This window comes from Kitasatospora albolonga (assembly GCA_002082585.1).
In the GTDB taxonomy this organism is placed as follows: domain Bacteria; phylum Actinomycetota; class Actinomycetes; order Streptomycetales; family Streptomycetaceae; genus Streptomyces; species Streptomyces stephensoniae.
Genome location: CP020563.1, coordinates 5,678,055 through 5,735,288 on the forward strand (window position 1 = coordinate 5,678,055; position 57,234 = coordinate 5,735,288).

Genomic DNA, 57,234 nt, shown 5'->3' on the forward strand with positions numbered 1-57,234 from the left:
AAGTCCTCGCCGACGGCGCGTACTTCGGCGACCAGAGCCTGGTCGACGGTGACGCCGTCTGGGAGTACACCGCCCGCACCGTCACCGCGTGCACGCTGCTCACGCTCAGCCGCGCGGACGTATTCAACCTGGCGGAGCGGGCCGAACCGCTGCGCGCCCATCTCGCCGGTCTGCTCACCATCCCGCACCAGCGGACCAACAAGTACGGCGAGGCGGAGATCGACCTCTCCGCCGGTCACGTGGGCGAGGCCGTCGTCCCGCACACCTTCGTCGACTACGACGCCGCACCCCGCGAGTACGAGCTGAGCGTCGCGCAGACGGTGCTCAAGGTGCACAGCAGGGTCGCCGACCTCTACAACCAGCCGATGAACCAGACCGAGCAGCAGTTGCGGCTCACGGTCGAGGCGCTGCGCGAGCGCCAGGAGCACGAGCTGATCAACAACCGTGAGTTCGGCCTCCTCAACAACTGCGACTACGGCCAGCGGCTCCAGCCGCACGACGGGGTGCCCAGCCCCGACGACATGGACGAACTGCTCTCGCGGCGGCGCGGATCGAAGCTCTTCCTCGCCCACCCGCGCGCCATCGCCGCCTTCGGCCGCGAGTGCAACCGGCGCGGACTGTCCCCGGAGAGCGTGGACATCGGCGGCCACCACGTGCCGGCCTGGCGCGGGGTGCCGATCTTCCCGTCCAACAAGATCCCGGTCACCGAGGCCCGCACCACCTCCATCATCTGCATGAGGACCGGCGAGGCCGAACAGGGCGTCATCGGCCTCCAGCAGACCGGCATCCCGGACGAGATCGAGCCGAGCCTCTCGGTCCGCTTCATGGGCATCGACGAGCAGGCGATCATCTCCTACCTGGTGACTGCGTACTACTCCGCCGCCATCCTGGTACCGGACGCCCTCGGCGTACTGGAGAACGTGGAGGTGAGCCGCTGGCGCTGACCCCGTGTCACCCCCGGTGGCCCGGTCGGCCGACACCGGCCGGGCCGCCGGGGCCCCGCCCCATCGCACCGCCCCAGGGAGTGACCGTGACCATGACCAGTACGGACGCAGCGACGGAAGGGCACGAGGCCGCGGCGCTGCTGGAGCGCACCCGCGCCATCGTCGACCCGCATCTGCGAACGGCCGTGGAATCGCTGCCCGGTGGCATACGCCGGATCGCGATGTACCACTTCGGCTGGGAGAACGCCGACGGAACGCCCGCCGCCGGACAGGCGGGCAAGGCCATCCGGCCGGCCCTCGTGCTGGCCGCCGCCCGGGCGCTGGGCGGCGATCCGGAACGCGCCGTGCGCGCCGCCGTCGCCGTCGAGCTGGCGCACAACTTCACCCTGCTCCACGACGACGTCATCGACGAGGACACCACCCGCAGACACCGGCCCACCGCCTGGGCCGTCTTCGGCGTCCCGGACGCGATCATCACCGGCGACGCCATGCTGGCCCTCGCCCAGCGGCTGCTGGCCGAGGACACCCACCCGGCCGCCCAGCGGGCCGCCGCCCGCCTCTCCTCCTGCGTCATCGAGCTCTGCGCGGGCCAGCAGGCCGACTGCGCCTTCGAGGAGCGCGGCCCGGACGAGGTCACCCTCGACGAGTGCCTCACCATGGCGACCGCCAAGACCGGCGCCCTGCTCGGCTGCGCCTGCGCGCTCGGCGCCCTCTACGCCGGGGCGGAGGACCGGGCGGTCCGCGCCATGGACGGCTTCGGCCGGGAGGCGGGCCTCTCGTTCCAGCTCATCGACGACCTGATCGGCATCTGGGGCGACCCGGCCCGCACCGGCAAGCCCGTCGGCGCCGACCTGGCCGCCCACAAGAAGTCGCTCCCCGTGGTGGCGGCCCTGACCTCCGGCACCCCGGCCGCCGAGGAGCTCGCCGCGCTCTACCGGGGCCCCATGGCCACCGCCGCCGATGTGGACCGCGCGGCCGACGCCGTGGACCGGGCCGGTGGCCGGGACTGGGCCCAGGTCTGCGCGGCCGACCGGATGGCCCGGGCGGTCCACCACCTCTCCCGGGCGGTCCCCGACCCCGACGGAGCCGGTGATCTGCTGGCCCTGGCCGAATTCGTCACCCGCCGGACCAGCTGACCGGCCTCCCCAACTCTAGTATTCCGGAGGTTGATTGAGAGCCGAAAGCTGACAGCCGAGAGCTGGGAACAGCGGGCGAAGGGGCGGAAGCCGGTCATGGGCATACGGATACAGCGGGCGGAACAGGGCGACCGGGGGCTGGTCGTGGCGGTCATGGAGGAGGCGTTCCACCACGACCCGGTCAGCAACTGGGTCTTCCCCGACGAGGCGCACCGGCTGGCCGTGCACGGCAAGTTCCTCGGCGTCTTCGTCGACGTCGCCCTGGCCGAAGGCCGTATCGATGTGGCCGAGGACGGCGCCGCGGTGGCCCTGTGGCTGCCGGTGCCCGCCGGTGCGCCCGAGGAGGAGGACCCCACGCCCGCCCTGATGCGGCAGACCGCCGACCCCGACAACGAGCGGTGCGAACTGGTGGGGAGGCTGACCGGCACGGTCCACCCGCACGACCGCGCCCACGCCTACCTGCTCATGATCGGGGTCGTCCCGGGGCGCTGGGGCGAGGGCATCGGGACGGAGCTCGTCCGGGCGGAGCTGGAGCGCTGCGACCGCGACGGCCTCCCCGCCTATCTGGAGGCCAGCAGCGCCCGCAGCCGTACGCTCTACGAACGGCTCGGCTTCCGCTGCCTGGAACCCACCGTCCAGCTGCCGGACGGTCCCACGATGTGGCCCATGTGGCGTGAACCGCAGGCGGGTTGACCGCTCGCGGCATGTGACCGCGAGCGGCCCGGCCGCTCGGCGGACGGCCGCGCGGGGGAGGCGCGAGAGCGGTACGGGGGCGGTGCGGGGAAGCGCGGGGGCCGTGCCGGGCGGGCACCCGGGCAGGGGCTACAGTCCCTGCTCATGACAGATGAGTCGTGGGCCGGCTGGTACCGGGACGGCAACGGTTCCGATGCCGTCGTTCTCACCACGGACGGACAGCAGCTCCGCATCCGGATCAGAGGGGTCGACTTCGAGGGCGAGAGCTTCGACCGCCTCCTGCCCGTCCCGGACGCACCCCCGGAGAGCGGGATGTTCGCCCTCGCGGACGGGGCGCTCACCGACTGCGTACTGGAGTGGGACCTCCCGCTGCCCGTCCTCGTCGCGGGCGCCCCGCGCCAGGCCACCCTCGGCTGCCTGCTCTCCCTGCGCCGGGCCGACCCGGACCTCCACCTGGCCCTCCATCTGGACGGCGCGGTCTACGAATCCGCCCGCGCCGAGAGCGACTTCGCCGCCGCGCTGACGGCGATCCAGCGCACCCTTCCGGACGGCATCCGGCTCCAGACCTGCATCGCCTGCGCCTTCTCCGACTACTTCCCGGCCGCCGGCCGCGGCCTCTCCGGCACCCTCGCCTGCTTCCGCGGCGCCAAGGACGCCTACCGGGGCACGGCGGGCGAGGGCGCGGTGCTGGACCTGTGGGACCGGCGGACCGGATCGGTCCAGGAGGTCTGGAGCTGCAAGGAGTTCGAGACGCGCCCGGCCGAGGGCGCCGGAACCGGCCACCGGGGCGCCTTCCCCCAGCAGCCCCTGGACTCCGTGGAACCCCTCGAACCCGCCTGAACCTGCCCGGCGTCACCCCGCGCCCGACGGACTGCCTTTTCTGCCCCGTACCGCAACTCCGGTACGGGGCAGACCTGTTCCCGGACCGAAGGATGGGCCCCGCCGCCATTGCCCCGCCCCCGATTGTTCTACTAACATGCGAACAACGGAGGTTTTCATGACACGCAAGAACCTTGGCCGCGCCACACTCGCGGCCCTGCCCTTTGTCCTCGCCCTGCTCCTCGAACTGATCCTGTTCATCGCCCTCAAGGACCGTCTCCCCACCCGCCTGGCCAGCCACTTCGACCTCTCCGGGAAGGCCGACGGCCACATCGACCGGAGCGCCTACGTCCTCGTCACCGCCCCGCTGCTGCTCCTGCTCGGCGCCCTGTGGGCCCTGATGGCGGTCGGCGGGAGGTTCTACGGGCGCGCCCACCGATGGCTGACCGGCGGCGGCTGGGCCGTGGCCGCTTTCCTCCAGTACGTGCTGAGCGCCACCCTGATCGTCAACCTGGACGCCCCGGAGGGAGGGGCGGCCACCGACTTCCCGATGTGGCACCTCGCCGTGGCCCTCGGGGCGGCCGTCCTCGCCGGAGCGGTCGGGCTGCTGCTGGCCCGGCTGGTCCCCGCGCCGGAGGACCCCGACGCCGGGAAGAACCCCGAGGACCGCGAGCGGATCGCGCTCGCCGACGGTGAGGTGGCGGGCTGGGCGCGCACGACCGGTGCCTGGTGGCTGCCGCTGAGCGCCCTGGTGATCGTGGCCACCGGAGCGGTGCTCGGCTACGAGACCAACTGGTTCGCCGGTGCTCCCGTGCTCCTCCTCGGCCTGCTGGTGCTCACTTTCAGCCGCGTCCACGTCACCGTGGACCGGCGCGGCCTCACCGTCTCCGGGCTGCTGCCCCGGCCCCGGGTCCGGGTCCCGCTGGAGCGCATCGAGGCGGCGGACAGCCGGCCGGTCAACGCCGTCGCGGAGTTCGGCGGCTGGGGCTACCGCATCCGCCCCGGCCGGACCGGCTTCATCGTCCGCTCGGGCGAGGCCGTCGTCGCCCGGCGGAGGGGCGGACGCGACTTCGTGGTCACTGTCGAGGACTCCGCGACCGCCGCCGCCCTGCTCAACACCCTCGTCGACCGGCACCGGGCGGGGCGCTGACCATGCTCTTCCGGGTCGACCCCGCCTCCACCGTGCCGCTCGGCGACCAGATCGCGGCGTCCGTACGCCGCGCGGTCGCCGAGGGCGCGGTGATCCCGGGCGAACGGCTCCCCGCCGCCCGGGTACTCGCCGAATCCCTCGGGGTGAACGTCCACACCGTGCTGCGCGGCTACCAGCGGCTGCGCGAGGAGGGACTCATCGAACTGCGCCGCGGCCGGGGCGCGATGGTCACCGGGGCCGCCTCCCCGCGCCGGGCCCAACTGCTGGAGCGGGTCCGCGAAGTGGTCGCGGACGCCCGGGAGCTGGGCCTGACGGAGGAGGAGCTGCTGACGCTCGTCCGCGCCGAACTGGGCTCCTGACCCGGCCCCTTCCTCCCGGTCCGAGACGGACACCTCGGGAGTTCCCCGTTCTGCTGACAGCATGCGGGTGTTCCCCGGGGCGGTGCGGCCGGGCAGGCTCGGACCATGAGGCTGCTGATGCTGGGCGGTACGGAGTTCGTCGGACGGGCCGTCACCGATGCCGCGCTGGAGCGGGACTGGGAGGTCACCGTCTTCCACCGGGGCCACCACGCCCCGCCGCCGGGCGTGCGCGTGCTGACGGGCGACCGTACGGGCGGGAGAGAGGGGCTCGCGGGGCTGGCGGACCACCGGGGCGACTGGGACCTGGTGGTCGACACCTGGAGCGGGGTGCCCACCGCCGTACGGGACAGCGCCCGGCTCCTGGCGGACCGCGCGGGCCACTGTACGTACGTCTCCAGCCGCTCGGTCTACGCCTACCCGGCACCGGCCGGGCTGGACGAGGACGGACCGCTGGTGACCGGTGCCTCTCCCGACGAGGGCGGCGGGGCCGGTGACGTGCCGTACGACCGGGCCAAGCGCGGCGGTGAGCTGGCCGCCCTCGACGCCTTCGGCGACCGGGCGCTGCTGGCCCGGGCGGGGCTGATCATCGGCCCGGGGGAGAACATCGGCAGGCTGCCCTGGTGGCTCACGCGGATCGCGCGCGGCGGCCCGGTGATCGCCCCCGGTCCCCGTACCGCGGGGCTCCAGTACATCGACGCCCGCGACCTGGCGAGCTGGCTCCTGGACGCGGCGGCGGCCGGGCTGCACGGCGCGTACAACACGGTCAGCCGCCCCGGCCACGCCACCCTGGGCGAACTGCTCGACGCCTGTGTACGGGTCACGGGTTCCGGCGCCGAGCTGCGCTGGACGGACCCGGACACCCTGCTCGCCGCCGGGGTCGAACCCTGGACCGGGCTGCCGATCTGGCTGCCGCCGGGCGAGCTGTACGACGCCATGTACGCGGGCGGCCACGGCAGGGCCGAGGCGGCCGGACTCCGCTGCCGGCCGGTCGGCGAGACCGTCGCCGCCACCTGGTCCTGGCTGTGCGGGCGCGGAGGCACCGCGCCCCAGCGGCCGGACCGGCCCGCCGTCGGCCTCGATCCCCGGCTGGAGGCGAAGCTCCTGGCTCTCTGAGCCCTCCTATAGGTCTACGTATGAGGGCAAGTCCGGCGTGTCATAACAAATGACTAGTATTAAAGATGCATATTGCGCGGCATGGAACAACAGGCGCGCAGGCGCGGCAACACAATCCGGGCAGCAGTGACAGTGGCCACGGCCGCGGCGATGGTGGGCATGCTGGCCCCGGCCGCTGCCGCCGATCCGTTGCCGGGCGGGCTGGGTCCCTGCCTCGGCAGCGAATGCCCGTCCGTATGGAACGACCCCAACAACGGACCGGTCGCCGGTTACGACGAGAACATCAACATCTACGTCGGCGGGGACTTCCTGGTCAGGGAGGCCGCCGCCGAGGCCGAGGGGAAGATCGTCACCCTCGGCCGGTTCGACATGGATAAGCGGGACGGCGTATCGCAGATCTACAACATCGGCATCGTGGGCGTGGGCTCACGAGTACCGCCCCCGAACGGTTCCGACTACCTCTCGGTGGGGGGCACTGTCAGCATCGCCGACGGTGAGCGCCTGATTGCCGAGGAGGGTTCGAACTCCGGCCAGGTCGCCCACGCGGGCGCCCTGACCGGCACGGTGAACCCGACGACCGCCCCACGCCTCGACCCCGACGCGGTCACCCCGTTCACCGGCCTGCGCCCGCAGCTCACCGAGGCCAGCCAGTGCTACGCGTACGACGGCGACGAGCACCGCACCGCGACCGGCACCTGGGAGAGGGTCGGCGACACGTTCACGTTCACCGGGGACGGTTCCTCGGCGATCCAGATCTTCGACGTGGACGCGGATCTGACCACTGCGGGCGGCGGCAACGTGGGCTTCACCTTCAACGGCATTCCCGCCGGGGCGACCGTCCTGGTCAACGTCTACGGGGACGCCCGTACGGTCGCCACGTTCATGGGAACCCTCCCGAACGCCGGGCTCCGTGAGCGCCTGCTGTGGAACTTCCCGGACGCGACGGACCTGACGCTGTCCGGTCCGGCCCAGTTCCAGGGCAGCGTGCTGGTCGGTCAGCCCACCAGTACCACCACCCTCTCCATGAGCGGCACCAACGGTCGCTTCTACACGGCAGGCTCGCTGACCCACACCTCGGGCGCCTCGGGTGGCCAGGAGATCCACGCGTACCCGTTCGACGGCGACCTCCCGACCTGCGGCCCGGACCCGACGCCGACTCCCACGGACCCGACGCCCACGCCCACGGACCCGACGCCCACGCCGACGGACCCGACGCCCACGCCGACGGACCCGACGCCGACGCCGACGGACCCGACGCCGACCCCGACGGACCCGACGCCGACCCCGACGGACCCGACGCCGACCCCGACGGACCCGACGCCCACGCCGACGGACCCGACGCCCACGCCGACGGACCCGACGCCGACCCCGACGGACCCGACGCCAACCCCCACCGACCCGACGCCGACTCCGACGGACCCGACGCCGACTCCCACGGACCCGACGCCCACGCCGACGGACCCCACTCCGACTCCCACGGACCCCACTCCGACTCCGACGGACCCGACGCCGACTCCGACGGACCCCACCCCCACCCCGACGGACCCGACGCCGACGCCCACCGACCCGACCCCCACCCCCACCGACCCGACCCCCACGCCCACCGAGCCCACCCCGGGTCCCACCGACACACCGACGTGGAAGCCGACCCCGTCTCCGTCCCACCCGGGCCAGCTGCCCGACACCGGGTCGCGCGGCGGTGAATGGATCATCGGGTCCATCGCGGCAGCGCTGGTGGCCGCCGGTGGAACGGTCCTCGTGGCCACGCGCAGGGCACGGCGCCGCACCTACTAGCAGCGCCCGCTAGCGTGGTTCGATGACCGAACTGCTGCTGCACCTCGCCGAAGCACCCTTGTGGGAGGCGGCCCGCGGGTCAGGGACGTACGAGATGTCCACCCGCGGCCGCACCCTCCAGGAGGAGGGCTTCATCCACCTCTCCCTTCCCCACCAACTCCCTGGTGTGGCAAGGATGCTGTACGGCGACGGAGGCGGGGACGGGGACGGCGGCCGGGACCTGGTGGTCCTGGTCGTCGACCCCGCCCGCCTCACCGACCCCGTCCGGTACGAGGCGATGAAGCCCGGCGGCGAGGAGTTCCCGCACCTGTACGGACCGCTCCCGGTGGAGGCGGTCGTGGAGGTGCGGCCCTGGCCCGCGGTTTCCGGAGCCTCCGGAGCTCATGGAGTACGACGAGAGGAAGACGAACCCCAGTGACCGGCCCCCTCACCGCGGTGACCGGAGCGAGCGGAGCGGTCGGCGGCCGGGTCGCCGAGCGGCTCGCCCGCACCGGAGTCCCCGTACGCCTCCTCGGCCGTGACCCGGCCCGCCTCCCCGACCTGCCCGGCGCCGACCGCGCCCCCGCCGCCCCCTACGGCGACGCGGAGGCGATGCGCCGGGCCCTGGAGGGGGCGCACACCCTGTTCCTGGTCTCCGCCCACGAGAGCCCCGACCGGGTGCGCGAGCACATCACGGCGGTGGACGCGGCCGTGGCGGTGGGCGTGGAGCGGATCGTGTACGTGTCCTTCCAGGGCGCGGCGCCCGACGCCACGTTCACCTTCGCCCGCGACCACTGGCACACCGAGGCGCACATCCGCACGGCGGACCTGCGCCACACGTTCCTGCGGGACAACTGGTACCTGGCGGGGCTGCCCGCGATGGCCGGTGCGGACGGGGTGCTGCGCGGTCCGGGCGGTGACGGCCGGGTCGCCGCCGTGGCCCACGAGGACATCGCGGACGCGGCCGCCGCCGTCCTGCTGGACGAGTCCACGGCCCACGACGGCCGGGGCTACGACCTCACCGGACCCGAGGCGTTCACCCTGGCGGAGGCCGCCGAGGAGCTGAGCCGGGTCACCGGACGCTCCATCCGCTACGTCCCCGAGACCGTCGAGGAAGCCTACGCCTCCCGGGCCGGGTACGGGGCGCCGGAGTGGGAGGTGGCCGGCTGGGTCACCTCGTACGAGGCGATCGCGGCCGGTGAACTCGCGGCCGTGTCCGACGCGGTGCCCACCCTGACCGGCCGCCCCGCCATGAGCTTCGCCGACTACCTCGCGGAGAACCCGGACAGCTACCGCCATCTGCTGCCCGGCGTCTGAGCCCCGAAGCCTTCAAGGCCGTTGTCCCAGGGGCGGTTTCCCGGGGCCGACGGCCCGTGGGGCTGCCGGTGGCGGTCAGGGACCGGTCGGCCGCACCAGGGGCCCACTGACAGCGAAAGACCGCACCCGGTCCGCATGGACGCCGTGCTCGGCGGCCTGCGGACCGGGTGCGGTCAGGTAGGGAGTCCGACCGGCGAAACCGTGGGTCGGACGGCCCAACCGGAGATCAAGCCTTCTTGGTCTCCCAGAAGATCTTGTCGATCTCGGCGATCAGGTCCAGGGCCTTCTGGCCCGTCGCCGGGTCGTTCGAGCCCTTGGCCGCGGAGAGCGCCTTCAGGGTGTCGTTGATCAGCTGGTGCAGCTCCGGGTGCTTCTCGAAGTGCGGGGGCTTGAAGTAGTCGCTCCAGAGCACCGAGACGTGGTGCTTCGCGAGCTCGGCGCGCTGTTCCTTGATCAGGACCGCGCGGGTGCGGAAGTCCGCGTCCTCGTTGGCCTGGTACTTCTCCTGGACGGCCTTGACCGACTCGGCCTCGATACGGGCCTGGGCCGGGTCGTAGACGCCGCAGGGCAGGTCGCAGTGGGCGCTGACCTTCACCTTGGGGGCAAACAGGCGGGAAAGCATGGAGCTGTCCTCCTCGTGATCGTCTTCTCAGGTGGGACATTACTCCGTGGAGCGCCGCTTTCCGTGGCTGCCCCAGGGGCTTAGGTCAAAAGTCCGGGGTGGGAATCGGGCCGTCGGCCGAATGTACGGAGCCGCGGTACGCGCGGAGCGGCGTCCGGGGCGCGGTACGCGTTACGGTGCGGCGGAGGAGGACCGGGAGGTGGCCGAGATGCCGGAGCGGGGCCGGGTGTCCGGAGGCGGGCGGGGTGCGCGGCGGCCGTGGCGGGTCGTGGAGGTGACGGGGCCTTCGATGGTGCCCACGCTCTACCACGGGGATCTGCTGCTGGTGCAGTACGGGGTGCCCGTGCGCCCCGGTGACGTGGTGATCCTGCGTCACCCCTTCCAGCAGGACCTGCTGGTGGTCAAGCGGGCGGTCGAACGGCGGCCGGGCGGCTGGTGGGTGCGGGGCGACAACACGTTCGCGGGCGGGGACAGCACGGACTACGGGGTGGTGCCCGAGGAGCTCGTGCTCGCCCGGGTGCGGGCCCGTTACCGGCCTCCGGCGAAGACGCCCAGGGGTCAGCGGTCCGCGACCGAACTGCTCGGCTGGGCGGTCTCGGCCGTGCGGCCCGTCCGGTCCGCCTCCGCCCGTTTGCGGGCCCGGTAGGCCGCCACGTTGGCCCGGGTCGCGCACCGGTCCGAGCAGTAGCGCCGGGAGCGGTTGGTCGAGGTGTCCAGGTAGGCGTTGCGGCACGGGGCCGCCTCGCACAGGCCCAGCCGGTCCACGCCGTGCGAGGTCAGGTGGAAGGCGAGGCCCATCGCCGCGATGGCCGTGTAGCCGGCGGTCGCGTTCGAGGGGTGGTCGGCCAGGTGCATGTGCCAGTCCGGGCGGCCGTCCTCGTCCCGTACGTCGTGGCCGGAGATCTGCGGGCTCACCGGGAACTCCAGCAGCAGCGAGTTGAGCAGGTCCACCGCGAGCGTCTCGTCCCCGCCGTCGGCCGCCTCGAAGACCGCGCGCAGCCGCCCCCGTACGGAACGGAAACGGGTCACGTCCGCGTCCGTCGCCCGCCGCGCCGCCTGCTGGTTGGCGCCGAACAGCTCCCGGACCGCCTCGACCGAGGTGAGGGCGTCCTTGTTACGGGCCGGCTCCTCGGTGTTGACCAGGCGCACGGCGTAGTCCGAGTAATAGGCCAGTTCCACTTGTAGTCCTTACCGGGTCGGTCTAGGGTCGGGGTGTCGGTCAGTGTAATGGGTGGCCGACGTTCAAGAGGCTTACTTGGAGGTTGGCGTGACGGAGACGGGGACGAGCACCGACTGGCGGTCCTGGCAGGAGAGCTGGGACCGCCAGCAGGAGTGGTACATGCCCGACCGCGAGGAGCGGTTCCGGGTGATGCTGGACATGGTCGAGGCGGTCGTCGGCCCCGCGCCCCGGGTGCTCGACCTCGCGTGCGGTACGGGAAGTATTACGGACCGGCTCCTCAAGCGGTTCCCGGACGCCACGAGCACCGGGGTCGACCTCGACCCCGCGCTCCTGGCCATAGCGCGCGGCACCTTCGAGGGCGACGACCGGGTCACCTTCGTCACCGCCGACCTCAAGGACCCGGAGTGGACGGTCCGGCTGCCGCACACCTCGTACGACGCCGTCCTCACCGCCACCGCCCTGCACTGGCTGCACAGCGAGCCGCTGGCCGCCCTGTACGGGCAGCTCGGCAGGCTCGTCCGGGACGGCGGGGTCTTCATGAACGCCGACCGCACCATCGACCCGGCCACCCCCCGGATCAACGCCGCCGAGCGCGCCCACCGGCACGCCGCCATGGACCGCGCCAAGGCCGCCGGTGCCCTGGACTGGGCCGAGTGGTGGGCGCTCGCCGCCGCGGACCCCGTACTGGCCGGGCCCACCGCCGAACGGTTCGCGATCTACGGCGAGCACGCGGACGGCGACATGCCCTCCGCCGACTGGCACGCCCGCACCCTGCTCGCCTCCGGCTTCGGTGAGGCCCGCGCGGTCTGGGCCTCGCCCTCGGACAGCCTCGTCCTCGCCGTGAAGTAGGCGGCACCACACACGGGAGAGGGCGGTACGGACCCGTGTCCGTACCGCCCTCTCCTGTCGAGCCCGTCGAGCGGGTTACAGCACCTTCGACAGGAACGCCTTCGTCCGGTCCTGCTGCGGGTTGGTCAGCACATCGCGCGGGTGGCCCGACTCGACCACCACACCGTCGTCCATGAAGACCAGCGCGTCACCGACCTCGCGGGCGAAGCCCATCTCATGGGTGACGACGATCATCGTCATACCGTCCTCGGCCAGACCGCGCATGACGTCCAGGACATCGCCCACCAGCTCCGGGTCGAGCGCGGAGGTCGGCTCGTCGAAGAGCATCAGCTTCGGCTCCATCGCCAGCGCGCGGGCGATGGCGACGCGCTGCTGCTGGCCGCCGGAGAGCTGGGAGGGGTAGTTCTTCGTCTTGTCGCCGAGGCCCACCCGGTCCAGCAGCTTCTCGGCCCGGGCCCGGGCCACCGCCTTGGCCTCGCCCTTGACCTGGATCGGGGCCTCCATGACGTTCTCGATGGCCGTCATGTGCGGGAACAGGTTGAACCGCTGGAACACCATGCCGATGTCCCGGCGCTGGAGGGCGACCTCGCTGTCCTTGAGCTCGTAGAGCTTGTCGCCCTTCTGCCGGTACCCGACCAGTTGGCCGTCGACCCAGAGCCGGCCGGCGTTGATCTGCTCCAGGTGGTTGATGCACCGCAGGAACGTCGACTTGCCGGAGCCGGACGGGCCGACCAGGCAGAACACCTCACGCGGGGCGACCTCCAGGTCGATGCCCTTGAGGATGTGGGCGGCGCCGAAGGACTTGTGGACGCCCTCGGCCTTCACCATGGGGGTGGTCATGCGGAGACACCTCCGGAGGGCCGGTTGCTGAACGAGGCGAGGTTGACCTTGACGCGCTGCCACGGGGTGAGCGGCAGCGAGCGCAGGGAGCCCCGGGCGTAGCGGCGCTCCAGGTAGTACTGGCCGACGCTGAACACGCTGGTCATCACGATGTACCAGATGGACGCGACGAACAGCATCTCCATCACCGCGTACGACGTGGAGCCGATCTGCGAGGTGGAGCGGAGCAGCTCGTTGTACGTCACCGCGTAGACCAGCGAGGACGTCTTGAGCATGTTGATGAACTCGTTGCCGGTCGGCGGGATGATCACCCGCAGCGCCTGCGGCAGGACCACCCGGCGCATGGTCTTCGCCTGGGTCATGCCGAGCGCGTGGGACGCCTCGGTCTGGCCCTCGTCGACCGACTGGATACCGGCGCGGCAGATCTCCGCCATGTAGGCGGCCTCGTTCAGCGCGAGCCCCAGCAGGGCGCACATGAACGGGGTCATGACGTCCGTCATCTCGTCCTTGTAGATGAACGGGATGTTCAGGATCGGGAAGATCAGCGCCAGGTTGAACCAGAGCAGCAGCTGTACGTAGACGGGGGTGCCCCGGAAGAACCAGATGTACAGCCAGGCGACCCAGCTGGTGACCGGGTTCTTCGAGAGGCGCATCACGGCCAGGATCACACCGAGGACCACGCCGAGCACCATCGCGAGGACGCTGATCAGCACGGTGCGTCCGGCCCCGGCGAGGACCGTGCTGTCGAACAGCTTGTCGCCCACCGCGTGCCACTGGATGTTGCCCTGCGAGAAGGCGTACACGAGCGCGGCGAGGAGGCCGAGGACGACGACACCGCTGATCCAGCGGCCGACATGCCGGACAGGGATGGCCTTGATGTTCTCCGGGGCCGTGGTGGAGCCCTTGGAGACGGACACCGGTCCGGCCGGTGAGGCGGCGGGTGTCTTGTCGAACTTGTCAGTCATGGTGACTGCCCTTCAGTGAAGCGTCCGGTCACTTGCCGCCGTTGATGGCGGCCTTGTCGATCGCTCCCGTGCCGGCGCCCCACTTGTCGAGCACCTTCTGGTACGAACCGTCGGCGATGATCGCGTCGACGGCCTCCTTCAGGGCGTCCCGCAGCCCGGTGTTGTCCTTCTTGACGGCGATCCCGAACGGGCCCGCGTCGATCTGCTCGCCGACGACCTCGAAGGCGTTGCCCCCGTCGGCCTTGCGGGCCAGGTCGACCGCGACCGGGTAGTCGTTGACCCCGGCGACCGCACCGCCGGACTTGACCCGGGTCTGGGCCTCGGTGTCGTTCTCGAACGACTCGATCTTGATGGCCTTCTCGCCGCCGTCCGTACACGCCTTGGACTGCTTCTTGAGGGCCTCTTCGTAGGTCGTGCCGCGCTGCACGGAGGCGGTCTTCCCGCAGAGGTCCTCGATGGACTTGATGTTCTGCGGGTTGCCCTTCTTCGTGTACACGGCGGTGCCCGCGAGGAAGTAGTCGACGAAGTCGACACCCGGACCCAGCTTCTTGCCGGAGTCGTCCAGGCCCTCCTGGCGCTGCTTGTTGTCCGTGATGGACGACATGGCGATGTCGTGGCGGCCGGAGTTCAGGGCGGTGATCAGCCCGTCGAAGTTGCCGGAGGTGAACGTGAACTCGACACCGAGCTTCTTGCCGAGCTCCGCGGCGATGTCGGGGTCGACGCCCACGATCTTGCCGTTCTCGACGGACTCCATCGGGGCGTACTCGGCGTTCGTGCCGACCTTGATGACACCCGACTTCTGGTACTTCTCCGGCAGCTTCGAGAAGAGCGGGGCACCGGCCTTGGTGGCGGTGCTGTCGCCGCTCCCCGCGGACGCGCTGTCGGTCTGGTCGCCACAGGCGGTGAGCAGCAGGGTGCCGGCGACCGCGATGGCGCCGACCGCCGCAATCCGGGACTTGGCGGTCTTGCGACGCGTGATGCTTGCGGTCATGTCGGGAACCTCCGGCAGGTGAGGGATGAAAGAGAGAGTGGGGGGCTTTCAGGAGGCTTGGCACGCACCTTCGAGTGTCGGCACCTCGTTTGATGACGGCATCCTGCCATTCGGACCAGCCGATTCAGGGGCCCAGTCATGTCAAAATCGGATAACGGGCAACACCCGAACTCGCGTGACCGATAGGTCTGGACCGGACCTTCTGTGGTGAACCGTCCCCAGCGCCGAAGAATCTTCGGTGGACCTGGCGCATCGGACGGCATTTGTGCCGGTTTGCCGACTTGTCCAGATATTCGACTATGAGTCACGTCACCGCATCGGAATGGACTCGTGCGTAACAGGGTTGGTCCGGTAAGAAAGACGTTTACACCCCTCATCCGGGGCTCAGGGCGCGTGTGCGGCGCGCCCGCGCGTACGTACCTCTCCCTGCCGGGGCGGGCCAACCGCCCAGTGCGGGGCACGTACGCGGTGCCCGCCCACCCCTCCTCAACCAGGAGTGGCCACCCTCAAACGATGAAGACTTAAGGGGTCAACACCATGGCAGCGGAGATCGTCAATCCTCGCAGCGACAGCACTACCGACAGTGACATCCGGCGCGTGAGCGCGACGGATGCGGAGACCGGGGCCGACGAGCCCTTCGATCCGGCCTTCGCCCTCCACCGGGGAGGGAAGATGGCCGTGCAGTCCACCGTCCCGATCCGGGACAAGGACGACCTTTCCCTGGCCTACACGCCCGGCGTGGCGAAGGTGTGCAGCGCCATCGCCGACAACCCCGAGCTCGTCCACGACTACACCTGGAAGTCCCAGGTCGTGGCCGTCGTGACGGACGGCACCGCCGTGCTCGGCCTCGGTGACATCGGGCCCGAGGCGTCCCTCCCCGTGATGGAGGGCAAGGCCATCCTCTTCAAGCAGTTCGGCGGCGTGGACGCGGTGCCGATCGCGCTCGCGACCACCGACGCCGACGAGATCGTCGACACCGTCGTCCGGCTCGCCCCCTCCTTCGGCGGGGTCAACCTGGAGGACATCTCGGCGCCCCGGTGCTTCGAGATCGAGCGCAAGCTCCAGGAGCGGTTGGACATCCCGGTCTTCCACGACGACCAGCACGGCACCGCCGTCGTCACCCTTGCCGCCCTGCGCAACGCCGCCAAGCTCTCCGGGCGGACGCTCGGCGATCTGCGCGGCGTGATCTCCGGCGCGGGCGCGGCGGGCGTGGCCATCGCCAAGTTCCTGCTGGAGGCCGGTATCGGCGATGTCGCCGTGGCCGACCGCAAGGGCATCGTCAGCCGGGACCGGGACGACCTGACCGAGGTCAAGCGCGAGCTGGCCGAGCTCACCAACCGGGCCGGGATCTCCGGTTCGCTGGAGAAGGCGCTCGCCGGCGCGGACGTCTTCATCGGTGTCTCCGGCGGTACGGTCCCGGAGGCGGCGGTGGCGTCGATGGCGCCGGGCGCGTACGTCTTCGCCATGGCCAACCCGAACCCGGAGGTCCACCCCGAGATCGCGCACAAGTACGCGGCCGTGGTGGCGACCGGGCGCTCGGACTTCCCGAACCAGATCAACAACGTGCTGGCCTTCCCCGGCATCTTCGCGGGGGCGCTCCAGGTGCGGGCCTCCCGGATCACGGAGGGCATGAAGATCGCCGCGGCGAACGCGCTGGCGGACGTGGTCGGCGATGAGCTGGCCGCCGACTACGTGATCCCGTCGCCGTTCGACGAGCGGGTCGCGCCCGCGGTCACCGCCGCGGTGGCCGCCGCCGCGCGGGCCGAGGGCGTGGCCCGGCGCTGATGCCGCGCGGGTGCGGGTGACGCATGTGCGGGTGACGCGTGTGCGTTCGGTGGTGGGCGGGGCCTGTCGGTACGGGCCCCGCCCCCCCCTTTTTTCGGCCCCGGAGCGCCGGGGGACAGGCACTTGGTGTGCGTCACACACGGATGCGGTTACGCCGTCGCCCCGCCCCGCCTATCGTCTAGCCATGTTCGCCGCCTACGCAGCCCGCATCGACCCCGACCGGCCCCTCGACGGCCTCGAGCTGGGCGAGCGCCCGGCCCCCGAGGCGCGTCCGGGGTGGAGCACCGTCACCGTCCGGGCGGCCTCCCTCAACCACCACGACCTCTGGTCGCTGCGGGGCGTGGGGCTCTCGCAGGACCGGCTGCCGATGATCCTCGGCTGTGACGCCGCCGGTGTCGACGAGTACGGCAACGAGGTCGTCCTGCACTCCGTGATCGGGCAGTCCGGGCACGGGGTGGGGCCCGAGGAGCCGCGCTCCATCCTCACCGAGCGCTACCAGGGCACCTTCGCCGAACAGGTCACCGTGCCCACCTGGAACGTGCTGCCCAAGCCGAAGGAGCTCACCTTCGAGGAGGCCGCCTGTCTGCCGACCGCCTGGCTCACCGCGTACCGCATGCTCTTCACCAACGCCGGGGTGCGGCCGGGGGACTCCGTGCTCGTCCAGGGCGCGGGCGGCGGGGTCGCCACCGCCGCGATCGTGCTCGGGAAGGCCGCCGGGCTCCGGGTCTACGCCACCAGCCGCGACGAGACCCGGCGCAAGCGGGCGGTGGAGCTGGGCGCGCTGGAGGCGTACGAGCCCGGGGCGCGGCTCCCGCAGCGGGTGGACGCCGTCATCGAGACCGTCGGGGCCGCCACCTGGTCCCACTCCGTCAAGTCCCTGCGGCCCGGCGGCACCCTCGTCATCTCCGGGGCCACCAGCGGCGACCGGCCCTCGCACGCCGAGCTGACCCGGATCTTCTTCCTGGAGCTGAAGGTCGTCGGCTCCACGATGGGGACCAAGGACGAGCTGGAGGACCTGCTCGCGTTCTGCGCCACCACCGGGGTGCGGCCCGTCATCGACGAGGTGCTGCCGCTGGACCGGGCCCGTGAGGGGTTCCAGCGGCTGGCCGACGGGGAGCAGTTCGGCAAGATCGTGCTCCGGCCGACGGAGTAGCTCCACAGAAGTCGTCACCACCCCATACTTGAATAAGTGTCAGCTTTGCTGATGGGATGCCGCCCATGCGTATGGGCAGAGCACTCATAGCACTTGTCGTCGCGTCCGTCCTCGCGGCGGGGGCCCTCGCTCCCGCCGCGACGGCCGACCCCGCACCCGCCCCCGTCTCCCCGGCCTCGTACGAACGCTCCATCCCGCCCCTCACCGACAGCCGGGGCCGCACCCTCACCCTGCGCGGCTGGAACGTCGAGGACAAGGCGAACCGGGGCGAGGCCGCGCTCAGCGCCATCACCGAACGCCACTTCCGCGACCTGCGGGCGAACGGGTTCAACTTCGCCCGGCTGCTGGTCTTCTGGGACGACCTGGAGCCCCGGCGCGGCCAGTACAGCGCGCGCTACCTGGGCAAGATCGAACGCATCCTGGACTGGGCGCGCAAGCACCGCATCCATGTCCTCATCGACGCCCACCAGGACGTCTTCGGGCCCGCGTTCGGGCACCGGGGCATCCCGGAGTGGGCCACCCGGACCGACGGGCTGCCGTTCACCCCGAACCCCGACGACTGGTTCTCGGAGTACTTCGAACCCGCCGTCCAGCGGGCCTTCACCCACCTCTACGAGGACCCCGACCTGCGACGCGCCCAGGCCGCCATGTGGCAGGTCCTCGCGGAGCGCTTCCGCGACCACCCGGCCGTCATCGGCTACGACCTGATCAACGAGCCGATGGGGGAGCTGCGCGAGGGCGAGGACCTGGCGACCGCCGCCCGCCGCATCGAGGCCGAGCACCTCACCCCGATGTACAACCGGCTCGCCCGCGCCGTCCGCGCCAAGGACCGCTCCACCTGGCTCTTCGTCGAGCCGACGCCGATCGTCGGCGAGGGCGTGCCCACCGGTCTCGGCCGTATCCACGACAGCCGGACCGTGTACGCCCCGCACTTCTACAACACCGCCATGGAGGCGGGCGCCGACTACGACCCGGACGCGGGCTGGATCGAGGCGTACGAGGCCGCCGTCACCGCCTACCCGGCCCGCCACCGGATGCCCGTGGTCGTCGGGGAGTGGGGGCCGCTGAACAACTCCCTCCCGAACATGGGCCGTTTCTACCGCGAGGCCGTGGCCTCCCTGAACCGCTACAGCTCCGGCTGGGCGGGGTACGTCTGGTGCTACGGCGGCGGCTACTGCGCGGTGGACGAGCGGGGCCGCTTCCGTACGAACAAGGAGCAGACGGCGACCCCGTACGCCCCCGCCGTCGCGGGCACGGTCCGCTCCGACACGTACGACGCCACCACCCGCTCCTACCGCCTCGCCTACCGGGCCGCCGCCCGCCCCGGCACCACGGAGCTCTCCCTCCCGCCCTCGTCCCGGGGCTGGCGGGTCTCGGTGGCGGGCCCGGCCCGGGTTCTCGGCCGGGCGCCGCACGGGGGCCGGCTGACCGTGCTGGCGTGGCCCGGGGCGGAGGTGGTGGTGACGGTCCGGGAAACTGGCCCGTATGGATGAACTGACCGCACCGGAAGGGTTCTTGCTGCGGCCCTGGCTTCCCTCCGACGCCTCGGCCGTGCTCCGCGCCTTCGCCCCGGCCGAGATGGACCGCCAGACGGACCGGACCATCTCCGGCGAGGCCGACGCGCTGGGCTGGATCGCGGACCGCACGCGGGAACGGGACACCCGGACCGGTTACTCCTGGGCCGTCGTGGGGGAGGGCGGCGAGGCGCTCGGCTGCGTCGCCCTCAACGCCGTCAACCCGGTTCACGGCACGGGCTGGGTCTCCTACTGGACCACCGGGGCGGCGCACGGCCGGGGCGTGGCGACCGCCGGAGTCCGGGCACTGGCGCGGTGGGCGTTCGGCCCGCTCGGCCTCTACCGGCTGGAGCTGGGCCACCGCACCGACAACGCGGCCTCCTGCCGGGTCGCCACCCGCTCGGGGTTCGCGCCCGAAGGAATCGACAGGAGGAAACTGCGCTACGGCGACACCCGGTACGACGTCGAACGGCATGCCCGTCTCGCGGACGATGTTGTCAACTTTGATTGACGGGAGGGTGGTGTCAATGTAAGTTGACATCATGACCGAAGCAACGGATCTGGCCGCACGTGCCGGTGACCGCGACCCGCGCGTCGGGCTGCGGGCGGTGGCCGCGCTGCGGCGGCTGCTGGAGCAGCTCGAAGCCGTACAGGTGCGCAGTGCGCGTGTCCAGGGGTGGTCGTGGCAGGAGATCGCCGCCGAGCTGGGCGTCAGCCGGCAGGCCGTGCACAAGAAACATGGGAGGCGCTGATGTTCGAACGGTTCAACCGAGGAGCCCGCGCGACCGTGAAGGGCGCCGTGGCGGAGGCGGAGCGCGTCGGGGCCGGATCGGTCACCGAGGAGCACCTCTTCCTCGCCCTGCTGGACCAGAAGGGCGACCGGGCCTCCTTCGCCGTCGCCTCCCTCGGCCTGCTCCGCCGCCGCGCCTCGCTGGAAGCCTCCTTCGCCGAGGCCCGCCGCCGGGGCGGGCTGACGAAGGCCGAGACCGACGCCCTCGCGGGGATCGGCATCGATGTCGGCGCCATCGTGGACCGGGTCGAGGGCGCCCACGGCGAGGGCGCCCTCGCCGCCGACCGGAGCAGCCGCCGGTGGTGGTCGGGCCACCGCGCCTTCACCCCGGGGGCGAAGAGCATCCTGGAGAAGTCGCTGAGGATCGCCCTGGGGCGCGGCGACCGCTTCATCGGCCAGGAACACCTGCTCCTGGCCCTCACCGCGACCCCCGGCACCGTCGCCGACACCCTCGCCGAGCACGGAGTGACCCACACGGCCGTACACCACGCGCTGTACGGGCCCGAGGCCGACGGGGAGGGCCACGCCGAGGCCGGGTGAGAGGGGGAGGGGCGGGTGTGGTTGGAGGCGGGGCCAGCCCCGCCTTCGGCTCGGCGAGTGCAGGCCCCGTGCACAGCCTTCGGCTCGGCGAGTGCGGGCCCCGGCCTCAGCCCGTCCCCGGCCCTCCCGGGGTCCCTCAGCCCTGCCCGCTCCCCTTCTCGTCCTCCTCCGGCGTCAGCAGCGCCTCGATCCGTGCCGCCGCCGTGCCCAGGTGGTGGCGGGCCTCGGCCAGCTGGGCGTCCGTCACCCCGTGGTCGCGGGCCGCGTCCCGGACGGTGTCGCGGAACCGGTCCAGGAGGCGGTCCAGGTCGCGCGCCGGGTCGTCCGTGACCGGGACGTCCTGGCCCCAGGGGGACGGGGGCTCCGGAGCGGACCCGGAGGGCTCGGCGGAGCCGGTTGCCCCCGTCGCCCCGGACTCGGCAGGGCCGGGCTTGCCGAACGGGGGCCAGACACCCGTACGGGCGAAGCCGCCGAGCTGTCCGGTGATCTCGGCCAGCCCGTCCCGTACGCCGGAGGGCCAGTCGCCCCGGGCGAAGTGCTCCTGGACCTGGCGGGCCGCGTCCCGCATCTGCTCGCGCGCCCGGTCCTGGGCCTCCTTGGCCTGGCGGCGGGCCTGCTGGGCCTCCTCGCGGGCGCGGCGGGACTCGTCCTTCGCCCGGCGCGCCTGCTCCTTCCATTCTTGCCTGGCCCGGCGCAGCTCCTTCTTGGCCGCGCGCCACGCCTCGCTGTCGCCGAAGTCGCCCAGCTTGCCGAAGTCGCCGAAGTCGCCGAAGTCACCGAAGGGGGAGGACGGTTCGGTCTTGGCGCCCGCGTCGGCGCCGCCCGTACCGTTCCTGGTCTCCGAGGCCGCCGCCCGCATGTCGCTGCGGAGCCGGCCCGCCGCCCCCCGCACGTCATCGCGTATCTCGGCGGCCAGTTCGGCGAGGGAGTCGCGGATCTCCAGCTCCAGATCGGCCAGTTCACCGCTGCGGCCCGCCAGTTCCTCACGTCCGGCCTCGGTGATCGAGTAGACCTTGCGCCCGCCCTCGGTGGCGTGGGTGACCAGGCCCTCGGCCTCCAGCTTGGCCAGCCGGGGGTAGACGGTGCCCGCCGAGGGGGCGTACAGACCCTGGAAGCGCTCCTCCAGCAGCCGGATCACCTCGTAGCCGTGGCGCGGCGCCTCGTCCAGGAGCTTCAGCAGATACAGGCGCAGTCGGCCGTGGGCGAAAACGGGGGCCATGTCAGAGAACCTTTCCGGTCGGCTCGGCACCGTATGTGCCGTCCTCGGCGGGGGGCCTGCGCAGCAGGGCGATCGAACCGGAGACGGTCGTCGCCTTCAGCGTCCCCGTCCCGGCGCCGAGCGTGCCGGTGATCTTCTTCGCGCCCCACTGCCCGCCGACCCGCAGGTCCTCGAAGGCGTTGGAGACGGCCCCGCTCGCGGTGTTGGCCTCGACCCGGGCGTCCGCCGGGTGCGGCAGCCGGATCGCGATCTCGCCGGAGACCGTCGTCAGCCGGATGTCGGTGGGCCTGCCCGAGGGGTCGACGTCCAGCACCATGTCACCGCTGACCGAATCGGCCCGGACCGAGGCGCCCGCCCCGTCGACGACCGTCAGGTCCCCGGCCACGGAGTGGAAGCGCAGGTCGCCGGTGACGCTCTGGGCCTCCAGGCTGCCCGAGACGGACTCGCCCCGGACCGCTCCGGTCAGCCCGACGAGGGTGATGTCCCCGGTGATGCCGCGCACCTCCGTGCGACCGCCGATCCCGGAGACCACGGCCCCGGCCCCCACCACACCGACCTCCACCGAGGCGGCGGCGGGCACGGTGAGCGAGACCACCGCCGAGCGGTGGCGCCCCTTGGGGTCGAGCCAGCGCAGCAGGTCCTGCCAGGGGAGGTCCTCGTACGCCACGGTCAGCCGGCCGTCCTCGTGGGTGACGACCAGCGGCGGCCCCTCGACGGCGGAGACCTCCAGCCGGGCGCCCGGCTCGTCGGTCCCGACCACGTTGACCGTGCCGCCGACGATCCGTACCTGGAGCGCGGTCACCGGGTCGTCGAAGGCGAGCTTCTGCGGCTCGGCGACCGTCCGCTTCGACACAGCCATGGATGTGACCTCCCGGAGAGCAGGGCAGAGCAGGGTGACGCAACATATCGCGTCTCGTACAGAACACGATATATCGCGGATGGGGGAAGTCAAGCGCCACCTGCGGGTTCTGTGGTGGGCGAAAGGTCATCGAAGTCGGGCAAATTGCCCTAGCGTATGGCCCATGAACGCGACATCCACGGGGGCGCTCCTGCTGTGCCGCGCCGACCCCGAGACCGTACGGCCGCTCGCCCACCTGCTGCGCGAGCAGATGCTGCTGACGCGGGCGGGCGGGGAGTGGAGCGTCCTCGTACCGGAGGGGAAGCCCTGGCGGGGCGCTGGGCCCTCCGGCGGCGACCCCGAGCCCGTCGACCGGGTCATCGGCGGCTGGGCCACCGCCCTCGCCGTCGGCTCCACCTGGCCGGTGCTCGCCCTGTGGTGGGACGCGGACCGGGCGGGGTACACCCTCGCCGCCGGATTCCGCCGCCCCGTCGGCTACACCTGGCTGGCCGACGGCACCCCGGCGGGCGAGGACGAGGCGATGCGCACCTTCGCTGCCCGGCTCGGGCTCGACCCCGTACTGGACCTCCAGGCCCTGGAGGAGCTGACCCGGCCCGACCCGGACGCGGACGCCGAGGCCCGGCTGCGCGGACTGCTCGCGGTCCTGACCCGTACGGGACTCACCCTGCCGACCGGGCTCGGCCCGGGCGAGAGCGCCGACCGGCTGCGCAGCGTGGCCGCCGTGCAGCGCGGGGCGGAGCGCGTCGAGTGGGCGGGGTGGCGCGATGCCGTACGGGTCGAACTCGACGCCGTCGAGAGCGGCAGCCTCGGCCCCTGGGTGCGCGGGCCCCGGGCCCGGGCCATCGCCGCCGCCCAGCTCGCGGCCGGGCTGCCGCTGCTGCTGTGGGGCGCGCGCCGCCGCAGCGGGGGCTGGGCCGCCGCCGGGGCCGTACTCCTGGCACAGGGCGCGCTGGGGCTCGCGTACCACCGGGCCAGGGCAGCTGCCGAGACGCGCTGACGGGCGCCGGGACTACGCGTCCTCGTCGTCCTCGTCGTCCAGCCGGGCCAGCCAGGTCGCCAGGCGCTCGACCGGCACCTCGAAGTCGGGGTTGAGATCGACGAACGTACGCAGCTGCTCGGCCAGCCACTCGAAGGTGACCTCCTCCTCGCCGCGCCGCTTCTCCAGTTCCTCGATGCCACGGTCCGTGAAGTACATGGGAGAAGGATATCCAGCGGGGAAAGCGCCCGGACACGCCGGAGGCCCGGCCCCGCGACGAGCGCGGAACCGGGCCTCCGGATGTTCAGCGGTGCGGTCCTCAGGCTTCGAAGACCTCGTTGACCAGCTGCGTCTGCTCGGCCTGGTGGCGCTTGGCCGAGCCGACCGCCGGGGACGAGCCGTGCGGACGCGAGATGCGGCGCAGGCGCTCGCCGTGCGGCACGTCCGCGCCGACGGCCAGGTCCAGGTGGTCGATCAGGTTGAGCGCGATGAACGGCCACGCACCCTGGTTGGCCGGCTCCTCCTGGGCCCAGAGGTACTTCTCGGCGTTCGGGTACTTGGCGATCTCGGCCTGGATCTCCGCACCCGGCAGCGGGTACAGCCGCTCCAGCCGGATGAGCGCGGTCTCCGTGTCGCCGCGCTTCTCCCGCTCGGCGTCCAGGTCGTAGAAGAGCTTGCCCGAGACGAAGACGACCTTGCGGACGTCCTCCGCCTTGACGCTGTCGTCACCGATCACCGGACGGAAGCCGCCGCTGGTGAACTCCTCGATCTTCGACGCCGCCGCCTTCAGACGCAGCATCGACTTCGGGGTGAAGACGATGAGCGGCTTGTGGTGCGGGTTGTGCACCTGCCAGCGCAGCAGGTGGAAGTAGTTCGAGGGGAGGGTCGGCATCGCGACCGTCATGTTGTCCTGCGCGCACATCTGGAGGAAGCGCTCCGGGCGAGCGGAGCTGTGGTCCGGGCCCTGGCCCTCGTAGCCGTGCGGCAGCAGCAGCGTGACGCCGGAGGTCTGGCCCCACTTCTGCTCGGCCGAGGAGATGAACTCGTCCACGACGGTCTGCGCGCCGTTGACGAAGTCACCGAACTGGGCCTCCCAGATGACCAGCGACTCCGGGCGGGCCAGCGAGTAGCCGTACTCGAAGCCCATCGCCGCGTACTCGCTGAGCAGCGAGTCGTAGACGTTGTAGCGGGCCTGGTCCTCGGTGAGGTACAGCAGCGGGGTGTAGTCCTCGCCGGTGACCTGGTCCACCAGGACCGCGTGGCGCTGGCCGAACGTGCCGCGGCGGCTGTCCTGGCCCGCGAGCCGGACCGGGGTGCCCTCCATCAGCAGCGAACCGATGGCCAGGGTCTCGCCCATGCCCCAGTCGATCGTGCCGTTCTCCACCGAGGCCGCGCGACGCTGCATCTGCGGCATCAGACGGGGGTGGACGGTGATCGACTCGGGGATGTTGACCTGGGACTCGGCGATCCGCTTGACGATCTCCGCGGAGACCGCCGTGTCCACGGCCACCGGGAACGCGGCCTGCGGCTCCGGGACGTGCGGGGCGGCCGGCTGCGAGGTGGCCTCGCGGACCTCGGCGAAGACCTTCTCCAGCTGACCCTGGAAGTCCTGGAGCGCCTGCTCCGCCTCTTCCAGCGTGATGTCGCCGCGACCGATGAGGGACTCGGTGTAGAGCTTGCGCACCGAGCGCTTCTTGTCGATCAGGGTGTACATCTGCGGGTTGGTGAACTCCGGGTTGTCGCCCTCGTTGTGACCGCGGCGGCGGTAGCAGATGAGGTCGATCACGACGTCCTTGTTGAACGCCTGCCGGAACTCGAAGGCGAGCCGCGCGACGCGGACCACGGCCTCCGGGTCGTCACCGTTGACGTGGATGATCGGCGCCTCGATCATGCGCGCCACGTCGGTGGCGTACATCGAGGAGCGCGAGGACTCCGGGGCGGCGGTGAAGCCGACCTGGTTGTTGATCACCACGTGCACGGTGCCGCCGGTGCGGTAGCCGCGCAGCTGCGACATGTTGAGCGTCTCGGCGACGACGCCCTGGCCCGCAAAGGCCGCGTCGCCGTGGAGCGCGACCGGCAGGACCGTGAAGTCCGTGCCGCCCTTGTTGATGATGTCCTGCTTGGCGCGGGCGATGCCCTCCAGGACCGGGTCGACCGCCTCCAGGTGCGAGGGGTTGGCGGCCAGCGAGACCTTGATCTGCTCGCCGTCCAGACCGGTGAAGGTGCCCTCGGCGCCCAGGTGGTACTTGACGTCGCCGGAGCCGTGCATCGAGCGCGGGTCGAGGTTGCCCTCGAACTCGCGGAAGATCTGCGCGTACGACTTGCCGACGATGTTCGCCAGGACGTTCAGGCGGCCGCGGTGGGCCATGCCGATGACGACCTCGTCGAGGCGGGCCTCGGCGGCGGAGTCGATGACCGCGTCGAGCAGCGGGATGACGGACTCGCCGCCCTCCAGCGAGAACCGCTTCTGGCCGACGTACTTGGTCTGGAGGAAGGTCTCGAACGCCTCGGCCGCGTTCAGCCGCCGCAGGATGCGCAGCTGCTCCTCGCGCTCGGGCTGCTGGGCGCGGGGCCGCTCCACCCGGTCCTGGAGCCACTTGCGCTGCTTCGGGTCCTGGATGTGCATGAACTCGATGCCGGTGGTGCGGCAGTACGACTCACGCAGCACACCGAGGATGTCGCGGAGCTTCATCATCGACTTGCCCGCGAACCCGCCGACCGCGAAGTCCCGCTCCAGGTCCCACAGGGTGAGGCCGTGCTCGGTGATGTCGAGGTCGGGGTGCTTGCGCTGGCGGTACTCCAGCGGGTCGGTGTCGGCCATGACGTGGCCCCGGACCCGGTAGGAGTGGATCAGCTCGAAGACCCGTGCGGCCTTCGTCACGTCGTTGTCGTGCGACGCGTCGATGTCCGTGAGCCAGCGGACCGGCTCGTACGGGATGCGCAGGGCCTTGAAGATCTCGTCGTAGAAGTCGTTCTGGCCCAGCAGCAGCTGGCTCAGGACGCGCAGGAACTCACCGGAGGCCGCGCCCTGGATGACCCGGTGGTCGTAGGTCGACGTGAGCGTCATGACCTTCGAGATGCCGAGCTTGTTCAGGGTGTCCTGGGAGGTGCCCTGGAACTCCGCCGGGTAGTCCATCGCGCCGACGCCCATGATGAGGCCCTGTCCGGGCATCAGGCGGGGCACCGAGTGGACGGTGCCGATGCCGCCGGGGTTGGTCAGCGAGGCGGTGACGCCGGTGAAGTCGTCCATGCCGAGCTTGCCGATGCGGGCGCGCCGGACGATGTCCTCGTACGCCTGCCAGAACTCGAAGAAGTTGAGCGTCTCGGCCTTCTTGATGGCCGCGACGACCAGCTGGCGGTCACCGTTCGGCTTCACCAGGTCGATGGCGAGACCGAGGTTGACGTGCTCCGGCTTGACCAGGGTCGGCTTGCCGTCCTTCACCGCGAAGGAGTAGTTCATCGACGGCATGGCCTTGAGGGCCTGCACCATCGCGTACCCGATGAGGTGCGTGAAGGAGATCTTCCCGCCCCGGGCGCGCTTGAGGTGGTTGTTGATGACGATGCGGTTGTCGAAGAGCAGCTTCACCGGGACCGCGCGGACGGACGTGGCCGTCGGCAGCTCCAGCGAGGCGTTCATGTTCTTCGCGACGGCGGCGGAGGGGCCGCGCAGCGTCACGTACTCGGGACCGGCCGGGGCCTCGGTGGCCTCGGACGCCTTGGCGTCCGCCTTGGCCTCGGCCTTCGCGGGCGCGGCGGCGGGCTTGGCCGGGGCGGGCTTCGCGGGGGCCGGGGCCGGGGCGGCCTTGGCCTCCGCGGGCTTCGTTTCGGTCTTCGCCTGCGCCGGGGCCGCGGCGGGCTTCACCGGGGCCGCGGGCTGCGCCGGGGCGGTGGCGGCCGGGGCCCCGTCCGCCGCAGCCCCCGAGGCTGCGGCGCCGGGAACGGGCTTGTCCGCCGCGCCGGAGGTACCCGGCTTGTAGTCGGCGAAGAAGTCCCACCAGGCGCGATCGACCGAACTGGGGTCCTGGAGGTACTGCTGGTAGATCTCGTCGACGAGCCACTCATTGGCGCCGAAAGCGGCGGCCGGGTTGGTGCCCGGGCTGGCTTGGTCGGTCGAGATGCTCGAGTTACTGGGGGACTGAGACGACACGGCGGCAACCGCCCTCTTCCGCTTCACAAGGTGATGGACAGCGGAAATCAAGGCTACGCCCCCCAAACCGTTCCTTGCAGACCGGGCCGGTGCTTCGTCGTGCACATCACATCGCAACGCGGGTTTCGGCGCAGGAAATGGCGGGAAACAAGCGAGGTTCCACTGCACTTCGGGTACGCAGGACCGTGGATACGGTCGTCCGACCGTATCTCTTAGAGATCCCCTTCGGGGAGGACACGGAGAACGTGCCCTTCCGGTTCGAACCCTATGTCAACGGGGCCGTCAACCGCGTCGCTCGGACATCCCCGGAAGCGTGACCTGGATGCGGCAGCCCCGAGCGGATTCGGCCACACCGATCCGGCCGCCGTGCAGATCCACCGCCCAGCGGGCGATCGCGAGCCCCAGCCCCGTACCGCCGTCGCTGCCCGGACCATGCGGCGAGGGGGCCTGGCCCCGGTTGAACCGCTCGAAGACCCGGTACCGCTCCGCCTCCGGGATGCCGGGGCCCTCGTCGATGACCTCCAGCTCCAGCGACTCCGGGTACGCCCCGCGCCGGGCCAGCACCGTCACCCGGCCGTGCGGCGGGCTGTGCTTGACCGCGTTGTCGATGAGGTTGGCCACCACCTGGTGCAGCCGCTCCGCGTCCGCGTGCGCGGTGAGCTCCGGCGGCGAGACGTCCAGATGGAGATGGACATCCGTACGGGAGTGATTGCCCGACCCCGAGGACAGGCGCCGCTGGGACGCGGCGAGATTGGCTTCTTTCAGTACGCCCGAAAGGTACGGCCACACCTCGAAACGGCGGGCCTTCAGCGTCACCACCCCGTTGTCCAGCCGGGACAGGTCCAGCAGCGTCTCCACCAGCCGGCCGAGCCGCTCCGTCTGCTTCAGGGCCGTACGCATCGTCTCCGGATCGGCGGCCGACACCCCGTCCACCACGTTCTCCAGCACGGCCCGCAGCGCCGCGATCGGCGTCCGCAGCTCGTGCGAGACATTGGCGACCAGCTCCTTGCGGTGCCGGTCCTCCGCCTCCAGGTCGTCCGCCATGCGGTTGATCGTCTGGGCCAGGTCGCCCAGCTCGTCCCGCCGCCCGGCCCCGCTCACCCGGCGCGTGTAGTCGCCGTGCGAGATCGACCGGGCCACGGCCCGCATCTCGTCCAGCGGCGCGGTCAGGCCGTGCGCCACGAACTGGGTGATCAGGAGCGTCGCGATCACCGAGAACACGGTGATGAACTGGAACTCGGTCCGGGTCCGCAGGGCCACGATCAGCAGCCCCGTGGTGATGAACACCGAGACCACGACGAGCGTGCCGAGCTTGGCCTTGATGGAGAAGGGCCGCATCCCCGACCCTGGCCGGGTCATGGGGCCGGGGTCTCCAGGGCGTAACCGACGCCGTGCACCGTACGGATGCGCTCGGCGCCGATCTTGCGGCGCAGCGCCTTGATGTGGCTGTCGACCGTACGGGTCCCCGACGCGTCCGCCCAGTCCCAGACCTCGGCCAGCAGCTGTTCCCGGGAGAGCACCGCGCGCGGGGTGTTGGCCAGGCAGACCAGCAGGTCGAACTCGGTCGGCGTGAGGTGGACGTCCTCGGCGCGCACCCGCACCCGGCGCTGCGCGTGGTCGATCTCCAGCTCACCGAGGCGCAGTATGCCGCTGCGCGGCGTGACGGCGGCCAGCGCGGCCCGCTCCACCCGGCGCAGCAGGACGTGCACCCGGGCGGCCAGCTCCCGCATGGAGAACGGCTTGGTCATGTAGTCGTCGGCGCCGACCCCGAGCCCGACCAGCATGTCGGTCTCGTCGTCGCGCGCGGTGAGCATCAGCACCGGCACCGGGCGCTGCGCCTGCACCCGGCGGCAGACCTCCAGGCCGTCGAAGCCCGGAAGCATGATGTCGAGCACCATCAGATCGGGCTGCCACGCCTCGGCCGCGTCCACGGCGGCGGGCCCGTCCAGCGCGGTCTGCACCAGGAAGCCCTCCGCCCGCAGCCGGGCGGCAATGGCGTCGACGATCGTGGCGTCGTCCTCGACCACCAGCACCCGGCGCTGCGCCCCTGGGGTGGCCGCGACGCCGTTGTGGGTGGTGTGTGTCTGTTCCATCGCCCCGCCCCTGCCCGTTCTCGCGGGGGGCGAACCCCCGCAAGGCACGGTCTTCGCTCGTGGATTTCGTGGGTGATCCCTTGTACCGGTCAGCAGCGTAAAGGCAGCGGAGGGCTCCCGGCTACGCAGGGTGTTCTCCGGGCGGTCCGCTCCCGGGCCCCTCACGGCGCCGGACCGCCGCTCCCGGACGGGGTGAACCGTGCCACCACAGGGCCCCGCATACCGGGAGGGGGTTCGGAACCCCTCGCCGGTCCTCGGCTCAGTGAGCCTTCGATGCGAGATGGACCACGTCCGGAACACCTCGGGCAACGGCCACTTCTTCCGTCCCAACCCTGCTGAACCCGGCATTCCGCAACGCCTGTTCGAAGGCCGGTGACGGCTGCGCGGACCAGACGGCGAGCACGCCGCCCGGGGTCAGCCGGTCGTGGCAGTGGGCGAGCCCGGTGGGGGAGTAGAGGCTCCCGTTGTCCTCCGTGACCGTCCAGTCGGGCCCGTTGTCGATGTCCAGACAGAGCGCGTCGTAACGCTCCGTGGCGGTACGGAGGTGGGCGACCAGATCCGTGTGGAGCACCTCGGTCCGGGGATCGGCCAGCGCCGCCCCGGAGATCCGCCCCAGCGGCCCCTCCCGGTGCCAGTCCACGATCGCCTGCTCCCGCTCCACGACCACGATCCGCCCCCACCGCTCCTCCTCGGCGGCCCGCACCAGCGAGAACCCCACGCCGAGACCGCCGATCAGCACGGAGGGACCGGTCCGGCCGACGGGCAGGGCGGCCAGCGCGGCGTCGATCAGCAGCCGCTCGGAGCGCCCGTCGGAGGTGTCCATCAGGAAGCAGCCGTTGGCGATGATCTCGAAGGTCTCCAGGTGCTGCCCGCTCCTGCGCAGGACGACCTCGCCGAAGGGGCCCTGGCGGCGGTCGAGGGTGACGGGGGCGGGGGGAATCATGGCGCAGGTGAAGGTCTGGGTGTCGGGCTCCATGGGCCGGATTGTAGGAGGGCGGGGGATGCGGCCCCAGCTGTTTTCGATCTTCGCTGTCACGTCACCGGTGCTTCCGTACGCACGTCACCCCGCGCGCGACGCCCCCGGTACTCCGCCGGTGACGGTCAGCGCTCCGGGCGGGGCCCGCGCAGGACCAGGAGCGCCGCCCCCACCACGTACGCCGTCCCGGCCATCGCCCAGGCCGCCGCCTCGGGGCCCGGCTGCATCGGCCAGGCCCAGTACGCCGCCGCCCCGCCGGGGGTCCGGGGCGCCGCCAGGTAGACCGCGCCGCCGTAGACCGTCATCGGCAGCCAGCTCGCCCGGGCCCCCAGGAGGGCCGCCGCCGCTGCCGTCACCCCGGTCGCGCCCACCACGTTGCGGACCATCGCCGGGGCGCCGAACCGCTCCGGGTGCCCCGGTACCGCGAGGGCCAGGGCGCAGGCGGCCAGCGCGGTGAGGGCCAGCAGGTACGCCAGCCGCCTCGGCCACCAGGGGCGGACGGCCGTGCGGTCCAGCTCCTCGGTGTGCGAGTGGAGGCCGGTGCCGATCGCGGCGGCGGCGAGCAGCGGGGCGAGCGCCAGGACCGGGACGCGGGCGGTGTGGTCGAAGCCCGGCTGGTCCTGTAGCCAGTCGGCCGCCCAGGCGGCGAGCAGGGCGGTGCCCGCCAGTGTGGCCAGGGTCGTGGGGAGGGCGCGTGAGCGCAGATGGAGGACGGCCTGCCGGGTACGTACGGTGGCGGTCACAGCGCGGGCACCGCCTTCGGGTCGCAGACGGTGCGGGTGGCCAGGTAGCGGCCGAGCCAGGCCCGGCGTTCGGCGTCGCCCATGGCGGTGAGCCGCTTCAGGTACGCGCCGCCCGTCTCGGGGAGCAGCTCCGGGCCGGCCGAGGGAACCAGCCAGTGCGCCACGGCGTCATCGGTCTCCCACATGCGCTGGGTGGCGCTGTCCTCCGCCACCAGCACGGACAGGGGGCAGTCGCGTGCGGAGAGGCCGTCGGCCGTGGCGTAGGCGTACGAAGCCGGGTCGGCGAGCCGGTCGCGCACCACGGTCCAGCCGCGCATGTGGTGGGGCAGCGGGGTGGCACCGGCCGGGGGCCGTCCGCCCTCGGGCACCTGGACGTACCGCAGCGGAGCCCCCGGGACCCCCTCCAGCCGGGCGTGCAGCCCGGTCAGGGCGTCGGACGTCTGGGACAGCAGCGGGCCGTTCAGCCCGCTCACGCAGACCTGCGGCACGGCGTCCGTGCAGATCAGCCTCCGCGCCACCGGGTCCTCCCGGAACAGATCCTCGCCGCTGTTCACGATCAGGGGAGCGACAGCGGCGGCGGCCACCAGCGGTACGAGCGCGAGGAACCGGCGCCGCACGGCGTACCCCGTCACGAGGGCGAGCGCGGGCCCGCCCAGCCAGAGGACCATGACCGGCGCGAACCACCCCACCGGCACCCGGCCGTCCAGGTAGTACTGCTCGGCGGGGTTCAGGAAGCGGAGGCCGGAGGAGAAGTACGTGGGGACGCCCAGGGCGAGGTACGTGGCCGCCGCCAGCACCGGAGCGGCCAGCCGCCACCGCCATACGCGCCCCACCACGAACCCGGTGAACGCGGCGCACACCAGGAACCAGGCGTCCACCACGATCATCCCGGCCGAGGGCCGGCCCGCCCCGGTGTACGGCCAGGTGGCCGCGAACACCGCGGCCACGGCCACCAGCTGCCCGACCACCGCCCACACCGCCACCGGCAGGGCGGCCATCACCAGCCGCGCCGCCCGCCCCCGGGGCACCGAGAGCCACAGCCCGCCGGTCCCGCGCCGGTGCTCCCTGCCGCCCTGCCAGCACCCGGCGGCCGCGACCAGCGGCCCGCCGAGCAGCGTGGCGGTCGAGTGCAGCAGCTCCTGCGTATCGCCCCAGCCGCCCTGCCACTGGGCGGTCTTGCTGATCATCGGTACGGCGATGGTGAGGGCGACGGCCGGGGCGGTCCAGGGGACGATCCCTCGTCTCAGCTCGGCCCGGAACGCGGCCCGCGCCGGGTGGCGGACCAGCTGCCGGGCGGCCCGGGGCTCCGCCGGGCTCAGGGTGCCGGTCACGCCCCCACCGCCGTACGGTGCGCGCGCAGGGCGGCGGTGTAGCCGCGCTCGATCGGGTTGCCGCCGGGGCCGCGCTCGGCCGGACCGCCGTCGGCTTCGTCCACCGTGCCGCCCGTGGAGGTCTGCCCGGCGCCGCCGCCACCTTCGTCCACCGTGCCGCCCAGCTCGACGAGATCGGCGGTCGTGCCCCGGTAGGCGACCCGGCCGGCCTCGATCAGGGTCACCTCGGTGCAGGCCGCGGCGACGTCCTCGACCAGATGTGTGGAGACGATCACGGTGGAGGACCGGCCCAGCTCCCGCAGCAGGGCCCGGAACTCGACGCGCTGCTCCGGGTCGAGACCGGCGGTCGGCTCGTCCAGCAGCAGGAGGGCGGGCTCGTTGACGATCGCCTGGGCGATGCCGACCCGCCGCACCATGCCCCCGGACAGGGTCTTGACCTTGGCGTCGATCCGGTCGCCCAGTCCGACCCGGGCCACGGCCCGCTCCACCGCCGCCTCGACCCGGTCCCCGTCCATCTCCTTGAGCCAGGCCACGTACCCGACGAACTCGCGGACCGTGAAGCCGGGGTAGTAGCCGAACTCCTGCGGCAGATAGCCGAGCCGACGGCGCACGGCGGCCCGTTCGCGGTGGTCGGAGGGCCGGCCGACCTCGCTGCCGAGCAGCTCCACCCGCCCGGCGTCCGGGGCCGAGACCGTGGCCAGCACCCGGATCAGCGAGGTCTTGCCCGCCCCGTTGGGCCCGAGGAGCCCGTGCACGCCCGGGGTGAAGTCCAGGTCCACGGAGTCCAGGGCGGTCTTCTTGCGGTGCCGGACGGTCAGCCCGGCGACTTCGGCGGTCACAGTGTCTCCAGATGGTCGAAGGATCGGCGGCGGGCGGCGAGCAGCAGGGCACAGGCCAGCGCCCCGGCCGCCCAGCAGCTCTGGACGGCGGGCCCGGTGAAGTAGGGGGCGGCCCCCGCCATCAGCGCCGCCCCGTCGGGCCCGGCGACGGTGGCGGGGCCCACGACGAACACCAGCCAGGCCCCGCCGACGGCTGCCGCCGCCCGGCGGCACCCGGTGAGACTGCCCAGCGCGAGGGCCGCGAGCGTCAGCGCCAGCCCCGGCAGCAGCCAGGCGGCGGCCCCCGGCCCGTCGGCCGACGGGGGCAGCACGGCCCCCGCGAGGGTCAGCGACGGAACGCTCACCGCGAGGACGGCGGCGGTCCGGGTGAGCAGCAGCCGCAGCCCGCCGGACGGGGTCGAGGCGACGACCTCGTACAGCGGATCGGTGTGCCGCCCGTAGGACAGGGCGACCCCGGCGAGCGGCAGCACGGGCGCGGTCACCAGCAGCAACGGCCGTACGAAGGCCCCGAGCCCGGCCCCGTACGACAGCACGACGGCCCCGAGAGCGACAGCACCGAGCGCCATCAGCCAGGCCCCTCGGAGCGCGGGCCCGGCGGCCCGGAGGACCCATGCGGTCCTCCGGGGGCCTCGGGGCATCCTGCGAGGGTCCCGGGGCGTCCTGCGAGGAGCCCGGGACAGACGCGGGGGCACCCCCGTGGTCCCCGCGTCCGTCTCCGGGTTCCGGGCGTACGAGGGTGAGTCGGCGCCCGCGTGCGCTTCCGGGCTCTCGGCGTACGCGGGTGCGCTGACGCCCGCGTGCACTCCCGGGACTTCCGCGTACGCCCGTGCGCCGACGCCCCCGTGCGCCTCCGCCTCCGCTGTCGCCAGCACCGCCGCGCGGATGCCGTCCAGCACCGGGCCCGTCTCCGCCCCCGCCCGGACCGCCGAGGAGACCAGGGCGGCGCAGGCGGCGCACGCCTCGACGTGCTTCTCCACGGACCAGGCATCGCTCTCGGCAGCCGAACCGGCCGCATAGCGCGCGGCCAGCGCCCCGTCCACGTGCCACTCCGGACCGCCGGGACCTCCGAGCCTCATGCCGTACCTCCCAGTGCCCCGCCGCACGCCCCGCCGTCCGGGGCCAGCCGTTCCAGCGCGGCCCGCAGTTCGCGCCGGGCCCGCATCGCGCGGGTCTTGACCGTGCCCTCCGGGATGCCGAGCAGCGCGGCGGCCTCCCGGGTGGAGAGCCCGTCCACGACCGTGGCGCGCAGGACGTCGCGCAGCTCCGGCGAGATCCCCGCCAGCGCGGTGCCGACGTCCCCGTACTCCAGCCCTGCCAGCACCCGTTCCTCGGCGGAGGGCGCGAGCACCTCCGGGGCGGTACCGGGGAGACGCTCGACGCGTGCTCCCGCCCGCATCGCGTCGACGAGACGGCGGGAGGCGATGACCCACAGCCAGCCGCCGACCTGCGAGCCCCGGTGCGAGGCGGCGGAGCGCCACACGGTCACGAAGGTGTCCTGGAGCACTTCGCGTACGGTCTCCGCGTCCGCGCACCGGCGGCCGAGCCGGGCGTGCAGCCATCCGGCGTGCCGGTCGTAGAGCGCGCCCAGCGCCTCCGCGTCCCCGCCCGCCACGGCGCGCAGCAACGCCGCGTCGTCCTTCTCCGTACCGTCATCCCGGTCCTCCCCCGCAGGGCGCAACAGCCTCACACCCTCTCTATCGCCCGCCGGACCGTATCCGGTTCACCCGTCGGGCGCCCCGGTCACGGCCGGGGCGCCTTCTCCCCGTGCACCGCCGTGTACTCGGCCGCCAGCCAGGGCCCCAGATCGTCGAGGAACAGGCGCAGCAGGGCCGGGTCCGGGGAGGGGGCGAGGGCGGCGGCCGCGGTGGTGCGCATCCGGTGCGCGTGCTCGGGGTAGTAGTGGCCGAACACCTCGGCGGACCGCTCCAGGTCGCTCGTCCAGCCGCCCCAGCGGGGCATGACCAGCGTGAACCCGGTACGGACGAGGCGCCGGGCCACGCCGCGGCAGAGCCGGGTCCGGTCGGCGTCGGTGCGGCCGTCCGCCGCCCGCGCCCGCCAGCGGGGCAGGACGAGCGCCAGATCGCCGTTCGTCTCCCGGGCGAGCAGCGGGGTGGGGCGGTAGCGGGGGAGGGCCGCGGCGAGGTCGGGCCCGAGCAGCGGGGTGCAGAGGCAGGCGACGAAGAAGCCGAGGTCGTGCCGTTCCCGTTCGCTGAGGACCGTGCGCGCCCGGACAAGCAGGATGCCCGCGGTGTCGATGGCGGGATGGGCGCCGTCCAGCTCGGCCGCCATCCGGTCGGCGTCGGCGCGGTCGGCGTCCGTGGGCTCGCCGTGCAGGGCCAGCAGCAGGTCGAGGTCGGAGCGGCCGGGAACAGCGGTTCCGCGCGGGATGCTTCCGTAGACGTACGCGCTGTGCAGGCGCCGGCGCTCATTGGCGAAAGCGGTGGTGATGCGTGCGCGGGCGTCGGCCACGACCGGGGCGAATGCCTCCGGAACGCGGTCCAGGGCCCCTTCGCGGGCGATGGTTCCGTCCTCGGTCAGACCTTTTTCGTTCATGAGGTCACTGTCGTGGTCCGGCGGCGGGGCAGGGCAGGCAGGAGACCCGACCCGATCGGCTGATCGCTCAGAGCGAACATCCTCGGGGGAACATTCGGCAGCTCATAAGCATTGAGTCCACATAGCTCAACTTGCCTGCCGAAGGGGAGATCATGACTAACGAGTCCAAGGCGTTCACACCGATCGACCTGCCCGTGCTGCCGCTCGACGACGAGGTCGTCCTGCCCGGCATGGTGGTGCCGCTCGACCTGTCCGACACCGAGGTGCGCGCCGCCGTCGAGGCTGCGCAGGCCGCCGCCCGCGGTGGGGGTGGAAAGCCCGAGGTGCTGCTGGTTCCGCGGATCGACGGGACGTACACGGGGACCGGTGTCCTCGGGACCGTCGAGCAGGTCGGACGCCTGAGCGACGGTGATCCCGGGGCGCTCATCCGGGCTCGTGACCGGGTGCGGATCGGGGCCGGGACCAGTGGGCCGGGGCGGGCGCTCTGGGTCGAGGGGACCGTGATCGACGTCGTCGTGCCCGACCCTCTGCCGGGGTCCGCCGCCGAGCTCGTCAAGGAGTACAAGGCGCTCGCCACCAGCTGGCTGAAGAAGCGCGGCGCCTGGCAGGTCGTCGACCGGGTGCAGCAGATCGACGACATCTCCGCGCTCGCCGACAACTCCGGGTACTCGCCGTTCGTCACCACCGCGCAGAAGGTCCAGCTCCTGGAGACCGTGGACCCGGTCGCGCGGCTGAAGCTCGCCGTCCAGTGGCTCAGCGAGCACCTCGCCGAGCAGGACGTGGCCGAGTCCATCGCCAAGGACGTCCAGGAGGGCGTCGACAAGCAGCAGCGCGAGTTCCTGCTGCGCCGCCAGCTCGACGCCGTACGCAAGGAGCTCTCCGAGCTCAACGGCGACCCGGAGGGTGAGTCCGACGACTACCGGGCCCGCGTCGAGGCCGCCGATCTGCCCGAGCACGTCCGTACGGCCGCGCTCAAGGAGGTCGAGAAGCTGGAGCGGGCGAGTGACCAGTCGCCCGAGGGGTCCTGGATCAGGACCTGGCTGGACACCGTTCTCGAGCTTCCGTGGAACGAGCGCACCGAGGACGCCTACGACATCCGCGGCGCCCAGGCCGTCCTGGACGCCGAGCACGCCGGTCTCGCGGACGTGAAGGAGCGCATCACCGAGTACCTCGCGGTGCGCAAGCGGCGTGCCGACCGGGGGCTGGGTGTGGTCGGCGGCCGCCGTGGCGGTGCCGTGCTCGCTCTCGTCGGGCCGCCCGGGGTCGGCAAGACCTCGCTCGGGGAGTCCGTCGCGCACGCCATGGGCCGCAAGTTCGTCCGGGTCGCGCTCGGCGGGGTGCGGGACGAGGCGGAGATCCGGGGCCACCGCCGTACGTACGTGGGTGCGCTCCCCGGCCGGATCGTGCGGGCCGTCAAGGAGGCCGGTTCGATGAACCCGGTCGTCCTGCTCGACGAGATCGACAAGGTCGGCTCCGACTTCCGGGGCGACCCGGCCGCCGCCCTCCTCGAAGTTCTCGACCCGGCCCAGAACCACACCTTCCGCGACCACTACCTGGAGGTCGAGCTCGACCTCAGCGATGTCGTCTTCCTCGCCACCGCCAACGTCCTCGAAGCCATCCCCGAGGCCCTGCTCGACCGCATGGAGCTGGTCCGGCTCGACGGCTACACCGAGGACGAGAAGGTCGTCATCGCCCGGGACCACCTCCTCCCGCGCCAGCTGGAGCGGGCCGGACTGGAGAAGGACGAGGTCACCCTGGAGGAGTCCGCGCTGCGCAAGCTGGCCGGGGAGTACACCCGCGAGGCGGGCGTACGGAATCTGGAGCGGTCCATCGCCCGGCTGCTGCGCAAGGTCGCGGCCCAGCACGAACTGGGCGACCGCGCGCTGCCGTTCACGGTGACGGACGAGGACCTGCGCGGTCTGATCGGGCGCCCGCACCACGTGCCCGAGTCCGCCCAGGACCCGGCCGAGCGCCGCACCGCCGTGCCGGGCGTGGCCACCGGGCTCGCGGTGACCGGGGCGGGCGGTGACGTCCTCTTCGTCGAGGCGTCCCTCGCCGACCCGGAGACCGGGGCCTCCGGACTGACCCTGACCGGTCAGCTCGGGGACGTCATGAAGGAGTCCGCCCAGATCGCCCTGAGCTTCCTGCGGTCGCACGGCGCGGAGCTGGAGCTTCCGGTCGGCGACCTCAAGGACCGGGGCGTGCACGTCCACTTCCCGGCGGGCGCGGTCCCCAAGGACGGCCCGAGCGCGGGTATCACGCTCACGACCGCCCTGGCCTCGCTGCTCTCCGGACGGCTCGTCCGTACGGATGTGGCGATGACCGGCGAGGTCTCGCTGACCGGGCGGGTGCTGCCGATCGGCGGCGTCAAGCAGAAGCTGCTGGCCGCCCACCGCGCGGGCATCACCACCGTGGTGATCCCCCAGCGCAACGAGGCCGACCTGGACGACGTCCCGGCCGAGGTCCTGGAGAAGCTGGACGTCCACCCGGTCACCGACGTCCGCCAGGTGCTGGAGATCGCCCTCACCCCGGCTTCCGCCCGTACGGAGGAGAAGATCCCGGCCGTGGCCTGACCACCACGCGGTGACGGGCGCGGTATCAGGTACGCGGCCGGTACGGACGGCCCGCTTCCCGAGTCAACGGGGGCGGGCCGTTCCGCATGCCGGGAGGGGCGGTCGGGAGGCGGGCTGTTCCGTGTGCCGGTCGGGAGCGGGCCGTTCCGCGTGTACGCCGACAGGGTGCTCAGGGGCGGTAGACCGTGCCCGGCTCCGGCTCGGCGGGGGCCATCAGCTCGGGCACGGTCACGAAGGTGTACCCGTCCTTCTGGAGCGCGTCGATGATCCCGGGCACGGCGGGCACGGTGCCCTTGTAGATGTCGTGGAGCAGGATGATGCCGTCCTTGCCCGCCTGGTCCAGTATCCGCTGGGTGATCAGCGCCGAGTCATCGGTCGCGTAGTCCTTCGCGGTGGCGCTCCACAGCACCTGCGAGAGCCCCAGCTCCTTGCTGACCTCGGAGACCTTGTCGTCGGTACGGCCCTGCGGCGGGCGCATCAGCCGGGGCCTCTTCCCGGTGAGCTTCTCGATCGCCACCTGGGTCTTCTCCAGCTCGGCCCGTATCCCGTCCGGCTCCTCGTCGGTCAGGATCTTGTGCGTCCAGGTGTGGTTGGCCACCTCGTGGCCCTCGTCCTGGATGCGCCGCACGGTCTCGGGGTGCTTGAGGACGTGGTGCTTCCCCAGCAGGAAGAAGGTGGCGTGCACCTTCTTCTCCTTCAGGATGTCCAGCAGCTCGGGGGTGTCCTTGCCCGGCCCCGCGTCGAACGTGAGGGCGATGCACTTCGCCTTGCGGCAGTCCGCCCGCCCGAAGGAGCCCTTGGCGTCGGACGCCGCGTCCTGCCGTGCCGAGGCCGGAGCCGTCGTGTCCATGGAGCAGCCGCCGAGCGCCAGTGTGAGGGTGGTCACCAGGGCGGCGGCCAACCCGCCGCCGAGCAGGGTCGTCTTCTTTTCGAGCACGGCACACACCACTCCTCGGCGCGGAGAAATCCGCACGGGTGTGCGGTACGCCGAGGACTATACGTAGTGTGTATACGTCGAGTGCATAGTGGGGCTCGGGTCACCGGGAAGCGTCGGCGGGGGCCGACTGCGAAATACTGGCCGGGCCGCGGCGTCGACCGGCCGTGGCGGAGACGTTCATCGGCGGGAAGCCGTATCAGGAAGCCGTACGAGGAGTGCTGACGTGCACGGGAGCGAAAGCGCGCGCGAACCGGGCGTGGTTGCCGGAACCGGTGTGGACCACGAGTTCCTGGCGCTGGAGCGCGAGCTGGCGGTCTTCCTGCGCCGGGCGCGGGCCAGCTCGGGGGAGATGGCCCGCGAGGTCCACCCCGAACTGGAGCCCGCCGCCTACGGCCTGCTCGTCCGCCTGGAGTCGGCGGGCCGGCAGCGGGCCACGGAGCTGGCGGCCTACTTCGGCGTCGGCAAGGCCACCATGAGCCGTCAGCTGCGGGCCCTGGAGAACCTCGGGCTCGTCGACCGCGAACCCGACCCGGCGGACGGCCGTGCCTGGCTCGTCCGGCTGACCGACGAGGGCCTGGCCCGCTTCCGCAGCGTCCGCGACGCCCGGCGCGGGCGGTACGTCCGCAAGCTGGCCGACTGGGACCGGGCCGAGGTCGCCGAGCTGGCCCGGCTGCTGCACCAGTTGAACTCCCGCGCGGAGGAGTGAGCAAGGGGAGCGAGACCGCCCTCGGCCGGTGCGGCGGCCCCCGGGTTGCGGCCCGCGGCTCACAGCTCCACGAAGACCGCCGCCGCGTCGTCGTGCGTCTTGCCGCGCCGCAGCCGTACGCGCCCGGCGGCGGCGTCGGCCCTCTCCAGTTCCCGTACCCGGTCGATCAGCCCCTGGGGTCCCGCCTTGCGCAACAGCCCCAGTGCGGCCGTCCAGTCGCCCTCGTGGAACACCTCCGTCCAGCGGGTCGCCCCGTCCGTCAGTGCGGCCAGCGACCGGACCTCGGCGGCCGGGACGCTGCCGGTCACCGCGCGTGAGGCCACCGAGGGGTCCGCGGCGGCCGTGAAGAAGCCGCCCTCCTTGTTCCGCAGCCGGGTGTCGACGGTCGCCGCCGAGGCCAGGGAGCTCGGTGGCAGCCGGTCCAGCCGGTCGTCCAGGACCGCCCGGACCGTACCGTCCGGGCCCTCCAGCAGGAGCGCCGAGTCGGAGAGCACCAGGTACTCGACCGCGTGTTCGTCCCAACGCACCAGCACCACCGTCGCCTGAGGCGTACGTACGTGAGAAAGGTCACAGGTCGCCCGGTGGGCGTCGGCGGTGCGCCGGATGGACGCGGACAGGACATCGGCCAGGGCCAGATCCCGCCGTGAACCGGACAGTTCCGCCAGCGCCCCGCCCAGCCGTGCGGTGAACCAGGGCACCGGGTGGACACAGCCGTGATCGTCCGGGGGCGGGGTGACGCCGTCGAGCAGGACCAGGACGCCACCCTGGCCGGACGCCGGAAGGGCTGCGGAGATCCAGTCCTCGTTGGGGCGTTCGGGACTCCCGGGGGCGGTGGCGAGTTCGATGCGCATGGCGCCAGTCTGCACGAGCCCTTCACGATCCCCGCACCGGGCCGGTTCCGGCCGTACCAGCAGGTCAACGCGCCACCGTTGGCCGGAAGGGAGGGCTCCGAACCGAGTGCGGGCGGGCATCCTGCCAAAGGCCGCGCCGAAGTTCCAGCCCGCGCCCTATGCATGGTCAGGGGCGCGCCTGGGGAGACTTGTTCGTCAACTCAAGAGTGATGTTCACTCGTTCGAGTGGCGGAGCGGTTGATGCGCGCCCCCCTCTCAAAAGCACTGGAATGGTCAGAAGCCGTACCAGGAGCGGGGGGTCCTTCTACGTGACCGAGCGTCACCTCTGCTTCAAGGGTGGACGAGTCAAGATTGCGAGCACCGGTGCAGAAGAAGCGGCCGCGGAGCAAGGGCAGCATGGGCGACGGTTCCGGGGCGACGCCTCCGGCTCCGGGCGCCGACAAGCGGACCGTACGGGTACGGAGCCGGCTGATCGCCGGGGTCGCCGTCGTCGGGATCACCGTCATCGCGGCGGGCGCCCCCGCGGCGCTGAGCGCGTCCGCCGATCTGGCCGAGTCCCAGCGGCTGGTGACCCTCGCCGAGCTGAACCAGCAGGCCGTCACCCTCGCGCACTCCCTCGCCGACGAACGGGACGCCGTCACCGCGTACATCGCGGGGGGCCGCGCCGACGACGGCAAGAGCGGTGAGGAGAGCCGCCGCACCCGGACCACCCGTGTCGACCAGCAGATCGACGAGATCCACGGACCGGCCCCGGCCGCCCTGCGGCGCGACCTCTCCACCGTGCCCTCCCTGCGCCGGGACGCCCTCACCGGCAAGGGCTCGGCGCTGGAGGCCCACCAGGCGTACTCCGAACTCATCGCCAAGCTGCACGGCATCTCCGCCGAGCTGGCCGAGAAGACCCCGCCGCGCGCCGCCGAGGCCACCCGCGCCCCGCTCGCGCTCGGCGGAGCCGTCGAGCAGGCGTCGGCCACCCGCTCCCTCCTCCTCGCCGCGCTCGCCGTGCCGAGCCCCGAGCCCGCCGCTCCGCGCACCGACCCCTTCACCGGGCTGCCGGTCGAGACCCAGGACGACGAGAGCAAACGGGCGGACCGCGACCGGGACGAGCTGAGCGCCGCCGCCCAGCAGGCCCGGGTCCGGGAGCTGGCCCTGCTCGCCGAGTTCGACCAGGCCGCGAACCCCGTCGCCCGCGACAAGCTCTCCGCCACCGTCACGGGCCCCGAGGTCAACAACGCGGAGAAGTACCTCACCCGCCTCACCGACCGGCCCGAACTCTCCGCCGACGAGCGCAACACCAGCGCCAAGAAGCTGGAGGCCGCGCTCTCCGCCCGGGTCGAGCGGATGCGCAGCGTCGAGTCCGCCCTCGGCACCTCCCAGGTGCAGCGCCTGGAAGGGCTCCGCGACGACGACGTCACCGCCCTCGAACTGAGCATCGCCCTGCTCGGCGGCTGTTTCCTCATCGCCGTCGGCGTCTCCACCGCCGTCGCCCGTACCCTGACCCAGCCGCTCGCCGTCCTGCGCATCGGCGCCGCCCGCCTCGCGGAGGACCCCCAGAACGCCGACCCGGTCCGCTACACCGGCCGCAACGACGAGTTCGCCCAGGTCGTCCGGTCGATGAACGCCCTGCACGCCAAGCTCACCGGGCTCCAGCAGGAGTTCACCGGCCGCTTCGAGAGCCTCGGCACCGAGCGCGCCGAACTGATCGCCGGACGCGAGGCGCTCACCCTCCAGCGCGCCGAACTCCAGGTCCAGACCGCCGAGCTCGCCACCCAGCTGGAGCAGTTGAAGAACACCGTCCACCACACCTTCGTCAACCTCTCGCTCCGCAACCTCGGACTCGTGGAGCGCCAGCTCGCCGTCATCGAGAGCCTGGAGGAGCGCGAGCAGGACCCGGAGCGGCTCGCCACCCTGTTCAAGCTGGACCACATGGCCACGGTCATGCGCCGCCACAGCGAGAACATGCTCGTCCTCGCGGGCGCCGAGCACGGCCACGGCCACGCGGGCCCGATCCCGCTGGTCGACGTGGCCCGCGCGGCCGTCAGCGAGATCGAGCGGTACGAGCGGGTCACCATCCAGTCCCTGCCGCCGCACGCCCAGATCGCCGGGTTCGCCGCCGACGACCTCAGCCACCTCCTCGCCGAACTCCTGGAGAACGCCACCTCGTTCTCCCCGCCGGACTCCCATGTCGAGCTCTCCGGCTGGCTGCTGGAGAGCGGCGAGGTGATGCTCTCCGTGCAGGACGAGGGCATCGGCATGTCGAGCGTCCGGATGGGCGAGCTCAATGCGAGGCTGGCCGACCCGGCCTCCTTCGAAGTGGGGGAGCAGAACGCCGATGGGGCCGGACTCGGGCTCCAGGTCACCTCGTTGCTGGCCGCCCGGCACGGCGTACGGGTCCAGCTGCGCGAGCAGAAGGGGAGTGGAGTGACGGCCGTCGTCGTCCTGCCGCAGACCCTGCTGCCCAACTCCCTGCCCGCCTCCTCACCGCCCGCCGTGCACCTGCCGGGCGAGGCGCCGACGCTGAACCTGCCGGGTTCGGTCGCCGAGGCCAACTCCAACGCCCTGCCGGGGCGTACGCCGACGCCGCCCGCCGCTCCGGCCGGGACCTCCGCCGACCCGGTGGCGGAGCCTTCTACGGAGCCCGGGGCCGCCGGGGAGGCCGGACGGGCTTCTGAGCCGCTGTCCGGTTCCGCCGCGGAGGCCGAGCGAGTCGCTGAGCCGCTGCCCGGGCCCGCTGCGGAGCCCGAGCAGGCTCCCCAGCCCCAGGCCCAGCCCCACCAGGCCACCGAGCCGACGCCGTCGGAGCCCCAGCCCCAGCCCCAGCCCGAGACGGCCGCCGCCCCCGAGCCCGCTCCCGCGCCCGCCGTCGACCCGATGATCGCCGCCGCCGAGCGGGTGATCCGCGAGGCCAACGCCGAGGCGTCCGAGCCGTCCGTGCCCTCCGAGGGGCCCGAAGCCACCGTCGTACCGCAGCGGAAGCCCGAAGCGGAGGCCGAGGCTGAGACGGCTCCCGAGCCGGAGACGGCGCCCGAGCCTGAAATGGCGCCCGAGTCGGACTCCGAGATCACGATGCAGGTGCGGCTGCCGAAGCCCCCGATCGACCCGGCCGACCCGGTGCCCCCCACCGACCCGGCGACCCCGGCCCCTCCGGCCACCCCGACGGCCCCCGTCGCCCCCGCAGTCCCCGAGAGCCCGGCCTCCTCCGAGGTCCCGCAGCCCTCAGACCCGTACGCGATCGGCCCCGACCGCCACGAGCGTCCGGCCGAGAGCGGTCCGGGCGACCAGGACGGCCCCGACGGCCCCGCCTTCCGTCCCGCGCCCCACGCCGAGACCGCCCCCGAGGCCGCCGCCGAGACCGTGCCCGGTCCCCGGAGGCCGGAGGCCCAGCGGGTCACCGACAAGGGGCTGCCCAAGCGCACCCCCAAGGTGGTCCGGTCCGAGGGCGCCCCCGCCACCGGGCGCACCGGCAGCCTGGACAAGGACGACCTCCGCCGCAGGCTGGGCAGCTTCCACCAGGCGGCGAAGGAGGGCCGGCGCGATGTCGAGGCCGAGATCGCCGAGTCCACCGGTTCCGTCGCGCTCGCCGACCACGAGGGCGTACCCACCGGCCGTACAGGGCACGAGACACCCACCGCCCCCGCCACGGGCGCCACGACCACCGCACCCACCGCCCACACCACGGGCACCGCACACATCGCACACGACACACGTACCGAGCAGACCGGCGCCCGCGCGGCGGACCGCCGAAACGGAGAGACGGGGGACACAGTCGAGGAGGCACGCAGTTGACTGCGCCCAGCACGTTCGGGCTGAGTACCGAGGCCCGGAACCTTCACTGGTTGCTGAGCAATCTCGTGGAGGAGGTGCCAGGGGTCCACTCGGTCACCGTCGTCTCGTCCGACGGGCTGATGCTGCTCTCCTCCGACCCCGGCCATCACGCGGCGAAGGCGGCCGGACCGCCCGAAGGCCCCAAGGGGTCCAGCGCCGACCTGGCCACCATCGTCTCCGGCATCGGCTCGCTGACCGTCGGAGCCGCGAAGCTGATGGACGGCGGCGGCGTGAAACAGACGATGGTCGCCATGGACGAGGGCAGCGTCTTCGTCATGTCGATCAGCGACGGCTCCCTCCTCGGCGTCCACGCCACCCCGGACTGCGACATGAGCGTCGTCGCGTACCACATGGCCCTCTTCGTCGGCCGGGCCGGACACGTCCTCACCCCCGAACTCCGCAGTGAGCTGCGCAAATCGATGGAGAGTACCCAGTGACGAGTGCCGCCGCGGAGCCCGCCCCCCGCCTCCCCGTCCGCGGGGCCGACAAGCGACCCGCCCGGGTCCGCCCGTACTCCCTCACCGGAGGCCGCACCCGGTTCGGGCACGTCCTGCTCGTCGAGACGTTCGTCGCCGCCCTCGAAGCACCCGAGGAGCGCCGCGAGCTCACCAACGGCAACCTGGCCTCGCGGGTCATGCCGGAGCTCCAGGCCATCGTCGAAATCTGCCGCCGGATGCGTACGGTCGCGGAGATCTCGGCCCTGTTGAAGATGCCGCTCGGAGTCGTCCGGGTGCTGCTCAGCGACCTGGCCGACCAGGGAAAGATCCGCGTGTACGGAACCGGTCACGGCACCGGCCAGCCCGACCGCGCACTGCTCGAAAGGGTGCTCAATGGACTCCGCCGTCTCTGAGGCGCCGCTCTTCGCCCCGCGCCAGCCGGGGCCCGGTGACCAGCCGTCGCTCTCCCCGGACCAGCCGGAGGAGGCTCTCCAGCCCTGGCAGCTCGACCACACCCGCGCGCCCACCGCGACCAAGATCGTGGTGGCGGGCGGATTCGGCGTCGGCAAGACGACGTTCGTCGGCTCGGTCTCCGAGATCACACCGCTCCAGACCGAAGCGCTGATGACCCAGGCCAGCGAGGAGACCGACGACCTCTCCGCGACGCCCGAGAAGACCACCACGACCGTGGCGATGGACTTCGGCCGGCTCACTCTGGACGACGACCTCGTGCTGTACGTCTTCGGCACCCCGGGCCAGCAGCGCTTCTGGTTCATGTGGGACGACCTGGTGCGCGGCGCGATCGGCGCGATCGTCCTGGCCGACACCCGGCGGCTCGCGGACTGCTTCCCCGCGCTGGACTACTTCGAGAGCTGCGGGCTGCCGTACATCGTGGCGGTCAACCACTTCGAGGGGACGCCCGGTTACGAGGCGGAGGACGTCAGGGAGGCCCTGACCGTACCGCCGCACGTACCGATAGTGATCATGGACGCGCGCAACAGGATCACGGTCGTCGAGTCGCTGCTCGCCCTGGTCGGCCACGCTCTCGACGTAGCCCCCGCCTAGTCCTCCTCGAACTCTCAGAGACAACGGAGAAAGCCGCGATGCGGAAGATACTCATAGTCGGAGCCGGGCAGTCCGGGCTCCAGCTGGCCCTGGGGCTCCAGTCCAAGGGCTACGAAGTCACCCTGATGTCCAACCGCACCGCCGACGAGATCCGCACCGGCCGGGTCATGTCGACGCAGTGCATGTTCCACACCGCGCTCCAGCACGAGCGGGACTACCAGCTGAACTTCTGGGAGTCCCAGGCCCCGAGGATCGAGGGCCTCGGCGTCTCGGTCGCCGCCCCCGACTCCTCCCGGGCCATCGACTGGGTCGGCAGGCTGGACGGATACGCCCAGTCGGTCGACCAGCGCGTGAAGATGGCCGGGTGGATGGAGACCTTCGCCCAGCGCGGCGGGCAGCTCGTCATCCACGGGGCGGCCGTCTCCGACCTGGACTACTTCTCCCGCACCTACGACCTGGTGATGGTCTCGGCGGGCAAGGGCGAGCTGGTCTCCATGTTCGGCCGGGACGCGGCGCGTTCGCCGTTCGACGCCCCGCAGCGCGCGCTGGCCGTCGCCTACGTCCACGGGATGGGCCCGCGCCCCGAGCACCCGGAGTTCGACGCGGTCCGCTGCAACCTGGTGCCGGGCGTCGGCGAGCTGTTCGTGATGCCGACGCTCACCACCTCCGGCCGCGCCGACATCCTCTTCTGGGAGGGCATCCCGGGCGGCCCGCTCGACGCCTTCCAGGGCATCAAGGACCCCTCCGAGCACCTGGCGAAGACGCTGGAGCTGATGGAGAAGTTCACGCCGTGGGAGTACGCCCGCGCTACCAAGGTCGAGCTGACCGACGCCAACGGCACCCTCGCGGGCCGGTACGCCCCCACCGTCCGCAAGCCGATCGGCCGCCTCCCCGGCGGCGGCCTCGTCCTCGGTGTCGCGGATGTCGTCGTGGCCAACGACCCGATCACCGGCCAGGGCTCCAACTCCGCGTCCAAGTGCGCCAACTCCTACCTGGACTCGATCCTGGAGCACGGCGACAAGGAGTTCGACGCGGCCTGGATGCAGTCCACCTTCGACCGCTACTGGGAGACCGCCCAGCACGTCGTGAAGTGGACCAACGCGATGCTGGGCGTCCCGCCGGAGCACGTCCTGAACCTGATCGGCGCGGCCGGTCAGCTCCAGCCCGTCGCGGACCGCTTCGCCAACGGGTTCAACGACCCGGCGGACTTCGACAACTTCTTCTTCGAGCCGGAGAAGACGAACGCGTACCTGGCCTCGGTCTCCGCCGCCTGACAGGCGTCCGAACGGTGGCCGGACCGCACTGCGGGTCCGGCCACCGCACCTATCCGGACGCCTCGCCCGGTGCGGTCTCCACGCCGTACCCCGTGTCCGAACCGTCGCGGGCGCCCTCGGGGAGTTCCGGGCGGGTGTACGTGGACAGCGGTACGCCGCCGGGGTCGGGGCGGACCGCCCCCAGCAGCGGGTTGGAGGCGATCGGGGAGACCTTCACCTTGGCGCCGGGGCGGGGTGCCTGGACGACCAGGCCGTCGCCGATGTAGAGCGCCACATGGGTCGCCTTCGGGAAGTAGACCACCAGGTCGCCGGGGCGCAGCGAGGAGATCGGCACCTTCGGCAGCTGTTTCCACTGCTCCTGGGACGTACGGGGGACCGGCCGCCCCGCCGTCGCCCACGCCTGGGAGGTCAGCCCGGAGCAGTCGTACGCGTCCGGGCCCTCGGCGCCCCACACGTACGGCTTGCCGATCTGCTCGATCGCGTACGCGACGGCGTCCCCGCCCTGCCGGGTCGGCGGCCGGACCGTGCTGAGCGCCCCGGAGGCGACCAGTTCGCGCTGGGCCGCCGCCACGTCCCGCTGCTCCAGGCCCGCGAGCTGGGCCAGCTGCTCGGCGGAGAGCGTCGCCAGCAGCGCTTCCACCTCCTTCAGTTTGCCCTGGACCGTGTCGCGCTGCTTCTTCTGTTGCGCGGCCAGCTTCTTCTGCTGCTCGACCGCCTTGCGCGAGGCGGCGGCCAGGGCGTCGGCGCGGCGGGCGTCGGCGGTCAGCCGTTCCACCGTCGCCGCGCGGCCCGCCGCCACCCGCTCGATGACATGGCTCTGGTCCAGGGCGCGCAGGGGGTCCCGGGCCAGCAGCAGCTGGAGGTAGGCGGAGAACTCGGTACGCCCCTGGTACTGCTCCCGGGCCAGCCGCCCGGCGTCCCCCCGGCTCAGCTCCAGCGCGGCCCGGGCCTTCGCCAGCTCCGCGTTCACCTTCTTCGCCTGCGCGGTCCGCTGCTTCAGCTTCTCGGCGGTGGCGTTGTAGGTCTCGCTCGCCTCCTCCGCCTCCTGGTAACGCGTCTGCAACTCCCGCAGGAGGGTCACGACGTTCCTGGGAGCCCCTGCGGCGGGCCCGGCTCCCGGCCCGGTGAAGGCGGTTTCTGCGTCGACCTCTTCCGCGTCGTCCTCCGGTGGCGCCGTGTCCTCGGACGGTACGGGGCCGGGCTCGGCCGGTGCGGCGGTGGCGGGGGCCGTGGCGGGGGAGAGCGCGAGAGCCGCGGCGATCGCGGTCGTGCAGACCACGCGCAGGAGCCTGCCTGACACGACATCACCTCCGTGACGGAGACGGGGCCCGGAAGGTTCGGGCTCGTCACCAGTGAGCAAGTGAGCGAGTTAATCCGATTAATCCGGTCACTCGGTGTCAGGTGATGCAAGCACCGCACGGCGTGCCGTCCGGGGCGTCCCCCGGACGGCGTACCGACGGGCGATACGGCCGGTCAGCTTCGGCTTCGACTTCGGCTCAGGCCACCGGGAAGGCGTAGAAGGCCCTGTCCCGCTGGACGATGACGTTCTTGCCGATGGCGAAGGCCCGGTACGAGGCGCTCACCGTGGCCCCCTTCGGATCGGCCACCCCGATGTCCTGGAACTTCCACAGCCGCTCCCCGTCGGCCGCCGAGAACGCGGTGACCTGGGTGGCGTCGGAGGCGAACAGCGTCTTCCCGCTGCTGCTCAGGGCCAGGGTGGGGGCGCTCCCGATGCCCGGCACCTCCGTCGAGCGCCGCCAGACGAGGCGCCCGCTCTCCCGGTCCACCGCGCCGACCTGCTGGCTGCGCTCGGTGGTGTGGAGCAGCGGTCCGGCCACCAGCGGGGAGCCGAAGAGCGAACCCGCCGTGCCCGCCACCCGCCACAGCGGCTTGGTGGTGTCCGCCTCGAACGCCTGGAGATCGGCGCCGACCGCCGCGTACAGGGTGCCGCCCTCGTCGCCCGCGATACCCGCGTCGGGGGTGACCGTCCCGTACTGCTTGACCCACACCAGCTTGCCGGTCGTCCGGTCGAAGGAGCGGACGGAGCCCTTCCCCTTGGCCGCCTTGACCTCGGCCGCCGTCAGGGTGACGGAGTCCTGGCGTACGAGGAGGTCGGCGGCGCGCTCGGCGACGATCCGGTACAGGGGCGTGCCGGGGGCGCGGCCCGCCGGTACCGGCGTACGCCAGAGCTCGGTGCGCCGGACGATGTCGTACGCGAAGAAGTACGCCTCGGGGACCTGCTTGTCCGGCGCCTTCTTCTTGCCCTTCTTCGGCTTGGGGGCCTTCACGGTGACCGTGCGCGAGCCGGTGAAATAGACGACCGGACCGGAGTGGCCCGCCAGGCGTCCCACCTGAAGGTCCGGCAGGTCGGTGAACCCGTCCGCGTACCGCACACGGTGGACGACCGCGCCGTCCTTCGGCGCCAGCCAGAGGAACTCCGTTGGGCTCGCCACGAAGCACAGGTCGCCCGCTGCCAGCGCGGACTGGCCCTTGGCGGCGTCCGCCCGCTGCCAGACCCGCTTGCCGGTCCGCAGGTCGACGGCGCTCGCCTGGCTCTCGCTGGTCACCACCAGCAGCCGGTCCCGCCAGAGCGCGGTGGTCAGCGGGGCGGACTCGGAGGCCGGGTGGGAGTAGGTCCAGCGCGGCTCGGGGGGCTGGCCCGGCAGCGTACGGCGCGGCTTCGGCGTGGGCTTGTCGTCCGTGGCGGCCACGCTCTCCCCGCCACTGATCGCGGCGATCGACCCGCCGCCCACGACGAGCCCGCCGACCGCTGCCGCCGCGACGGCGATCAGGGTCCGGCGCTTGGCGGTGGGACCGGCAGGAGGAGCGGGCGCGGGCGGCAGGGGCAGCGCCACCATGGGGGAGCCGCCCTGACCGCCGTTGCCGTGGCCCGGGGCAGCGTAGGGGGCGGGGAGGGGGTACGTCTGCTGGGCGCCAGGGTGAGGGGCCGGGACCTGGGGCGGGGGAGGCTGGTGGGGGACGGCGAACTGGGCGGTCGTGCGGTCGGTCTGCGGCGGCTTGGGGCCGGTGTTGAGGAAGCGGGTGGTCCCCCGGTCCTCCCCGATGTCGCCGTTGCCGGTGTCGGTGGTGTTGCTGGGGGCGGGTGCGGCTGCCGTGGTGGTCGCGAGAGGGATGCGGGGGTCGGCCGGGGGCTTTGGGGCGGCAGGTACGTCGGCGGGTGTGCCGGTGAGTGTGCCGGTGGGCGGACCGGCCACCGCGTCGGCGGGAGCACCGGCCACCGCGCCCGTCGGCCGGGCGTCCTCCGGCTCGGCGTCGGGGCGGGCGTCCTCGGGGGCGGCGGAAGCCGGGAGCGTGTTGTTCCCGGTGTCACCGGGCCCGTTGGTGCTGCTGGCCTGGGGGCTACCGGACCCGTTGGTCCCGCTTGCCCGGGCGTCACCGGACCCGTCCGTCCCGCTGCGCTCCGCATCGCTGGGTGCAGTGGTCCCGCTGCCTTCGGCGTCACCGGCCCCGTTCGTACCACTGCCCTCGCCGTCACCGGACCCGTCGGCCTCCTCAGGCCCCTCCACCGGCCCCTCCAGCCCCCGTACCCGCGCCTCCTGCTCCGCGACCGCCGCCGCGAGCGGTTCGGGGAGCCAGCCGCCCCGGGCGAGGCCCGCCGCGCCCTCCAGGGCCAGTTCGGCGGCGACCGTGCCGGCGGTGGGCCGTTCGGCCGGGTCCTTCGCCAGGCAGCCCGCGATCAGCTCGCGCAACTCCTCCGGTACGGCGTCCAGTTCGGGTTCCGCCTCGGCGATGCGGCGGGCGGCCTCCTCGGGCGGGCCCTCCGTGAACGGGGTCGTTCCCGTGGCCGCGTACGCCAGCAGCAGCCCCAGCACGAACAGGTCGGACGCCGTCCCGGCCTCCTTGCCCGCGACCTGCTCCGGCGTGAGGTAGCCCAGCCGGACCGAGAGCTGGCCGCCCGGCTTCGCCTCGGCCGCCGCTGCCGCGCCCAGCGGGCCGAACGCGGTGAGCCGGGGGCCGTCCTCGGCCAGCAGGACCGTGCCCGGGGCGAGCCCCTGGAGCGCCGAGCCGCCCGCGTGCACCCGGGAGAGGATCTCGGCGATGCCCGCGCCCAGTATCCGCAGGGCGCGCTCCGGCAGCGGGCCGGCGATCCTGATCGCCTCGGCCAGCGGCAGCGCGGGGACGTACTCGCTCGCGGTCCAGAGGAGTTCGTCCTCGCTGGTCTCCAGGGGCGGCGTCACCCAGCCGCCCGCGAGGCGTTCGGCGGTGCGGGCCTCGGCCTGGAAGCGGCGCCGGAAGGCCGGTACGGCGGCGAGCCCGGGGTGCGCGGCGGTGATCACGGCGATCTCGTCGTCGTCGGTGTCCCGCGCCACGTACTGCACGGCGCTCGCGGCCTCATGGAAACGGGCCAGCACGGTGAAGCGGCCGAATCGGCGTGGATCTTCCCTACGCAGCGCCTCCATGGCGCACCCCCCTTGTGACCGTCCTGCGGTGCCCGGGCGACCCGTCCCCCGGCACCTGACCGTCGATCTTAGGGCCTGCGCCTGCGGGAGCCCGTGTTCAGGGCTTCGACCAGGGCCACTTGAGGGCGCGGCGGGTGCGGCCGCCGGGCGCGTACTCGTACACCCAGCCCCGCTGGAGCCCGAGCCGCTTCGTGTAGCCGGCCGGGACGCGCTCGTAGGCGTACACGGTGGGCGGGGAGCCGTCGGAGGACGGCACGGGGACCTCGTACCACTTCGGCGGATGGCCGGTCGGGCCGACCAGGACGGGCAGCACGCGGCCGTCCAGGGGGCCGCCTCGGAAAGGGGTGTTCTCGCTCTTCACCCGGTCAGTCTGCCGCAGGGGCGGGCGTCAGCAGGTGTGCGGCATCGGCGACGACCGGGATCACCAGCTCCGCCAGCCGTCCGGCCGGTCCCTCCGGGTTCTCCAGGGCCAGCAGATCACGTACCACCGACGCGGTCTCCTCGTCGGTGGCGGCGGTCGCGGCGAGCAGGGCGATGAGGTGGTCGACCAGCCAGCCGCGCAGTTCGGCGGCCGGGGGCTGCTTCCCCTCGTCCAGCCAGATCAGGGAAGCCGCCTCGACGGCCGCGATCCAGCTGCGGACCATCATCCGCAGCCTCGGCCCGGCGCTCCGCGCTCGGGTGCTCTGCGGCCCGGCGGTCCGCTCCCCGGCGCTCTGCTTCCCCGCGTCGGCGTCGGTGTCGCCGATCCGGCCGAGGTGGCTGAGGATCTCCTCGGCCGCCGCCCGCCGGACGCCGTCCACGATCGTCGTCGTACGGGAGGTCTCGACCACGCTGCCGCCGCGCAGCAGCGCGCTGAAGCCGGTGTCGTGCTCGTCGACGAAGCGGAGATAGCGGTCCAGGACCCGGGCGACCCGTTCGGTGGGCGGGCCCACCGGCGGCTCGGTGAAGCAGAGCTTCAGCTCGTCGGCGGCCGAGCCGAGCGCGGCCTCGTACAACTGCTGGCGGCCGCCCGGGAAGTAGCGGTAGACCAGCGGCCGGGAGACCCCCGCCGCCACCGCCACCTCGTCGAGCGAGACCTCGTCGGGGGCCCGGTGGGCGAAGAGGCCGAGCGCCGCGACCAGGAGCTGGGCGCGGCGCTCCTCGACACTGAGCCTGCGGTACGCGCGGGGCGGCGGCGGGGCTGCGGCGGTGGACTTCATGCCCCTGAGCGTAAGGGGTGTGCCGCCGGGCCCCGGAGGGGTGCTGCCCGGGGCTTCCCGCCGGTGCGGGCTCAGGCCAGCAGCCCGGAGCTGCGCCAGAGCCTGCGGCTGACGCCGTTCAGCAGCCCGATGTCGTCGAAGAAGTCCGTCAGCCGCTTGGAGCCTGTCTGCATGACCTCCCTGCGGTGGCCGCTCGCCTTCACCTGGGCGACGGCCTCGCGGCGGTCCAGGCCGACGTTCTCGTACACGCGCGGGTTGACGAAGCAGACGGAGAAGACCCGGGCCGCCTCGCCGCAGCTGAGCTTGGTGAGTTCGCGCTCCCAGCGCGGGGCGGTCACCATCTGGCGGCGCAGCTCCTCGCGGGCGTACCGGACGTGCCGGGCCTCCTCGATGACATGGATACGGGTCACCCCGCGCACCAGGGTCTGCACCCGCTCGTCCGGGAACGTCAGCCGCTGCATCCAGTCGAGGATCTCCTCGCCGAGCAGGGTCGCGGCGAACGAACCGGGTGTGGTGGAGACGGTCTTCAGGACCCGGGCCAGATTGTGGTAGACGCGCGGCACCTCGTACGTCGGTGCGCCGCCCCAGTCGATCATGCGGCCGAACATCATCGAGTGGCGGCACTCGTCGGCTATCTCGGTGAGGGCGTAGCGGACGTGGTTGCTGGTGACGGGCTTGTCGTAGACGTGCCGGACCAGCAGCTGCATCAGGATGATCTCGAACCAGATGCCGAGCGAGGCGAGCGCGGCGCCTTCGTGCCGGGAGAGGTCGAGGCGCTGCTCCTCGGACATCCGGTGCCACATCGGGGTGTCGTAGAGCGAGAGCAGCTCCGGCGGCCAGAACCACTGGCCCTCCTCGACGGCCGCGTCCCAGTCGAGTTCGGTGTCGGGGTCGAAGGAGTGCTTGGCCGAGGATTCGAGCAGACGGGCGGCGACCTGCTCACGGTCGCGGAGCGGCCCGAGCGCGTCGCGGAGCGCGGTGACATCGAGACCGGCGGCAGCGTGATCGGTGGTATCGGGACCGGTCGCAGCGGGACCGGTGGCAGCGCGATCGGTCGCGGGGCTGCCGGTGATCGGCACGGTCGTCATGGCGGGAGCACCTCACACAGGGATGGCCGGGCACCGGAGTTACCGGCGGTCACCTCTTATGAGACCGCTCGTCAACAAGGCCGTCAATCCCTTGTGTGCGACTTGTTGACCCGCCGTCTACCAACGTGTGAACCTGCGGGGGAGGCGGCGGGCGGGCGCGCCCAACTGCTGCCGGAGCCACGGAACTTGTCAAGCCGTTCGATCCGGTCGAGGCGAAGGAGCCGTCCGTGTCCACCCATGATCTCTACATCACGCCGCCCGCCGAACCCCTCTGGCAGGTCCCTGCCACCGGGGCGGCCCGCTTCAGCTGGGACTACGACGACGGCCGCGAACGCCTCCTCGCCCTCTACCAGAAGGGCAAGGACAAGCAGTGGGACGGCAACAAGCGCATCGACTGGTCCCTGGAGGTCGACCCCGCCGACCCGCTCGGCACCCCCGACGAGGCGCTGACGCTGTACGGCACCCCGCACTGGGCGAAGATGACCGAGAAGGACCGGGGCGAGCTGCGCAAGCACTACACCTCCTGGCAGTTCAGCCAGTTCCTCCACGGCGAACAGGGCGCGATGGTCTGCGCGGCCAGGATCGTGGAGTCCGTCCCCGACCTGGACGCCAAGTTCTACTCCGCCACCCAGACCATGGACGAGGCCCGGCACGCGGAGATCTACGGCCGCTTCCTGCACGAGAAGATCGGCATGCTCTACCCGGTCAACGACAACCTCCAGGGCCTGCTGGGCGACACCCTGCGCGACTCCCGCTGGGACATGCCGTACCTCGGGATGCAGGTCCTCATCGAGGGCCTCGCGCTCGCCGCGTTCGGCATGATCCGCGACACCACCACCAAGCCGCTGCCCAAACAGATCCTCGCGTACGTCATGCAGGACGAGGCCCGGCACGTGGCCTTCGGGCGGATGGCGCTGCGCGACTACTACAAGCAGCTGAGCGACGCCGAACTGCGCGAGCGCGAGGAGTTCGTCATCGAGGGCTGCTACCTGATGCGCGACCGGCTCAGCGGTGTCGAGGTCCTGGAGAACTTCGGCATCGGCAAGCAGGAGGCGAAGGATCTCTCCGAGCACTCCGAGTACCTCCAGCTTTTCCGCAAGCTGCTGTTCAGCCGGATCGTGCCGTGCGTCAAGGACATCGGCCTGTGGGGCCCGCGCCTTCAGAAGGCGTACGTCGACATGGGCGTCCTCGAACTCGGCGACTCCAACCTGGACCTGCTGATGTCCCAGGACGAGGAGATAGCCGAGGAGCTGGACCGCCAGCGCTTCGCAGCCGAGGAGCAGGCCCGGGTGGCGGAGGTCGCGGAGGCGATCGGGGAGGGGCGGGGGGAGGCGGCGGCCTGAGGCGCCGAGGGGGGCGGGAGGCGGAGGCGGCGGCCTGAGGCCACGCGGGGGGCGGGGGCTTCAGCGACGTACGACTGCCCGGCCGATGAAGTCCAGGACCAGCCCGGCCACCCGCTCCGGCGCCTGGAGCAGCATCGCGTGACCGGCCGCGATGCCCTCGACGGTCACGTTGGGCCGCCGCGCCGCCAGCTCCGCCAGGTCCCGCTCCAGCCCTTTCCCGTACGCGTCCAACAGGTCCCCCAGCCACTCCAGCCCGGGCATCGGCCCGACCCGCTCCTGGGCCCGGACCAGCAGCAGCGGACAGCGGACGCGCCGGAACGCCGAGAACAGGTCCAGCCCGTCCATCGCGTCCAGCATCTCCACCGCGCCCGGCAGCTCGGGCAGCAACTGCCATTCACCGTGAGGCAGTTCGCGCGCGCTGGCTCGGCAGACCGCTTCCGCCAGCGCCGCCGGGATGCCGAGGGCGACGCTGTGGTCCACCTGGCCCGCCAGATACCCGGCGGGCATCCGGGCCCCCGCCGACGCCCGGGACATCGCCCCGATCTCCGCCAGCCGCCGGGCGGCCTCCTCCGCGGGCACCCCCACGTACTGGTCCGGCCGCCCCCACCCGAAACCGTCCAGGTTCACCACCGAGGCCACCCGCTCCGGACGCGTCCCCGCGTACACCGAGGCGACCATGCCGCCCAGCGAGTGCCCCACCAAGCTCACTTCCGCCTCCCTTCCCCCTTCCGCTGCGAGGGTGTCGTCCAGGTCGGCGCAGACCGTCGCGAGGTCCCAGGAGGCGGCGGGGGCGCTGCGGCCATGGCCGGGCAGATCCACCGCGAGCACCCGGTGGCCCTGCGTCAGATGGGGTACGACGGCGGCCCAGTCGGCCGACGAGCGGCCCGCGCCGTGCAGGAGAAGGAGGGGCGGGCCGTCGCCGCCGTGATCGTGCAGGTGAAGGGCTGTCATGCGCACCACGGTAGGCGGCCGGAACGCCCTCAAGATCGTCCGCCGGAACGATGGAATGCGGCGGTTCCCAGGCCGATAATGGATATACGCCGCCGGGTTCCGCGACAACGAGCGGCAACGCATCGGTCCCTATCCCTCTGGTCCTGCGAGCGCAGGTTGGCCCCTGCCCGTCACGTGGACAGCGGCGGATGCCGCCTGCGGACAAGACTCCCGCTTCCGATGCTTCCTGGAAGACGTCGGCCTGTCCTGCGCCACGGCCGTGCCCAAGTCCCAGCAGGCCCAACTGCCCGCCGCGTCC

General features: G+C 72.5%; 54 protein-coding genes (1 of these 54 cut by a window edge). 28 read left to right on the top strand and 26 right to left on the bottom strand.

Going from position 1 to position 57,234, the window contains the following annotated elements:
• The 10 genes from B7C62_25290 to B7C62_25335 form a co-directional block, all read left to right on the top strand.
• Positions 1-944, top strand: the 3' portion of a protein-coding gene (locus B7C62_25290; protein ID ARF75189.1) for a Crp/Fnr family transcriptional regulator. It extends 463 nt beyond the left edge of the window; only the last 944 of its 1,407 coding nucleotides appear in the window; the start codon falls outside the window, past its left edge; its stop codon occupies positions 942-944.
• 92 nt (positions 945-1,036) lie between these two features.
• On the top strand, positions 1,037-2,080 hold the full coding sequence (locus tag B7C62_25295; GenBank protein ID ARF75190.1) for a polyprenyl synthetase: 1,044 nt from the start codon (positions 1,037-1,039) through the stop codon (positions 2,078-2,080).
• Positions 2,081-2,176: 96 nt separating this feature from the next.
• Positions 2,177-2,773, top strand: a complete 597-nt coding sequence (locus B7C62_25300) for a GNAT family N-acetyltransferase (GenBank protein ID ARF75191.1) — start codon at positions 2,177-2,179, stop codon at positions 2,771-2,773.
• Positions 2,774-2,917: 144 nt separating this feature from the next.
• Positions 2,918-3,613 carry a hypothetical protein gene (locus B7C62_25305; GenBank protein ARF75192.1) on the top strand — a complete coding sequence of 232 codons (696 nt, stop codon included), beginning with the start codon at positions 2,918-2,920 and terminating at the stop codon, positions 3,611-3,613.
• 157 nt (positions 3,614-3,770) lie between these two features.
• A complete protein-coding gene (locus B7C62_25310) occupies positions 3,771-4,742 on the top strand; it encodes a DUF1648 domain-containing protein (GenBank protein ARF75193.1) in 972 nt (323 codons plus the stop codon).
• Positions 4,743-4,744: 2 nt separating this feature from the next.
• On the top strand, positions 4,745-5,101 hold the full coding sequence (locus B7C62_25315) for a GntR family transcriptional regulator (GenBank protein ID ARF75194.1): 357 nt from the start codon (positions 4,745-4,747) through the stop codon (positions 5,099-5,101).
• Between the two features lie 117 nt (positions 5,102-5,218).
• Complete coding sequence (locus tag B7C62_25320) at positions 5,219-6,214, top strand: reductase (GenBank protein ARF75195.1); 996 nt, start codon at positions 5,219-5,221, stop codon at positions 6,212-6,214.
• Between the two features lie 132 nt (positions 6,215-6,346).
• A complete protein-coding gene (locus B7C62_25325) occupies positions 6,347-8,008 on the top strand; it encodes a peptidase (GenBank protein ARF75196.1) in 1,662 nt (553 codons plus the stop codon).
• 22 nt (positions 8,009-8,030) lie between these two features.
• Positions 8,031-8,426: a glutathione S-transferase gene (locus tag B7C62_25330; protein ID ARF75197.1), complete on the top strand. Its 396-nt coding sequence runs from the start codon at positions 8,031-8,033 to the stop codon at positions 8,424-8,426.
• Positions 8,423-9,304, top strand: coding sequence for an NAD(P)-dependent oxidoreductase (locus B7C62_25335; protein ARF75198.1), 882 nt, complete (start codon positions 8,423-8,425; stop codon positions 9,302-9,304). Before B7C62_25330 ends, B7C62_25335 begins: the two co-directional genes overlap by 4 nt.
• 226 nt (positions 9,305-9,530) lie before the next feature.
• Here B7C62_25335 and B7C62_25340 read toward each other — a convergent pair whose 3' ends face one another.
• On the bottom strand, positions 9,531-9,926 hold the full coding sequence (locus B7C62_25340) for a superoxide dismutase, Ni (GenBank protein ARF75199.1): 396 nt from the start codon (positions 9,924-9,926) through the stop codon (positions 9,531-9,533).
• Between the two features lie 121 nt (positions 9,927-10,047).
• On the opposite strand from B7C62_25340, the gene B7C62_25345 reads away from it, so the two are divergent.
• Positions 10,048-10,572 (top strand): nickel-type superoxide dismutase maturation protease, encoded by a 525-nt coding sequence (locus B7C62_25345; GenBank protein ARF75200.1) that lies wholly within the window; start codon positions 10,048-10,050, stop codon positions 10,570-10,572.
• On the opposite strand, the gene B7C62_25350 is transcribed toward B7C62_25345, so the two are convergent.
• Positions 10,485-11,105: a zf-CGNR multi-domain protein gene (locus B7C62_25350; GenBank protein ID ARF75201.1), complete on the bottom strand. Its 621-nt coding sequence runs from the start codon at positions 11,103-11,105 to the stop codon at positions 10,485-10,487. The two genes, B7C62_25345 and B7C62_25350, sit on opposite strands and share 88 nt — an antisense overlap.
• Positions 11,106-11,193: 88 nt before the next feature.
• Here B7C62_25350 and B7C62_25355 point away from each other — a divergent pair, with 88 nt between their 5' ends.
• On the top strand, positions 11,194-11,955 hold the full coding sequence (locus B7C62_25355; protein ID ARF75202.1) for an SAM-dependent methyltransferase: 762 nt from the start codon (positions 11,194-11,196) through the stop codon (positions 11,953-11,955).
• A 75-nt stretch (positions 11,956-12,030) separates the two neighbouring features.
• On the opposite strand, the gene B7C62_25360 is transcribed toward B7C62_25355, so the two are convergent.
• The 3 genes from B7C62_25360 to B7C62_25370 are packed head-to-tail and all read right to left on the bottom strand — an operon-like array spanning position 12,031 to position 14,751.
• A complete protein-coding gene (locus B7C62_25360) occupies positions 12,031-12,795 on the bottom strand; it encodes an ectoine/hydroxyectoine ABC transporter ATP-binding protein EhuA (protein ID ARF75203.1) in 765 nt (254 codons plus the stop codon).
• The gene (locus B7C62_25365) at positions 12,792-13,760 is read right to left on the bottom strand and encodes an ABC transporter permease (GenBank protein ID ARF75204.1); all 969 of its coding nucleotides are present in this window, start codon (positions 13,758-13,760) and stop codon (positions 12,792-12,794) included. Before B7C62_25365 ends, B7C62_25360 begins: the two co-directional genes overlap by 4 nt.
• A gap of 28 nt (positions 13,761-13,788) precedes the next feature.
• Positions 13,789-14,751, bottom strand: a complete 963-nt coding sequence (locus B7C62_25370; protein ARF75205.1) for an atrA protein — start codon at positions 14,749-14,751, stop codon at positions 13,789-13,791.
• Positions 14,752-15,288: 537 nt separating this feature from the next.
• Between B7C62_25370 and B7C62_25375 the strand changes: the two genes are divergently transcribed.
• The 6 genes from B7C62_25375 to B7C62_25400 all read left to right on the top strand — a co-directional run bounded on the left by B7C62_25375 (position 15,289) and on the right by B7C62_25400 (position 20,533).
• The gene (locus B7C62_25375; protein ID ARF75206.1) at positions 15,289-16,536 is read left to right on the top strand and encodes an NAD-dependent malic enzyme; all 1,248 of its coding nucleotides are present in this window, start codon (positions 15,289-15,291) and stop codon (positions 16,534-16,536) included.
• Positions 16,537-16,720: 184 nt separating this feature from the next.
• Positions 16,721-17,689, top strand: coding sequence for a Zn-dependent oxidoreductase (locus B7C62_25380; GenBank protein ID ARF75207.1), 969 nt, complete (start codon positions 16,721-16,723; stop codon positions 17,687-17,689).
• Positions 17,690-17,754: 65 nt separating this feature from the next.
• Entirely contained in the window at positions 17,755-19,182 is a 1,428-nt protein-coding gene (locus B7C62_25385) for an endoglycoceramidase (protein ID ARF75208.1), read from the top strand.
• A complete protein-coding gene (locus tag B7C62_25390) occupies positions 19,175-19,714 on the top strand; it encodes a GNAT family N-acetyltransferase (protein ID ARF75209.1) in 540 nt (179 codons plus the stop codon). Before B7C62_25385 ends, B7C62_25390 begins: the two co-directional genes overlap by 8 nt.
• Before the next feature lie 31 nt (positions 19,715-19,745).
• Positions 19,746-19,955: a helix-turn-helix domain-containing protein gene (locus B7C62_25395; protein ARF75210.1), complete on the top strand. Its 210-nt coding sequence runs from the start codon at positions 19,746-19,748 to the stop codon at positions 19,953-19,955.
• Positions 19,955-20,533 carry a peptidase gene (locus tag B7C62_25400; protein ID ARF75211.1) on the top strand — a complete coding sequence of 193 codons (579 nt, stop codon included), beginning with the start codon at positions 19,955-19,957 and terminating at the stop codon, positions 20,531-20,533. The genes B7C62_25395 and B7C62_25400 overlap by 1 nt, the downstream gene beginning before the upstream one ends.
• Before the next feature lie 136 nt (positions 20,534-20,669).
• Here the strand turns inward: B7C62_25400 and B7C62_25405 are convergent, their stop codons facing one another.
• Positions 20,670-21,752, bottom strand: a complete 1,083-nt coding sequence (locus tag B7C62_25405; GenBank protein ID ARF75212.1) for a PadR family transcriptional regulator — start codon at positions 21,750-21,752, stop codon at positions 20,670-20,672.
• Position 21,753: 1 nt separating this feature from the next.
• Positions 21,754-22,605: a hypothetical protein gene (locus tag B7C62_25410; protein ARF77368.1), complete on the bottom strand. Its 852-nt coding sequence runs from the start codon at positions 22,603-22,605 to the stop codon at positions 21,754-21,756.
• A 169-nt stretch (positions 22,606-22,774) separates the two neighbouring features.
• Between B7C62_25410 and B7C62_25415 the strand changes: the two genes are divergently transcribed.
• Positions 22,775-23,608 (top strand): hypothetical protein, encoded by an 834-nt coding sequence (locus B7C62_25415; GenBank protein ARF75213.1) that lies wholly within the window; start codon positions 22,775-22,777, stop codon positions 23,606-23,608.
• A 12-nt stretch (positions 23,609-23,620) separates the two neighbouring features.
• Here the strand turns inward: B7C62_25415 and B7C62_25420 are convergent, their stop codons facing one another.
• Both B7C62_25420 and B7C62_25425 read right to left on the bottom strand, forming a co-directional pair.
• Complete coding sequence (locus tag B7C62_25420) at positions 23,621-23,806, bottom strand: hypothetical protein (protein ARF75214.1); 186 nt, start codon at positions 23,804-23,806, stop codon at positions 23,621-23,623.
• Between the two features lie 100 nt (positions 23,807-23,906).
• The gene (locus B7C62_25425; protein ID ARF75215.1) at positions 23,907-27,734 is read right to left on the bottom strand and encodes a 2-oxoglutarate dehydrogenase E1 component; all 3,828 of its coding nucleotides are present in this window, start codon (positions 27,732-27,734) and stop codon (positions 23,907-23,909) included.
• Between B7C62_25425 and B7C62_25430 the strand changes: the two genes are divergently transcribed.
• Positions 27,690-27,950 carry a hypothetical protein gene (locus B7C62_25430; protein ARF75216.1) on the top strand — a complete coding sequence of 87 codons (261 nt, stop codon included), beginning with the start codon at positions 27,690-27,692 and terminating at the stop codon, positions 27,948-27,950. The genes B7C62_25425 and B7C62_25430 overlap by 45 nt on opposite strands.
• 66 nt (positions 27,951-28,016) lie before the next feature.
• Here B7C62_25430 and B7C62_25435 read toward each other — a convergent pair whose 3' ends face one another.
• From B7C62_25435 to B7C62_25475, 9 genes are all read right to left on the bottom strand, one after another.
• Positions 28,017-29,093, bottom strand: coding sequence for a two-component sensor histidine kinase (locus tag B7C62_25435; protein ID ARF75217.1), 1,077 nt, complete (start codon positions 29,091-29,093; stop codon positions 28,017-28,019).
• Positions 29,090-29,827, bottom strand: a complete 738-nt coding sequence (locus B7C62_25440; GenBank protein ARF75218.1) for a DNA-binding response regulator — start codon at positions 29,825-29,827, stop codon at positions 29,090-29,092. The genes B7C62_25435 and B7C62_25440 overlap by 4 nt, the downstream gene beginning before the upstream one ends.
• A gap of 259 nt (positions 29,828-30,086) precedes the next feature.
• A complete protein-coding gene (locus B7C62_25445) occupies positions 30,087-30,803 on the bottom strand; it encodes a spermidine synthase (GenBank protein ID ARF75219.1) in 717 nt (238 codons plus the stop codon).
• Between the two features lie 125 nt (positions 30,804-30,928).
• On the bottom strand, positions 30,929-31,546 hold the full coding sequence (locus B7C62_25450; GenBank protein ID ARF75220.1) for a hypothetical protein: 618 nt from the start codon (positions 31,544-31,546) through the stop codon (positions 30,929-30,931).
• Complete coding sequence (locus B7C62_25455; protein ID ARF77369.1) at positions 31,543-32,832, bottom strand: hypothetical protein; 1,290 nt, start codon at positions 32,830-32,832, stop codon at positions 31,543-31,545. The genes B7C62_25450 and B7C62_25455 overlap by 4 nt, the downstream gene beginning before the upstream one ends.
• A 41-nt stretch (positions 32,833-32,873) precedes the next feature.
• Positions 32,874-33,716, bottom strand: a complete 843-nt coding sequence (locus B7C62_25460) for an ABC transporter ATP-binding protein (protein ID ARF75221.1) — start codon at positions 33,714-33,716, stop codon at positions 32,874-32,876.
• Positions 33,713-34,792: a hypothetical protein gene (locus B7C62_25465; protein ARF75222.1), complete on the bottom strand. Its 1,080-nt coding sequence runs from the start codon at positions 34,790-34,792 to the stop codon at positions 33,713-33,715. Before B7C62_25465 ends, B7C62_25460 begins: the two co-directional genes overlap by 4 nt.
• Complete coding sequence (locus tag B7C62_25470; protein ID ARF75223.1) at positions 34,789-35,403, bottom strand: RNA polymerase subunit sigma-24; 615 nt, start codon at positions 35,401-35,403, stop codon at positions 34,789-34,791. The genes B7C62_25465 and B7C62_25470 overlap by 4 nt, the downstream gene beginning before the upstream one ends.
• Positions 35,404-35,456: 53 nt before the next feature.
• Positions 35,457-36,269 carry a nucleotidyltransferase gene (locus B7C62_25475; GenBank protein ID ARF75224.1) on the bottom strand — a complete coding sequence of 271 codons (813 nt, stop codon included), beginning with the start codon at positions 36,267-36,269 and terminating at the stop codon, positions 35,457-35,459.
• Positions 36,270-36,421: 152 nt separating this feature from the next.
• Between B7C62_25475 and B7C62_25480 the strand changes: the two genes are divergently transcribed.
• Positions 36,422-38,842, top strand: a complete 2,421-nt coding sequence (locus tag B7C62_25480) for an endopeptidase La (protein ID ARF75225.1) — start codon at positions 36,422-36,424, stop codon at positions 38,840-38,842.
• A 169-nt stretch (positions 38,843-39,011) separates the two neighbouring features.
• Here the strand turns inward: B7C62_25480 and B7C62_25485 are convergent, their stop codons facing one another.
• Positions 39,012-39,779, bottom strand: coding sequence for a deacetylase (locus B7C62_25485; protein ID ARF75226.1), 768 nt, complete (start codon positions 39,777-39,779; stop codon positions 39,012-39,014).
• Between the two features lie 223 nt (positions 39,780-40,002).
• Here B7C62_25485 and B7C62_25490 point away from each other — a divergent pair, with 223 nt between their 5' ends.
• Positions 40,003-40,485, top strand: coding sequence for a MarR family transcriptional regulator (locus B7C62_25490; protein ARF75227.1), 483 nt, complete (start codon positions 40,003-40,005; stop codon positions 40,483-40,485).
• Between the two features lie 59 nt (positions 40,486-40,544).
• On the opposite strand, the gene B7C62_25495 is transcribed toward B7C62_25490, so the two are convergent.
• On the bottom strand, positions 40,545-41,336 hold the full coding sequence (locus B7C62_25495; GenBank protein ARF75228.1) for a hypothetical protein: 792 nt from the start codon (positions 41,334-41,336) through the stop codon (positions 40,545-40,547).
• 363 nt (positions 41,337-41,699) lie between these two features.
• Here B7C62_25495 and B7C62_25500 point away from each other — a divergent pair, with 363 nt between their 5' ends.
• The 5 genes from B7C62_25500 to B7C62_25520 are packed head-to-tail and all read left to right on the top strand — an operon-like array spanning position 41,700 to position 47,934.
• Positions 41,700-45,119, top strand: a complete 3,420-nt coding sequence (locus B7C62_25500) for a histidine kinase (GenBank protein ARF75229.1) — start codon at positions 41,700-41,702, stop codon at positions 45,117-45,119.
• Positions 45,116-45,595, top strand: a complete 480-nt coding sequence (locus B7C62_25505; protein ID ARF75230.1) for a hypothetical protein — start codon at positions 45,116-45,118, stop codon at positions 45,593-45,595. The genes B7C62_25500 and B7C62_25505 overlap by 4 nt, the downstream gene beginning before the upstream one ends.
• The gene (locus tag B7C62_25510) at positions 45,592-46,008 is read left to right on the top strand and encodes a multi-component regulatory system-8 (GenBank protein ID ARF75231.1); all 417 of its coding nucleotides are present in this window, start codon (positions 45,592-45,594) and stop codon (positions 46,006-46,008) included. The genes B7C62_25505 and B7C62_25510 overlap by 4 nt, the downstream gene beginning before the upstream one ends.
• On the top strand, positions 45,989-46,660 hold the full coding sequence (locus B7C62_25515) for an ATP-binding protein (GenBank protein ARF75232.1): 672 nt from the start codon (positions 45,989-45,991) through the stop codon (positions 46,658-46,660). Before B7C62_25510 ends, B7C62_25515 begins: the two co-directional genes overlap by 20 nt.
• 38 nt (positions 46,661-46,698) lie before the next feature.
• Positions 46,699-47,934, top strand: coding sequence for an oxygenase (locus B7C62_25520; GenBank protein ID ARF75233.1), 1,236 nt, complete (start codon positions 46,699-46,701; stop codon positions 47,932-47,934).
• A gap of 49 nt (positions 47,935-47,983) precedes the next feature.
• Here the strand turns inward: B7C62_25520 and B7C62_25525 are convergent, their stop codons facing one another.
• From B7C62_25525 to B7C62_25545, 5 genes are all read right to left on the bottom strand, one after another.
• A complete protein-coding gene (locus tag B7C62_25525) occupies positions 47,984-49,234 on the bottom strand; it encodes a glycoside hydrolase (protein ARF75234.1) in 1,251 nt (416 codons plus the stop codon).
• A 196-nt stretch (positions 49,235-49,430) separates the two neighbouring features.
• The gene (locus B7C62_25530; GenBank protein ARF75235.1) at positions 49,431-52,355 is read right to left on the bottom strand and encodes a serine/threonine protein kinase; all 2,925 of its coding nucleotides are present in this window, start codon (positions 52,353-52,355) and stop codon (positions 49,431-49,433) included.
• A 97-nt stretch (positions 52,356-52,452) separates the two neighbouring features.
• On the bottom strand, positions 52,453-52,716 hold the full coding sequence (locus B7C62_25535; protein ID ARF75236.1) for a hypothetical protein: 264 nt from the start codon (positions 52,714-52,716) through the stop codon (positions 52,453-52,455).
• A gap of 4 nt (positions 52,717-52,720) precedes the next feature.
• Complete coding sequence (locus B7C62_25540) at positions 52,721-53,554, bottom strand: TetR family transcriptional regulator (protein ARF75237.1); 834 nt, start codon at positions 53,552-53,554, stop codon at positions 52,721-52,723.
• 71 nt (positions 53,555-53,625) lie between these two features.
• Positions 53,626-54,627, bottom strand: coding sequence for a hypothetical protein (locus B7C62_25545; GenBank protein ARF77370.1), 1,002 nt, complete (start codon positions 54,625-54,627; stop codon positions 53,626-53,628).
• A gap of 242 nt (positions 54,628-54,869) precedes the next feature.
• Between B7C62_25545 and B7C62_25550 the strand changes: the two genes are divergently transcribed.
• Positions 54,870-55,985: an aminobenzoate oxygenase gene (locus B7C62_25550; GenBank protein ARF75238.1), complete on the top strand. Its 1,116-nt coding sequence runs from the start codon at positions 54,870-54,872 to the stop codon at positions 55,983-55,985.
• 60 nt (positions 55,986-56,045) lie between these two features.
• On the opposite strand, the gene B7C62_25555 is transcribed toward B7C62_25550, so the two are convergent.
• On the bottom strand, positions 56,046-56,936 hold the full coding sequence (locus B7C62_25555; GenBank protein ARF75239.1) for a hypothetical protein: 891 nt from the start codon (positions 56,934-56,936) through the stop codon (positions 56,046-56,048).
• Positions 56,937-57,234: the final 298 nt, after the last annotated feature.

Bases quoted from the DNA above. Each gene is read 5' to 3' on its own strand.
- B7C62_25295 (ARF75190.1), top strand. From the start codon at position 1,037: ATGACCAGTACGGACGCAGCGACGGAAGGGCACGAGGCCGCGGCGCTG.
- B7C62_25300 (ARF75191.1), top strand. From the start codon at position 2,177: ATGGGCATACGGATACAGCGGGCGGAACAGGGCGACCGGGGGCTGGTC.
- B7C62_25305 (ARF75192.1), top strand. From the start codon at position 2,918: ATGACAGATGAGTCGTGGGCCGGCTGGTACCGGGACGGCAACGGTTCC.
- B7C62_25310 (ARF75193.1), top strand. From the start codon at position 3,771: ATGACACGCAAGAACCTTGGCCGCGCCACACTCGCGGCCCTGCCCTTT.
- B7C62_25315 (ARF75194.1), top strand. From the start codon at position 4,745: ATGCTCTTCCGGGTCGACCCCGCCTCCACCGTGCCGCTCGGCGACCAG.
- B7C62_25320 (ARF75195.1), top strand. From the start codon at position 5,219: ATGCTGGGCGGTACGGAGTTCGTCGGACGGGCCGTCACCGATGCCGCG.
- B7C62_25330 (ARF75197.1), top strand. From the start codon at position 8,031: ATGACCGAACTGCTGCTGCACCTCGCCGAAGCACCCTTGTGGGAGGCG.
- B7C62_25340 (ARF75199.1), bottom strand. From the start codon at position 9,926: ATGCTTTCCCGCCTGTTTGCCCCCAAGGTGAAGGTCAGCGCCCACTGC.
- B7C62_25345 (ARF75200.1), top strand. From the start codon at position 10,048: ATGTACGGAGCCGCGGTACGCGCGGAGCGGCGTCCGGGGCGCGGTACG.
- B7C62_25360 (ARF75203.1), bottom strand. From the start codon at position 12,795: ATGACCACCCCCATGGTGAAGGCCGAGGGCGTCCACAAGTCCTTCGGC.
- B7C62_25365 (ARF75204.1), bottom strand. From the start codon at position 13,760: ATGACTGACAAGTTCGACAAGACACCCGCCGCCTCACCGGCCGGACCG.
- B7C62_25370 (ARF75205.1), bottom strand. From the start codon at position 14,751: ATGACCGCAAGCATCACGCGTCGCAAGACCGCCAAGTCCCGGATTGCG.
- B7C62_25375 (ARF75206.1), top strand. From the start codon at position 15,289: ATGGCAGCGGAGATCGTCAATCCTCGCAGCGACAGCACTACCGACAGT.
- B7C62_25380 (ARF75207.1), top strand. From the start codon at position 16,721: ATGTTCGCCGCCTACGCAGCCCGCATCGACCCCGACCGGCCCCTCGAC.
- B7C62_25385 (ARF75208.1), top strand. From the start codon at position 17,755: ATGCGTATGGGCAGAGCACTCATAGCACTTGTCGTCGCGTCCGTCCTC.
- B7C62_25390 (ARF75209.1), top strand. From the start codon at position 19,175: ATGGATGAACTGACCGCACCGGAAGGGTTCTTGCTGCGGCCCTGGCTT.
- B7C62_25395 (ARF75210.1), top strand. From the start codon at position 19,746: ATGACCGAAGCAACGGATCTGGCCGCACGTGCCGGTGACCGCGACCCG.
- B7C62_25400 (ARF75211.1), top strand. From the start codon at position 19,955: ATGTTCGAACGGTTCAACCGAGGAGCCCGCGCGACCGTGAAGGGCGCC.
- B7C62_25405 (ARF75212.1), bottom strand. From the start codon at position 21,752: ATGGCCCCCGTTTTCGCCCACGGCCGACTGCGCCTGTATCTGCTGAAG.
- B7C62_25415 (ARF75213.1), top strand. From the start codon at position 22,775: ATGAACGCGACATCCACGGGGGCGCTCCTGCTGTGCCGCGCCGACCCC.
- B7C62_25420 (ARF75214.1), bottom strand. From the start codon at position 23,806: ATGTACTTCACGGACCGTGGCATCGAGGAACTGGAGAAGCGGCGCGGC.
- B7C62_25435 (ARF75217.1), bottom strand. From the start codon at position 29,093: ATGACCCGGCCAGGGTCGGGGATGCGGCCCTTCTCCATCAAGGCCAAG.
- B7C62_25440 (ARF75218.1), bottom strand. From the start codon at position 29,827: ATGGAACAGACACACACCACCCACAACGGCGTCGCGGCCACCCCAGGG.
- B7C62_25445 (ARF75219.1), bottom strand. From the start codon at position 30,803: ATGGAGCCCGACACCCAGACCTTCACCTGCGCCATGATTCCCCCCGCC.
- B7C62_25465 (ARF75222.1), bottom strand. From the start codon at position 34,792: ATGAGGCTCGGAGGTCCCGGCGGTCCGGAGTGGCACGTGGACGGGGCG.
- B7C62_25475 (ARF75224.1), bottom strand. From the start codon at position 36,269: ATGAACGAAAAAGGTCTGACCGAGGACGGAACCATCGCCCGCGAAGGG.
- B7C62_25480 (ARF75225.1), top strand. From the start codon at position 36,422: ATGACTAACGAGTCCAAGGCGTTCACACCGATCGACCTGCCCGTGCTG.
- B7C62_25495 (ARF75228.1), bottom strand. From the start codon at position 41,336: ATGCGCATCGAACTCGCCACCGCCCCCGGGAGTCCCGAACGCCCCAAC.
- B7C62_25515 (ARF75232.1), top strand. From the start codon at position 45,989: ATGGACTCCGCCGTCTCTGAGGCGCCGCTCTTCGCCCCGCGCCAGCCG.
- B7C62_25520 (ARF75233.1), top strand. From the start codon at position 46,699: ATGCGGAAGATACTCATAGTCGGAGCCGGGCAGTCCGGGCTCCAGCTG.
- B7C62_25530 (ARF75235.1), bottom strand. From the start codon at position 52,355: ATGGAGGCGCTGCGTAGGGAAGATCCACGCCGATTCGGCCGCTTCACC.
- B7C62_25540 (ARF75237.1), bottom strand. From the start codon at position 53,554: ATGAAGTCCACCGCCGCAGCCCCGCCGCCGCCCCGCGCGTACCGCAGG.
- B7C62_25555 (ARF75239.1), bottom strand. From the start codon at position 56,936: ATGACAGCCCTTCACCTGCACGATCACGGCGGCGACGGCCCGCCCCTC.